The organism is Mesorhizobium sp. M2E.F.Ca.ET.219.01.1.1, from assembly GCF_004016445.2.
GTDB lineage: Bacteria > Pseudomonadota > Alphaproteobacteria > Rhizobiales > Rhizobiaceae > Mesorhizobium.
The window spans coordinates 1-57,671 of record NZ_SADT02000008.1; the positions used below are offsets into that span (position 1 = coordinate 1).

General features: G+C 60.0%; 46 protein-coding genes (1 of these 46 running past the window's edge). 17 read left to right on the forward strand and 29 right to left on the reverse strand.

Features of this window, described 5'->3' with window-relative positions; translation table 11 throughout:
- Positions 1-128 precede the first annotated feature (128 nt).
- Together EN862_RS31165 and EN862_RS31170 are read left to right on the forward strand one after the other, a co-directional pair.
- A complete protein-coding gene (locus tag EN862_RS31165) occupies positions 129-1,499 on the forward strand; it encodes an aspartate ammonia-lyase (protein ID WP_127868128.1) in 1,371 nt (456 codons plus the stop codon).
- Positions 1,500-1,806: 307 nt separating this feature from the next.
- On the forward strand, positions 1,807-2,616 hold the full coding sequence (locus EN862_RS31170; RefSeq protein WP_245519758.1) for an IclR family transcriptional regulator: 810 nt from the start codon (positions 1,807-1,809) through the stop codon (positions 2,614-2,616).
- A 78-nt stretch (positions 2,617-2,694) separates the two neighbouring features.
- Here the strand turns inward: EN862_RS31170 and EN862_RS31175 are convergent, their stop codons facing one another.
- Complete coding sequence (locus EN862_RS31175) at positions 2,695-3,567, reverse strand: dihydrodipicolinate synthase family protein (protein WP_189401902.1); 873 nt, start codon at positions 3,565-3,567, stop codon at positions 2,695-2,697.
- Between the two features lie 385 nt (positions 3,568-3,952).
- Between EN862_RS31175 and EN862_RS31180 the strand changes: the two genes are divergently transcribed.
- The 4 genes from EN862_RS31180 to EN862_RS31195 all read left to right on the forward strand — a co-directional run bounded on the left by EN862_RS31180 (position 3,953) and on the right by EN862_RS31195 (position 8,558).
- The gene (locus EN862_RS31180) at positions 3,953-5,206 is read left to right on the forward strand and encodes an ABC transporter substrate-binding protein (protein ID WP_127868130.1); all 1,254 of its coding nucleotides are present in this window, start codon (positions 3,953-3,955) and stop codon (positions 5,204-5,206) included.
- Positions 5,207-5,307: 101 nt separating this feature from the next.
- Positions 5,308-6,195, forward strand: coding sequence for a sugar ABC transporter permease (locus tag EN862_RS31185; protein ID WP_127868131.1), 888 nt, complete (start codon positions 5,308-5,310; stop codon positions 6,193-6,195).
- 1 nt (position 6,196) lies between these two features.
- Positions 6,197-7,057: a carbohydrate ABC transporter permease gene (locus tag EN862_RS31190; protein WP_245519759.1), complete on the forward strand. Its 861-nt coding sequence runs from the start codon at positions 6,197-6,199 to the stop codon at positions 7,055-7,057.
- Between the two features lie 82 nt (positions 7,058-7,139).
- Positions 7,140-8,558, forward strand: coding sequence for an FAD-linked oxidase C-terminal domain-containing protein (locus EN862_RS31195; protein ID WP_127868133.1), 1,419 nt, complete (start codon positions 7,140-7,142; stop codon positions 8,556-8,558).
- Between the two features lie 123 nt (positions 8,559-8,681).
- Here EN862_RS31195 and EN862_RS31200 read toward each other — a convergent pair whose 3' ends face one another.
- The 4 genes from EN862_RS31200 to EN862_RS31215 all read right to left on the reverse strand — a co-directional run bounded on the left by EN862_RS31200 (position 8,682) and on the right by EN862_RS31215 (position 12,576).
- A complete protein-coding gene (locus EN862_RS31200) occupies positions 8,682-9,707 on the reverse strand; it encodes a zinc-binding alcohol dehydrogenase family protein (protein ID WP_127868134.1) in 1,026 nt (341 codons plus the stop codon).
- Positions 9,708-9,835: 128 nt separating this feature from the next.
- Positions 9,836-10,756, reverse strand: a complete 921-nt coding sequence (locus EN862_RS31205; protein ID WP_127868135.1) for a sugar ABC transporter substrate-binding protein — start codon at positions 10,754-10,756, stop codon at positions 9,836-9,838.
- Between the two features lie 84 nt (positions 10,757-10,840).
- On the reverse strand, positions 10,841-11,629 hold the full coding sequence (locus EN862_RS31210; RefSeq protein WP_127868136.1) for an ATP-binding cassette domain-containing protein: 789 nt from the start codon (positions 11,627-11,629) through the stop codon (positions 10,841-10,843).
- A complete protein-coding gene (locus tag EN862_RS31215; protein WP_348632099.1) occupies positions 11,626-12,576 on the reverse strand; it encodes an ABC transporter permease in 951 nt (316 codons plus the stop codon). The genes EN862_RS31210 and EN862_RS31215 overlap by 4 nt, the downstream gene beginning before the upstream one ends.
- A 264-nt stretch (positions 12,577-12,840) precedes the next feature.
- Between EN862_RS31215 and EN862_RS31220 the strand changes: the two genes are divergently transcribed.
- Positions 12,841-13,734: a GntR family transcriptional regulator gene (locus EN862_RS31220; protein ID WP_127868138.1), complete on the forward strand. Its 894-nt coding sequence runs from the start codon at positions 12,841-12,843 to the stop codon at positions 13,732-13,734.
- A gap of 591 nt (positions 13,735-14,325) precedes the next feature.
- Here the strand turns inward: EN862_RS31220 and EN862_RS31225 are convergent.
- The 5 genes from EN862_RS31225 to EN862_RS31245 form a co-directional block, all read right to left on the reverse strand.
- Positions 14,326-16,158: a thiamine pyrophosphate-binding protein gene (locus tag EN862_RS31225; protein WP_210235689.1), complete on the reverse strand. Its 1,833-nt coding sequence runs from the start codon at positions 16,156-16,158 to the stop codon at positions 14,326-14,328.
- Between the two features lie 565 nt (positions 16,159-16,723).
- On the reverse strand, positions 16,724-18,226 hold the full coding sequence (locus EN862_RS31230) for a GMC family oxidoreductase (protein WP_127868139.1): 1,503 nt from the start codon (positions 18,224-18,226) through the stop codon (positions 16,724-16,726).
- A gap of 111 nt (positions 18,227-18,337) precedes the next feature.
- Positions 18,338-19,879 (reverse strand): GMC family oxidoreductase, encoded by a 1,542-nt coding sequence (locus EN862_RS31235; protein ID WP_127868140.1) that lies wholly within the window; start codon positions 19,877-19,879, stop codon positions 18,338-18,340.
- A gap of 245 nt (positions 19,880-20,124) precedes the next feature.
- Positions 20,125-21,747 (reverse strand): GMC family oxidoreductase N-terminal domain-containing protein, encoded by a 1,623-nt coding sequence (locus EN862_RS31240; RefSeq protein WP_127868141.1) that lies wholly within the window; start codon positions 21,745-21,747, stop codon positions 20,125-20,127.
- A gap of 36 nt (positions 21,748-21,783) precedes the next feature.
- The gene (locus EN862_RS31245; RefSeq protein WP_127868142.1) at positions 21,784-22,485 is read right to left on the reverse strand and encodes a hypothetical protein; all 702 of its coding nucleotides are present in this window, start codon (positions 22,483-22,485) and stop codon (positions 21,784-21,786) included.
- An 825-nt stretch (positions 22,486-23,310) separates the two neighbouring features.
- Between EN862_RS31245 and EN862_RS31250 the strand changes: the two genes are divergently transcribed.
- Positions 23,311-24,921 carry a GMC family oxidoreductase N-terminal domain-containing protein gene (locus EN862_RS31250; protein WP_127868261.1) on the forward strand — a complete coding sequence of 537 codons (1,611 nt, stop codon included), beginning with the start codon at positions 23,311-23,313 and terminating at the stop codon, positions 24,919-24,921.
- Between the two features lie 248 nt (positions 24,922-25,169).
- On the opposite strand, the gene EN862_RS31255 is transcribed toward EN862_RS31250, so the two are convergent.
- The 5 genes from EN862_RS31255 to EN862_RS31275 all read right to left on the reverse strand — a co-directional run bounded on the left by EN862_RS31255 (position 25,170) and on the right by EN862_RS31275 (position 31,642).
- The gene (locus EN862_RS31255) at positions 25,170-27,317 is read right to left on the reverse strand and encodes a beta-galactosidase (protein WP_127868143.1); all 2,148 of its coding nucleotides are present in this window, start codon (positions 27,315-27,317) and stop codon (positions 25,170-25,172) included.
- A gap of 28 nt (positions 27,318-27,345) precedes the next feature.
- Positions 27,346-28,488: an ABC transporter ATP-binding protein gene (locus EN862_RS31260; RefSeq protein ID WP_127868144.1), complete on the reverse strand. Its 1,143-nt coding sequence runs from the start codon at positions 28,486-28,488 to the stop codon at positions 27,346-27,348.
- Positions 28,489-28,537: 49 nt separating this feature from the next.
- Positions 28,538-29,389: a carbohydrate ABC transporter permease gene (locus EN862_RS31265; RefSeq protein WP_127868145.1), complete on the reverse strand. Its 852-nt coding sequence runs from the start codon at positions 29,387-29,389 to the stop codon at positions 28,538-28,540.
- On the reverse strand, positions 29,389-30,273 hold the full coding sequence (locus tag EN862_RS31270; protein ID WP_127868146.1) for a sugar ABC transporter permease: 885 nt from the start codon (positions 30,271-30,273) through the stop codon (positions 29,389-29,391). Before EN862_RS31270 ends, EN862_RS31265 begins: the two co-directional genes overlap by 1 nt.
- A 97-nt stretch (positions 30,274-30,370) precedes the next feature.
- On the reverse strand, positions 30,371-31,642 hold the full coding sequence (locus EN862_RS31275; RefSeq protein WP_127868147.1) for an ABC transporter substrate-binding protein: 1,272 nt from the start codon (positions 31,640-31,642) through the stop codon (positions 30,371-30,373).
- Between the two features lie 115 nt (positions 31,643-31,757).
- On the opposite strand from EN862_RS31275, the gene EN862_RS31280 reads away from it, so the two are divergent.
- Complete coding sequence (locus EN862_RS31280; RefSeq protein WP_127868148.1) at positions 31,758-32,954, forward strand: ROK family protein; 1,197 nt, start codon at positions 31,758-31,760, stop codon at positions 32,952-32,954.
- A 34-nt stretch (positions 32,955-32,988) separates the two neighbouring features.
- Here the strand turns inward: EN862_RS31280 and EN862_RS31285 are convergent, their stop codons facing one another.
- The 7 genes from EN862_RS31285 to EN862_RS31315 all read right to left on the reverse strand — a co-directional run bounded on the left by EN862_RS31285 (position 32,989) and on the right by EN862_RS31315 (position 40,132).
- A complete protein-coding gene (locus EN862_RS31285) occupies positions 32,989-34,011 on the reverse strand; it encodes a transketolase family protein (protein WP_189401938.1) in 1,023 nt (340 codons plus the stop codon).
- Entirely contained in the window at positions 34,008-34,847 is an 840-nt protein-coding gene (locus EN862_RS31290; RefSeq protein ID WP_127868263.1) for a transketolase, read from the reverse strand. The genes EN862_RS31285 and EN862_RS31290 overlap by 4 nt, the downstream gene beginning before the upstream one ends.
- Positions 34,848-34,866: 19 nt before the next feature.
- Positions 34,867-35,619: an SDR family NAD(P)-dependent oxidoreductase gene (locus EN862_RS31295; protein ID WP_127868149.1), complete on the reverse strand. Its 753-nt coding sequence runs from the start codon at positions 35,617-35,619 to the stop codon at positions 34,867-34,869.
- Between the two features lie 40 nt (positions 35,620-35,659).
- On the reverse strand, positions 35,660-36,553 hold the full coding sequence (locus tag EN862_RS31300; RefSeq protein ID WP_127868150.1) for an amidohydrolase: 894 nt from the start codon (positions 36,551-36,553) through the stop codon (positions 35,660-35,662).
- A 63-nt stretch (positions 36,554-36,616) separates the two neighbouring features.
- Positions 36,617-37,579: a substrate-binding domain-containing protein gene (locus tag EN862_RS31305; protein WP_127868151.1), complete on the reverse strand. Its 963-nt coding sequence runs from the start codon at positions 37,577-37,579 to the stop codon at positions 36,617-36,619.
- 22 nt (positions 37,580-37,601) lie between these two features.
- Positions 37,602-38,606, reverse strand: coding sequence for an ABC transporter permease (locus EN862_RS31310; RefSeq protein ID WP_127868152.1), 1,005 nt, complete (start codon positions 38,604-38,606; stop codon positions 37,602-37,604).
- On the reverse strand, positions 38,603-40,132 hold the full coding sequence (locus tag EN862_RS31315; RefSeq protein ID WP_127868153.1) for a sugar ABC transporter ATP-binding protein: 1,530 nt from the start codon (positions 40,130-40,132) through the stop codon (positions 38,603-38,605). Before EN862_RS31315 ends, EN862_RS31310 begins: the two co-directional genes overlap by 4 nt.
- A 106-nt stretch (positions 40,133-40,238) precedes the next feature.
- Between EN862_RS31315 and EN862_RS31320 the strand changes: the two genes are divergently transcribed.
- The 3 genes from EN862_RS31320 to EN862_RS31330 all read left to right on the forward strand — a co-directional run bounded on the left by EN862_RS31320 (position 40,239) and on the right by EN862_RS31330 (position 43,017).
- Complete coding sequence (locus tag EN862_RS31320; protein WP_127868154.1) at positions 40,239-41,234, forward strand: LysR substrate-binding domain-containing protein; 996 nt, start codon at positions 40,239-40,241, stop codon at positions 41,232-41,234.
- Between the two features lie 454 nt (positions 41,235-41,688).
- Positions 41,689-42,210 (forward strand): flavin reductase family protein, encoded by a 522-nt coding sequence (locus EN862_RS31325; protein WP_189401900.1) that lies wholly within the window; start codon positions 41,689-41,691, stop codon positions 42,208-42,210.
- A gap of 126 nt (positions 42,211-42,336) precedes the next feature.
- A complete protein-coding gene (locus tag EN862_RS31330; protein ID WP_245519789.1) occupies positions 42,337-43,017 on the forward strand; it encodes a GntR family transcriptional regulator in 681 nt (226 codons plus the stop codon).
- A gap of 361 nt (positions 43,018-43,378) precedes the next feature.
- Here the strand turns inward: EN862_RS31330 and EN862_RS31335 are convergent, their stop codons facing one another.
- Entirely contained in the window at positions 43,379-44,515 is a 1,137-nt protein-coding gene (locus EN862_RS31335; protein WP_127868157.1) for a Gfo/Idh/MocA family oxidoreductase, read from the reverse strand.
- Positions 44,516-45,116: 601 nt separating this feature from the next.
- On the opposite strand from EN862_RS31335, the gene EN862_RS31340 reads away from it, so the two are divergent.
- Positions 45,117-46,001 (forward strand): sugar phosphate isomerase/epimerase family protein, encoded by an 885-nt coding sequence (locus EN862_RS31340; protein WP_127868158.1) that lies wholly within the window; start codon positions 45,117-45,119, stop codon positions 45,999-46,001.
- 861 nt (positions 46,002-46,862) lie between these two features.
- A complete protein-coding gene (locus EN862_RS31345; protein WP_127868159.1) occupies positions 46,863-47,522 on the forward strand; it encodes a GntR family transcriptional regulator in 660 nt (219 codons plus the stop codon).
- A 304-nt stretch (positions 47,523-47,826) separates the two neighbouring features.
- On the opposite strand, the gene EN862_RS31350 is transcribed toward EN862_RS31345, so the two are convergent.
- The 6 genes from EN862_RS31350 to EN862_RS31375 all read right to left on the reverse strand — a co-directional run bounded on the left by EN862_RS31350 (position 47,827) and on the right by EN862_RS31375 (position 54,726).
- Positions 47,827-48,885: a pyridoxal-phosphate dependent enzyme gene (locus EN862_RS31350; RefSeq protein ID WP_127868160.1), complete on the reverse strand. Its 1,059-nt coding sequence runs from the start codon at positions 48,883-48,885 to the stop codon at positions 47,827-47,829.
- A 47-nt stretch (positions 48,886-48,932) separates the two neighbouring features.
- Positions 48,933-50,021: an ABC transporter ATP-binding protein gene (locus EN862_RS31355; RefSeq protein WP_127868161.1), complete on the reverse strand. Its 1,089-nt coding sequence runs from the start codon at positions 50,019-50,021 to the stop codon at positions 48,933-48,935.
- A 171-nt stretch (positions 50,022-50,192) separates the two neighbouring features.
- Positions 50,193-51,101 (reverse strand): 5-dehydro-4-deoxyglucarate dehydratase, encoded by a 909-nt coding sequence (kdgD, locus tag EN862_RS31360; RefSeq protein ID WP_127868162.1) that lies wholly within the window; start codon positions 51,099-51,101, stop codon positions 50,193-50,195.
- Positions 51,102-51,141: 40 nt separating this feature from the next.
- Complete coding sequence (locus EN862_RS31365; RefSeq protein WP_127868163.1) at positions 51,142-52,080, reverse strand: zinc-binding dehydrogenase; 939 nt, start codon at positions 52,078-52,080, stop codon at positions 51,142-51,144.
- 7 nt (positions 52,081-52,087) lie between these two features.
- Positions 52,088-53,242: a Xaa-Pro peptidase family protein gene (locus EN862_RS31370; protein ID WP_127868164.1), complete on the reverse strand. Its 1,155-nt coding sequence runs from the start codon at positions 53,240-53,242 to the stop codon at positions 52,088-52,090.
- Complete coding sequence (locus tag EN862_RS31375; protein ID WP_127868165.1) at positions 53,239-54,726, reverse strand: M81 family metallopeptidase; 1,488 nt, start codon at positions 54,724-54,726, stop codon at positions 53,239-53,241. Before EN862_RS31375 ends, EN862_RS31370 begins: the two co-directional genes overlap by 4 nt.
- 330 nt (positions 54,727-55,056) lie before the next feature.
- Here EN862_RS31375 and EN862_RS31380 point away from each other — a divergent pair, with 330 nt between their 5' ends.
- The 3 genes in view from EN862_RS31380 to EN862_RS31390 are tightly spaced (at most 21 nt apart) and all read left to right on the forward strand, a layout consistent with a single transcriptional unit that may run on beyond the window.
- Positions 55,057-56,382, forward strand: coding sequence for an ABC transporter substrate-binding protein (locus tag EN862_RS31380; protein ID WP_128192810.1), 1,326 nt, complete (start codon positions 55,057-55,059; stop codon positions 56,380-56,382).
- A gap of 21 nt (positions 56,383-56,403) precedes the next feature.
- A complete protein-coding gene (locus tag EN862_RS31385; RefSeq protein ID WP_245519761.1) occupies positions 56,404-57,435 on the forward strand; it encodes a sugar ABC transporter permease in 1,032 nt (343 codons plus the stop codon).
- Positions 57,422-57,671, forward strand: the 5' end (the start) of a protein-coding gene (locus EN862_RS31390; RefSeq protein ID WP_127868167.1) for a carbohydrate ABC transporter permease. 635 nt of this gene lie beyond the right edge of the window; only the first 250 of its 885 coding nucleotides appear in the window; its start codon is at positions 57,422-57,424; its stop codon lies beyond the right edge, outside the window. The genes EN862_RS31385 and EN862_RS31390 overlap by 14 nt, the downstream gene beginning before the upstream one ends.

A 57,671-nucleotide genomic window follows, 5' to 3' on the forward strand; every position in this document is an offset into this window, starting at 1 on the left:
CGCAGCGGTGTGAGACGGGCATTCTTATGGATGTTCATTCGGATCCTCCGATGGATGCTGAAGCGTGGTAACTCCAGTCTCCTCGGTCCGGTCCGAATGGACAACCTCCCGAAAGCTCACAGCTAGCTATTCCGGGCCACGTGCTCTACGGCGTGCATACCCGCCGGGCAGAACAGAACTTCGACGTCTCCGGACTGCGGCTCAAGGATTTTCCCGAGCTCATCCAGTCGATGGCGATGGTGAAAAAGGCTGCTGGTCTTGCAAACATGGAACTCGGATTGCTCTCGGCTGAAAAGGCGCAGGCCATCTCAGACGCTTGCGACGAGCTCATCGAACTGAGGGGGATCGACGAGAACTTCCCCGTCGACATGATGCAGGGCGGAGCCGGTACGTCGACTAACATGAATATTAACGAGGTCGTGACGAACCTGGCCCTGATCAAGCTCGGCGCCAAAGTTGGCGACTACGCAAAGCTGCACCCCAACGATGACGTAAACCTCTCCCAGTCGACCAACGATGTATATCCCACCGCGATCCGCCTGACGGTTTTGCGAGCCTGCGACGGGCTCGTCTCGGCACAAGCCAACTTGCGCGATGCCTTTCGCGCGAAGGCGCTCCAACACGCCAACGCGCTTAAGGTCGGCCGGACCCAGCTTCAGGATGCTGTGCCCATGAGGGTCGGGCAAGAGTTCGAAGCTTTTGCGGAACTCATTGACGAGGACATTGTCCAACTCCAGTCGGCCGCGAGATTGTTGCTGGAAATCAACCTCGGGGGGTCGGCGATCGGCACCTCGATCAACGTGCCGCGCGAGTTCCCCGACATCGCTTGCACTCATCTGTCCCAGATATCAGGCATTCAGCTTATTGCTGCCCGCAACTTCATCGAGGCGACGTCGGACACAGGCGGCTTCGTTTCCTTTTCAGGTATGCTGAAGCGCATTGCGGTCAAGCTGACCAAGATCTGCAACGATCTGCGTCTTCTGAGCAGCGGACCCCTTGGCGGCCTCGGAGAGATTCGCTTGCCTCCGGTACAGGCCGGCTCTTCCATCATGCCGGGCAAGATCAATCCCGTCATTCCTGAGATGATGAACCAGCTCAGTTTCCAGGTCATTGGAAATGATCTTGCCGTGACGCTCGCTGCAAGCGCCGGGCAGCTCCAGTTGAATGCAATGGAGCCGGTGATCGTATTGAACATCCTACAATCCATGCGGTTGTTGACAAGAGGAATGCGGATTTTCAAAGAGCGCTGCGTGAACGGGATCGAAGTCGACGAGGATCGCTGCAAAGCCTTGCTGAACCAATCCCTTGCCTTGGCCACGCCGTTGGCGAAGCTCATCGGCTACAGCAAGGCTGCGGAACTGTCAAAACGCGCTTTGGCAGGCAAGAGAAATTTGCGTCAGGTCGTTGAAGACGAGGGTGTTCTGCTCCCGGAGCAGATTGAGCAAATCTTCGGCAACAGTGCCGAGTTCGCGGGTCTCTCGAACGCTGTCTCGGCTTGAAGCGCTAACGGCCGCGCTGCGATAACCGATAGAGAGGCACAGGCCTGCGCCCGGCGCCTCGGGTGGCGGTCAGGCGATCGTGGACCTCGTTTGTCTGTGTTGCCCCATGTTTCGGTGGGTGATATCGTTGTTTGGCAGGTGTAAAATACGAGTCGCTTGACCCACTGTCGGTGCCTTCCGCCCTGTGCATTGCGGGCAGCGGGAATGCTTCAGCACTGAACATCTCTGATTAAGCGCTTGCTGGCATTGGCTCTGGCCAGTTTTGTTTGCTGGCATCTGCACATGCGCCTCATTCGGAGTTTGCTAGTTGACAGAACCATCACAAAATCTGACCGAGAAAGTCCGTTTCGACGCGGTCGATCGGACTATGGCGATACTGCGCGTCCTGGAGAAGGCGGAAGGACCGCTGTCTTTATCCGCGATCGCAAGGGAGGTTGACCTCGGTAAACCAACGACGTTGCGATACCTGGCAAGCCTGGTCGGCCATGGGGTCATCGAGCGTGTGGATGGGAACGGCTACACGTTGGGTATCGACCTGTTCATGCTGGGACAGAAGGCCCTGCATCGCCGTGACATTCGCGCCGTGGCGCGCCCTTATCTGCAGAAATTGTATGAACATTTCAACGAAACCATCAACTTGGCACTGCTTGTCCGGCAGGAAGTCGTCGTCGTGGACAGCATTGAGACAACCCAGATGCTGAGGCAGGGCGGGGCGGTCGGTTCCGTAAATCCATGGCATGCATCATCCCTGTCCAAAAGCATATTGGCCTGGCTCGATCGCGACGAGGCCAGCCGATTGCTGCAGCGATGCAGTTTTGACCGTTACACCCCGCGGACATTGACCAGTGCAGCCAAGGTTCTGGCCGAGTTGCCGGAGATCGTCGAACTGGGTTACTCCGTGGACAATGAAGAGGCAACGATCGGAAGCAGGTGTGTCGGGGCAGCGATATTCGATGCCTCCGGTCGCCCGATCGGAGCAATCAGTATCTCCGGTCCGACGACCCGCATTGTTGACGATGCGATTTCGTCCGTTGGGACTCATCTGGTCGAGGTTACCGGGCAGCTGTCGCGGGCAATTGGATTCGCCGGCAAAAGAGATGCCGGCCCTCGCCCTTAAGGGTCGGACCCCATCGCGAGTGAAAAGTGCAGACTTTGGCGAAGCGGGACCATCTACCTCCCCCGCCAGCAAAAATGGCTACCGCAATCCGGCGACCATGAGAGCGTCCTCGATAGCCGCTTTATCAGCTTCGCCAATCCGGTCCAGCGGACGGATGGGCGTCCCGACATCCCGGCCAAGCAGGCTGATCGCATATTTTATGCGGGTGGGAAAATTGGTCGCCTGACTGACTTCTCGGCAGATCGGGCCGATGGCTTTGGTCAACTGCATGGCTTCGGCGATATTGCCATCTTTGAACGCCCGATAGATTTCGACATTCTGCTTCGGCAATACGGCGTGAATACCGCAGATCGAAGCCTCCGCGCCCATCACATAGCCAGCAAGTGTGATCGGATCGTAACCGGCAGCTACCGTCACGTGATCGCCGACAGTCTGCACAAGCTCTCCAATGTTGTGGAAGACGCACTTTATAGCAATTACTTCGGGCAATCGAGCGACCTTCTTCAAGAGTTCGACGGAGTAATTGAAGTGATCGTAAAAGACTATTGGCAGCTCGGATGCGGCTGCCACATCTGTGATAAAGGCAAGCGCCGACTCGTCTGTCATGCCATTGTAAGTCGGCGGGCAGAGCAGCAACGCGGCGGCCCCCGCCTGTTTTGCAAGCAGAGCCCGGTGAATGGCGTCCTTGGTCGCGTCCGGGATGATGCCGGCGATGACGCGCAGATTGCTCTTGCTCGTCGCCGTGCCGGTCAAGGACGCCAGTTCCTCGGCGCTCAGCTCGTTACCGGATCCAGTGCTGCCGCCAATGATGATCACCTCGATGCCAGATGCCTCCATGAACGAAAGTTCGCGTGCAAAGCAATCGAGATCGATTGTCTCATCGCGACTAAACGGCGTCACGATTGGTGTAATGACGCCTCGAACTTCTTCGCGCCTTAGTGCTTCAACCATTTTTTGCAGTTCCTGGTGAGAGGGGTTGTTGCGAAACAAGCTGGGACCACTCGTTCCCCGTATCGATGACGGGCTTGAGCACGGGCGCTGTTTCATTCAGTGAAATACGATATCGACTGTCGCAAAATCGCGCGACCGTAGACGCCTTGTCAAGGGGAATCTCGATGAGCGGTCCCGGCTGAGATTTGGGGCATCGCAGCACCAACGGCCTTTGTGCATCACATAGCGTCAGTTTCTTGCAAAGTGCGCAATTGCTGGCGTTGTTTCGTTGTATGAACCTCGGTACCGGTGAGCGGAAAACGCGATGCGAGATCACCGGGCGGAAGCTGGGACACAGGGCCTGAGCGCCAGTACGCATCGCAATTCGGAGATAATGGGAGAGGAAATGCGTAGTCGGTTTTTGTTACTGGGCGCAGCCATGTGCAGCATGGTTTCTGCGGCAGCCCACGCTGAGGACAAGTCTATCGAGGTCATTCACCATTGGGTGTCTGACAGTGAGGTGGCTGCCGTAAACACGATCAAGCAAGAGCTAGAAAAGCGCGGCGTCGTCTGGAAGGACACCGCCATAGGAGGTGCAAATGGCGCGAACGCCGAGCAGTCGCTCCGCGCTCGCATCGTGGCTGGCAACCCGCCTGGGGCAATGCAGATGCTTGGGTTCGACGCAGCGACCTGGGCTAAGGAAGGCGTCTTGAGGGACCTGACCGATCTGGAGACCGCGAGCGGTGGCGTTCAGTCGCTTCCGGCCGACTACAGGCGCCTGGCGGCCCCCGGCGGCAAGTGGGTCGAGGTGCCGATCGATTTGCTTCGTTCGAACTGGATCTGGGCCAATAAAAAGGCGTTCGACGCAGCAGGCGTTTCAGTTCCCAAGACCTGGGACGAACTGATTGCGGCGGGCGAGAAACTCCGCAAGGCTGGGATCATCCCTCTGGCGGCCAGCGACGAGCCATGGCAGATCGCCAAAATCTTCGACAGCCTGATCGTGGATTTGAATGGACCGGAATTCTACACGCAAGTCGCGCTCAAGGTGGACGACAAGGCCATTCGCAGCCCCGAAATGGTCAAGGTGTTCGAAAAGCTGCGCCAGGTGAGAGGGCTGGTCGATGACAACTTCGTGGGTCGCGACTGGGCCGTGGCGACGGAGATGGTCGCGAGTGGCAAGGCCGGTATGCAGGTTATGGGCGACTGGGCAAAAGGCGAATTCCTGGCCAAGGGTCTGAAGCCCGGTGTCGACTTCCTCTGTTTCCCGACCCCAACGTCGACGCCGAATTTCCTTTGGGCGATGGACTCGTTCAGCATGTTCGAAACCACCGATCCGAGCCTGCGAGCCGCGCAGGACGAACTGGTCAAGGTGCTTCTCGATCCGGAAGTGCAGATCAAGTTCAACCTGATCAAAGGATCCATTCCACCTCGGCTTGATGTCGACATGTCGAAGTTCGACGACTGCGCCAAGCAGGCTGCCGTGGACCTCAAGGCCTCGATCGAGCACAAATCGTTCCTTGGCACTCTGTCCGGCGGCTATGCTGCCGAACCCCAGTTCGCCTCGATTTTCAAGGAAGTCGCAGCGAAGTTCTTCGTGTCGGACATGAGCGCCCAGGACGCAGTGACCCTCCTTGCGGACGAGATCAACAACGCGCGCTAAGTGCTAGCCACGATGACCGGAAGGCTGTCGTTGGGCCTTCCGGGCCCGCCTGCTGCCTGAGCAACTATTGGCTTGGCAGATCCAGGAGACGAATGATTCCGATGACTGCGATAAAGCGATACCTTGCCGCCCAGTTGCCCAAGCTCGTGCTGGCTCCGAGCGGCATGGTTATCCTTGTAGCGATCTACGGTTTCATCGCCTGGACCGCCAGTGTCTCGTTCAGTTCATCCAAGGTGATGCCGATCTACGACTTTGTGGGGCTGGAGCAATATATCCGCCTTTGGTCGACGCCCAGATGGCACGTAGCCGTTGAGAACTTGTTTGTCTTCTCGGCACTCTACCTTTCGATCGCCACCCTCTTTGGTCTCTTTATCGCAATTCTCCTCGATCAGCGCATCCGCGCGGAGGGCTTTCTGAGAACTGTCTTCTTGTATCCGATGGCGCTGTCCTTCATCGTTTCCGGCGTTGCCTGGAAGTGGGTTCTCAACCCGGGTCTCGGCCTTCAGAAATTGGTTCGTGATTGGGGATGGACCTCCTTCACCTTCGACTGGCTGGTGAACCCGAATTATGCGCTCTACACCATTGTCATCGCCGCGGTATGGCAGTCGTCGGGCTTTGCGATGGCCATCTTTCTCGCCGGCCTCAGAGGCATCGACAACTCGATAATAAAAGCCGCTCAGATGGAGGGGGCTTCTCAGGTCCGTATCTATGTCAGCGTTGTCGTGCCGATGCTTCGCCCGGCTTTTCTAAGCGTGATCGTCTTGCTTGGACAGATAGCTATCAAAACGTTCGACCTGACGTTCGCCTTGACGAATGGAGGGCCTGGCGGAGCAACGGAGATGCCGTCAATGTTCATGTTTTCGGCAACGTTCGAAAGGAACCAGATGGCGGTCGGCGCAGCCAGCGCGATGATGATGCTGGCCGCGGTGGTGGCGATCATGGTCCCGTATCTTTACACCGAACTTCGGAAGCCCAGCAATGAGCACTAGAATGCGCAAGCTGGAGCGCCACGGCGGCAGGCTGTTTGTGTATGGGTGCCTGGCTGTTCTGGCCACGCTCTATCTGGTTCCGCTCTGGGTTATGTTGATCACATCCTTCAAGCCGTTGGACGAGATCTATTCTGGCTCGCTTATCGGGCTGCCTAAACAGATAACGTTTGAAGCGTGGTCGAAGGCCTGGAGCACGGCTTGCATCGGCACCAACTGCGTCGGGCTTTCACCCTTCTTTCTGAACTCGCTGATCATCACGATCCCCGCGGTTTTCGTATCCACCGCAATCGGCGCGATCAACGGTTACACGCTGACGAAGTGGAAATTCCGCGGAGCGGATCTCTTTTTCGCCGTCATGTTGTTCGGCTGCTTTCTCCCGCTGCAGGCCGTGTTGCTGCCTATCGCGCGAGTGCTTGGAATGTTGCGGCTATCAGGGTCCACCGCCGGCCTCATACTGGTTCACTCGGTCTATGGGATCGCATTCACGACGATGTTTTTCAGAAACTATTTTGTCTCGTTCCCTGATGAACTGACCAAGGCGGCCTTGGTCGACGGCGCCGGTTTCTTCAGGATATTCTTCAGCATTGCCCTGCCTACGGCCATTCCTATCGCTGTCGTGTGCTGCATCTGGCAGTTCACGTCGATATGGAACGATTTTCTGTTTGGCGTGTCGTTTTCGGCTGGGGGAAGTTCACCGATCACCGTCGCGTTGAACAACGTTGTGAACGTAACCCTTGGGCGCAAGCAGTATAACGTCGACATGGCGGCGGCACTCATAGCGGCGCTTCCCACGCTGATCGTCTATGTCCTGTCTGGAAGGTACTTCGTCCGGGGCCTGACCGCCGGCGCGGTCAAAGGATAATCGCGCCGCAACAGCGAGCCGGCCGGTCACGTCAACCGGCCAAATGAGCAGGACAGACATACACAGTCGATGGGATTTTCCAATGTCAGTGTCGAAGCATCCGCTGCCGACTGCCTTTCTCCACGAGGTCACAAAGCTGCTTGGCGACCGCTTCACGACCAACACAGCGATCCGGCAGCAGCACTGCGGTGGAGAGGGGTTCCACGCGGTGGAAGAACCAGACGCCGTCTGCTTTGCCGAGAGCGAAGCCGAGGTCGCGGCGATTCTCGAGAACGCCAATGCTCACGGGGTAGCGGTCATTCCTTTCGGAGCGGGAAGCTCGTTGGAAGGTCATTTGAGCGCCGTGCAGGGCGGCGTCAGCCTGGATGTCAGCCGCATGAATCGAATACTTGCGGTGCATCCTGATGATCTGGACGTGGTCATCGAACCGGGCGTCACGCGACAGGCGCTTGATAGGCATCTGAAGGATGTGGGATTGTTTTTCCCGGTGGATCCTGGTGCTGAGGCAACGATTGGCGGGATGGCCGCTACGCGTGCTTCCGGCACCAATGCCGTGCGATACGGCACGATCCGCGAGAACGTGCTGTCCTTGCGTGTGGTATTGCCCGATGGCCGGGTCATCAAGACAGGGAGTCGGGCGCGAAAATCGTCGACTGGCTACGACCTGACCAAACTCTTCATCGGTTCGGAAGGCACTCTCGGCGTAATCACGCAACTCACCATCCGCGTGCATGGCATTCCAGAAGAGACGGTGGCGGCGGTGTGTGGCTATCCCTCGCTGAAAGCTGCGGTCGACACGGTGACTCAAATTATTCAGCTGGGCTTGCCGATTGCTCGAGCAGAGCTGATGGACGAGCCCGCGATGCGGGCATGCGTCGATTTCTTCAAGCTCGACTATGGAATTCAGCCCACCTTGTTTTTTGAATTCGCCGGTGCGCCACAAGCTGTTGCTGAACAAATAGCCACGGTCCGGGCAATATCTGCCGAAATGGGAGGAGGCGAATTTCGCTGGGCGAAAGATCAGGAGAGCCGGACGGCCCTGTGGCGCGCGCGCCATCGCATGCACAATGCGTTGTTGGCCAGCCGGCCCGGCGCGAAGGTGATGCCCACGGATGCTTGTGTGCCGATCTCCCGACTAACGGAATGTGTGGTGGAGACAAAGGCTGACATCGAAAAGGCCCCATTCTTTGTGTGTCTGAACGGACACGCGGGAGACGGAAACTTCCATCTCGGTCTGGTCATCGATCCCGATAGCCAGGAAGAATACGAGATCGCGAGCGGCATCAGTTCCCGCTTGGCCTATCGTGCCTTGGCAATGGAAGGAACCTGCTCCGGGGAACATGGCATAGGATTGGGAAAACTTAGATACATGGAAGCCGAACATGGGACCGCCTTAGATATTATGCGGGATATCAAGGGTCTTTTTGACCCGAACGGCATCATGAATCCCGGCAAACTCATTCCCGGCCAGCTTCCCCCAGGGCTTTCGGGACCGCCGTGAACGGGTCGACGGGATGTAAGCTGTGGTAGTGTGACTGGGCATGCAGACAACTGAGGACTATGACACTCAGGGAGCCAAGCTTGTCGTTGACTGCGACCGCCCGCAAAACTGCATTGAACGATGTCAGCCCTCGCGCTGAACGGCTATGACAGCCTTGATCAATCCGGCTTTATGGTGTGCCCAATGAGCGATGTCGCGCGGGCTATCGGCCAGCGTCGTACGATGCGTGACGAGCTTGGCTATCGGTATGGCGCCGTCCCGGATCGAAGCGATCACCTGATCGAAGTCCTTCCTGGCAGCGTTGCGGCTGCCTATCAGCGTCATCTCGCGCTTGTGGAACTCGGGATCCGAGAAGGAGATCTCGTCCTTCACCACGCTGACCATGACTAGGGCGCCACCATGCGCCACATGTGCGAAGGCGGCCCGGATCGACGCGCTGTTGCCGGTGGCGTCAAAGACAACGTCAAAAGCCTCGCCGGCGGTGCGGCTTCGAAGCGCTTCAGCGGCTGTTGCCACAGTGCCGTCGACGACCACGAAGCCCAGGCCTTGCTCGGCGAAATCCAGCCTTTCACGATCGATATCGAGGAGAGTGACCTCCTGCCCGGCTATCGCGGCGAACAGGGCCGTGCCCAGACCGATGGGGCCGGCGCCAATGACCAGGGCCCTCTTGCCCTTGCCAGCCGTGGAACGGCGAACCGCATGCGCGCCGATGGCCAGGAATTCCACGGCAGCGGCGTCGCCCAGGGAAAGCCCTTCGGTGGGATAGAGGTTGGCGGCAGGCACCAGAATCTGCTCGCACATGGCGCCATCACGATGGACACCCAGCACCTCGATGGCCACGCAGCAGTTTGGCTTGTGGTGGCGGCAGGCAATGCAGCGGCCGCAGGCCAGATAGGGGTTGACGATTACCGCCTGGCCGGTTGCCAGGTCGGCACCTTCACCGGCCGCCGCCACGGTGCCGGAAATCTCGTGGCCCATCACGCGAGGATAGGTCAGAAAGGGATGCTTGCCTTCGAAGATGTGATAGTCGGTGCCGCAGATCCCGACATGGCTCACGCTCAGCAATACCCAGCCGGCCGGTGGCGATACGGGCCAGGCTAGATCCCTGAGAACCAGCTCGCCAGGCGCAAGACAAACGACGGCTTTCATGGCCAGGATACTCCTTGTGCAGGCGAGCGCGGAGGAGCGACGGCGGCGCTTTTTAGCCGCGCCGGCTCGCCGCTATGGGTCGGGACCTCCCGGCGGCCGCTTCTGCGGGCCGCCGGGCAAAGGCTCGGCTATTCGAAGTCCTTAACGTTGGCGAGCGTCACCAAACCTGCGCCGGTGTCGACATTGGCTTCGACCTTCTCTCCGCGTATCGCCTTCACCACGGTGTCGAGGCCGAGTTCACCCATCTTGGCAGGGAACTGGGCGACGCTGGCGTCTTCCGCTCCGGACTTGATCGCCTCGATTTCCCCGCAGCATGCATCGAAGCCGACGAGGATGAACTTGTCGTTGGTGATCCCGGCATTGGCGATCGCCTTTGCCGCGCCTGGGATGGGCGGTCCACAAGCGGCGTAGATCGCCTTCAGGTCAGGGTTGGCGGTGAGAATGTCCTCGGCGACCGAAGTTCCCAATTCCAGGGTGCAGTTGGTTGCTCCCTTGCCGACCACCTCCACCTTGAGGTCGCCCAGGCCCTGCATCATGCCGGTGACGCGATCATCGAGCGCGGGCACGCCCGGCACCCCTTGCAGGATGCCGATCTTGTCGCCCGCCTTGAGAACCGTCTTGAGGTATTCGCCTGCGATCTTGCCGCCGTTGAGATTGTTGGTGGAGACAAGCGCGCTCGATCCCTTCCAATTGGGTATGCTGTTGTCGACCAGCACCACCTTGATGCCGGCGGCCACGGCCTTGTCGAGAGCCGGCGCCACGGTCGGATCGACAGGCGTAATTGCCAGGCCCTTGACGCCTTGGGTTATCATCGACTCGATCAGGGCGATCTGGCCTTCGATGTCCGTCGCCGATTGCCCCTGTCCGGTCACCAGTTCGACCTCGGGATGGGCTGCCACATATTTCTTGGCGGCCTCTTCCATCGTGGAATAGAACGGGACGGGGAACTTGGTGATCAGGCCGACCTTGATCTTGTCGGCCGCGTGGGACGGCATCGCGAACGCCAATGCGATCGCCAGCCCTCCCCACAGTTTTCCTTCAAGTCGCATGCTCGTGTCCTCCCTTGTTTGGGTACCTTCCGGAGGAAGGTTCACCCTATTTGCGGACTGCCCCTGCAGCCGGCAAAATCCTTGTCAGGCCCCGACGATCATGGAGACCAACTGCTGCTTGTTGTCCGCGCTCGGGACCAGTTCGCCTACCTTGCGTCCCTGGCGCAGCACGATGGCCCTGTCCGCGAGCTCGACGACATGTTCCATGTTGTGGGTGATCAGGATGACGGCATTGCCCTGGTAGCGAAGCCTCGCCACCAGGTCCAGCACCTGCCGGGATTCGCGCAGGCCGAGTGCCGCGGTTGGCTCGTCTAGGATGACGACCTTGCGAGCGAAGACCGTCGATCGCGCAACGGCGATGGCCTGCCGCTGCCCTCCCGACATCATTGCGACGACGGCGTCGTTCCTGGGCAAGGTCACCTTGAGGTTAGCAAGCAGGGACTGCGCCTCGGCGTCCATGCGCCGCTGCCTGAGAAAGCGCAAACCTCGCGGCAGCCATTGCGGCCCCGCGATCTCACGTCCGGCGAAGAAGTTCTGCGCCGGGGTCAAATTGTCAAACAAGGCGAGGTCCTGGTAGACCGTTTCTATTCCAGCGGCGCGCGCCTCGGCTGGGGATCGGATGGGTGTGACCCGTCCGTCGATCATGATCGAGCCGGAGTCCAGGCGATGCACACCGCTGATACACTTGATCAGGGTCGACTTGCCGGCGCCATTGTCGCCCAGAAGGCACAGGATCTCTGCGCGTCGCACCGAGATGCTGATCTCGCTCAATGCGAGCACGGAGCCGAACCGTTTGCTCGCGCCTTCGACCGACAGCACCGGTGGATCGTTGGTCCTTGTGCGCTCTTGGGGGTCGAGGGAAGCCGCGCTCATGACTGCTTGCCCGCCTGCATCACGCGAACCCGTCCCTCGAGATAGTTGCGAAGGACGTCGCCTTCGACGGCGATGACAATGACCACGCCAATGACGATCAGTTGGAAGAAGATGTTGACGTTGAGCAGGTTGAGCGCGTTGCGGATGACGCCGATCATCAAGGCGCCGATAAGCGCGTTGCCGAGATGTCCGCGGCCGCCCAGGAAGCTTGCTCCGCCTATGATGACGGCAGCGATCGTGTCGAGTTCGAGCAGGTTGCCGAAGAGCGGCGAGCCGGCATCGGTCCTTCCGGCCAGGATCACGGCGCCGATCCCCGCGCAGGTACCCGACACGACATAGGTGGAGACCAGCACCCAGGATACGGGAATGCCCATGCGCAGGGCGGCATCCGGCCGACCGCCCACGGCGTAGATCCAGCGGCCCCAGACCATCGTCCTGGTCACCACGAAAAACACCGCGGCGACAGCGAGCACCACGAAGACCGATCCCGGCAACCCGCCGAGCGCATCGGTGCCGAGGGCGCTGATGGCCGGTGGCATACCTGGAATTGCGCGTCCGTCGGCAAGCTGCAGGGCAAGCCCCTTGGCTATGCTCAAGGTGGCAAGGGTGATGATGAACGGATGCGGGAGGCGCCCGAAGACATAGAAGCCGCCGTTGATGGCTCCGACGGCGGCGCCCGACAGGACCATGACCGCGATCACCAGCGCGGCTGGCGCTCCCGCGTGGAATGCCAGGGCGCCCAGGACGGACGCCAAGGCTAGGTTCGAGCCGACGGACAGGTCGATGCCGCGCGTCAGGATCACCAATTGCTGCCCCATGGCGACGACCGAGATGACTGCCGTCTGTGCCAGTATGTTGCTGATGTTGCGCGCCGTAAGAAAGTAAGGAGACGATATGCTCAATACGGCGATCAGTAACACAAGGATGAGTGCCGGCCCGAAATTCAGAATGGTCAAGCCGATCGATAACGTGCTCGTGCGCGCGTCGAGGGCGCCGGCCACACCGCCGATGATATTTTCTTCAGGTTCATTCGCAAGCTCAGGCAAATAGTCCCTCGCCATCGGAGTGACCTGCACTCCGACCTGAAAGTTCGTTTTTGTATTTTGCTCTTCCTCTTATCGATAAAAAACAATACTATCCGCGACCGCGCAACTTGTTTTTTATGGATAAAATTCCACCAAAAAGGACAAGCCTGGGGAGGATTGGCCTTCATGAAAACCGACACCGTCTTCAAAAAGGCATTCAATCGAACTCTCGATCTCATGGTTCGAAGCGAGATGGAGGATCCGCTGCCCTCGGAAAACGCACTGAGGCGTCGGCTGGGCGTGAGCCGCACCACAATTCGCAAAGTGTTGGGCGAACTAGATCAGCGGGGCGTCATTGTCGCTGCCACGAGGTCACAGGTCCAAGACCGGCAAGTCCTGCCAAACGACTATTTCCCAGATGTCGAAACAATGCCGCGCAATCTTCATATTGAACGGCATTTCATGGAATGGATGCTACGCGGCGACACGAAGCCGGGCACATCGATTAACGAACTCGAACTGGCCCGTCACTTCGGTGTGGCCACCAGTGGCATACGGGAGTTCCTCATCCGCTTCAGCCGCTTTGGCCTACTTGAAAAGCGGCCGAATTCAGGGTGGATATTTGAGGGTTTCACCGAGGAGTTCGCGCTCGATCTGTTCGAGATTCGCGTCATGTTCGAGCTGCGATCAGCGCGACTGTTTGCAAAGCAGTCGGACCACTCGCCGCTGTGGGAAAAGCTTGAGACGCTGAAGCGCGCACATCTCGATCTGCTTGAGGAGATCGATTATCGATTCCATGACTTCTCCAGTCTCGACAACCGGTTCCATCGACTTGTCAACGAGGCCTCGCCCAATCGCTTCATTGACGACTTCTACGACATCATCACTTTCATCTTCCATTACCACTATCAGTGGAACAAGCGCGACGAGAAGCAGCGCAACCACGCGGCATTGGTCGAGCATTTGGGATATATTGACGCTTTGCTGAGTCACGATCTTTCGCGCGTCGAGGTGGCGGCCGGCGCCCACCTGTCATCTGCCAAAGAAACGCTTTTGCGCTCCCTTGTCACGATTGCGTGAGAACGGTTGCTGCTTCCGAATTTCGGCGGCCGAACGATCGCCAGTTCGGCGTCTAACACTCGGAGGTTGTTCGTTCGAGAGCGGAAGCACCGTGCTGATCATCTCGGTCTGGAGTTTGTCGGCTGAACGAACGACCGCTAATTTGGCTGGTGCGCACCCCTCGCCTTGGGACACTCGTGAGAACTATCGTGTCGAAAAATGGACGATGACACCGTCACGCCACTTATGATGTCTGGGCCTTGAAAACCGTTCCTGCAGCGGCCACAAGCGCCAGGACAGCCAGGGAAGCTTCGGGGCGACGCGCACCAATTGGTTGGCGTAACCTAATCATCGGCGGGAATCGCCAACTCGGGTCCGGCCCGAGTGGTTGGGTATCGTGCGTTCAGGGCCGCCCGCTATCGTCAACGCCCTCCCATGCGAGGAGAGGGAAGAACACCGTGGCCAGGGCGAGGCTGCTGACGAAGTCCGGCCGAGCAAATGCGAGACCGCGCGCCACGGTTCAGAAACCCAGAACCGGGACGCCTCGGCGCTCCAGATAATGGAGAGGAACGCCTGAGTCAGCTTGCCTCGAAACACTGACCCTTACGACAATCAGAACCCACGTCCCTTGACGTATTTCGCACGCAAATCACCGAGATATGCGGGGACGGTGATATCCCACCATCCAGTAACGTGCATGTTTGAATAGGGGCGCTCGATAGCGCATATCGCGTCGATCACGTAAGGCTTGCCGGATGCCAACGCACGCTCGATCGCCGGACCGATCTCGGCTGCATCGACAACACGCTCCCCTTCGCATCCAAGGGATTTTGCCACGCCGGCGATATCCGCCATCCATTTCTCGCCGTCCGGCGTTTTGAAGTTGGTGATAATCTCACGATCTTCCCCAAACATATTGAGCTGCAGGTTGCGGATCGCGCCCCAGCCGCCATTGTTGATGACAAGGAAGATTACCGGCGTGCCCAGCATCGCTGCGGTTGCCAACTCAGTGCCCGTTTGCAGGAAAGCGCCGTCGCCGAAAACCGCGCAGACCGGGGCTTCAGGCTTGCCGAGCTTGGCTCCAATGGCGGCGGGAAGTGCAAAGCCAATGCCTGACATGCCACCCGGCGTAATGTGCTGGCGCGGACCGTAAACCGGAAATTCGTTGAAGACCTGGTTCTGCGGATTTGAGGAATCAGTAACGACAATAGTGTCGCGGGGCAGCGCCTTGCGCGCCTCGACCAGTACTTGCGAGGCCGTCATCGGCTGAACGTTCGCGGTCCGCAGCGGCTTTAGGTACTCTTCCCACTCTACCTTGCGTTGTTCAAGTTCCTTGAACTGTTGGCCGGACCTATAATCGCGCTGCTGCCCCTTGGCCTTGAGTTCCGCCAGGATGGCGCCGAGCACCGCCTTGGCGTCGCCGAGGATCCCCACCTCCACCGGATAGTTCTTGCCGATCTCAAAGCCGTCCAAATCGACCTGGATCAGCTTGGTTTTCGGAATGTCGAACGTGATCCCTTGCTTATAAGAGGAGGTGATGCGGTCCGAGAAGCGACAACCGACCGCCAGGAGCACGTCGGCCGATCGTGTCATGGCATTTCCAGGTATCGAGCCCAGATCACCGCAGGCGCACGCGAACAACTCATGATCCTCCGGGAACGCACCCTTTCCCATGAAGGATGTCGTAACCGGCGCGCCCAAAAATTCCGCGATTGCCCTGAGCTCTTCCGTTGCCTCGGCCTGAATAACGCCGCCGCCGGCCAGCAATACCGGGCGTTCGGCCGCCAACAGCAGTTCCACCGCTCGCGTGATATACGCCGGGTCACCAAACAGACGCGCGCCAGTCCGACGCTTGGTTCCGTCGTCGAGCGTGACGTTGGCGGTTTCGGCCTGGACATCCTGGGGTACGTTCAGCAACACCGGGCCCTTTCGACCCTCAAGCATGGCGTTGAACGCCTGTTCCATCATGTTCGGAATCTGCTCGACATGGCTTGGATTGAACCAGCGTTTCACGACAGGCTCAGCCATTCTTGGGAAATTGTCGGAGTGCGGGCGATCAAGTTCCTGCAGCACACCTCTGCCCATCATGTAGGTATGGACACCGCCTGTGATGACAAGCTGCGGCAGCGAATCGGCAAAGGCAGTGGCGATACCAGTCAGCGTGTTGGTGGCACCTGGCCCGATCGAGGTCACGACAGCTGCTACTTTGCCGGACGAGCGATAGAATCCGTCCGCCATGTGCGAGGCATTTTGCTCGTGCATGGCCGGCAACAGCTGAATCTCTTCCTTCCGGTCCACAAAGGCGTCCATAAGTGCCGTGTCGCCGTGGCCCGGTATTCCAAAGACGTGCGTCACGCCTTCGCGGATCAGATGGTCGACAACGATCTCGCCGCCAGTCATTTCGCGTGCGACGGGTTTGCCGTTAACATTTTTGTCGTGCTTCATTGGTTCCTCCAATTACTTGGCGTCCAGCAGCGGGTGAGCTGCCGTCGCAATTCATGTTCCGCTGGCGTTTGGGGCGTAACCGCACGTCCGGCTGCTCAGCGCGGCCCGAGAACTTTCCATGGTGCAGGCCGAGAAGCATACCTCTCAAGAGTGGCGGGTGCCGTGTCGGCTAAGAGCTTCGAAACGGTGCAAGGCTAGATGAATCTTGCCCGCCCACAACACGCCAGCGTAGCGAGTGGACAGCATCGCTGGCAGCGCTTGGTCTGTGCCCATCATCTGTCCCCGTAAGGAGACCTGCGCCTCCGCTGACTTGATATCTCTGCTCATTCACGGCTCCGCATATGCCCGGCGGCTTGCAAGCTCTTAGCAGGCGGCCCGCTACCAAGGCTTCTGCACACTGGGCCAGCGCCTCTCGCAGGACAATTTCGCAGGACCCCGATACTAGACGCAGACTGACGCATCCGGCTGCTTCTTATCGAGACGCGCGTTTGAGGCGAGCGCAAAAGGCCGTCCTATTGCTGCAGGAGCCGCGAGCGTTTGGGAGCAATTCAAACCAGGTTGGCTGCTAGGCTAAGTCGGTGGCCAGGATATGATCTGCGGCACGCAGCGCTTGCGCGGCAATGGTTAGGGCAGGGTTCACTGCGGCCGACGACGGGAAGAAAGAGGCATCAACGACAAAAAGGTTCCGCTGATCCCAGGCTCGACAATACGGATCAAGCGCCGAGCTGCCAGGATCATCTCCCATCCGCACCGTGCCGCATTGGTGGCCGGTCGCATGTTTGACCAACGATTTCGTCACGACGATTGGGTAGCCCGCGCCCTGAAGGGCCTTCTTCATGCGGTGAACCAGTTCCCTATGGCCATCCAAGTTGTTGAGCGTGACAGATAGTTTGATCTGACCATCTACGATGGTCACGCGGTTGTCGGGGTCCGGTAGGTCTTCCGAAAGGCCGATCCAGTCCATGCCGTGCCGAGCGATACGGTCGCCCAGCGCACGGGGCAGATAGGGAACGTTTGCGGTCAACATGCCGCCTTGCAGCTTTCCAAGCATCTGCATTTGCCCCATGGGCCACCGAAATGCCTCATCGCCGAAGTACCAGTCGTTGATGGCCAGAGTTTTCTGAAACACGGTTTCGTTTATGCGATGCGACAATGCCATCAGAGCCGTCTGGTTGTGAACCATGTAGTGGCGACCAACGACGCCGGAGCGGTTGGCCACGCCTGCTACTGCCGCGGAATCGGCCGATCTAAGCAGAAGTGCTGCGCTGTTGACGGCGTTGCAGGAAATCACAAACAACGGAGCTGACAGCTGCTTGCGTTCGCCGGCGTGATCGATTTCGATGTGGGAGATCCGCTTCCCATCTGGGGTGAGTAGAAGGCGCCGGGCAAACGCTCGCGTCATCAGATCGACGCAGCCAGTCTTCAGGGCCGGCTCGACGCCGCACGTTTCAGCGTCGTTCTTCTGAGCAATCTTGCAGGGAAACCCGTCACAGGTATTGCACAAGATACAGCTGCCCGCCGCGCCTGAATTTACGGCCAATGGCAATGACGATGGCGACAGGCCCTGGCCACGAAAAGACTCGGCCATCCTTTCGACCGCTGGCTCGGATCGCACGGCGGCATAAGGGAACGGAGCGGCGCCTCGCGGCGAGGTGCGATCGAAGCGATCGTCACCGTGGACCCGGAAGATGCGCTCAGCCTCGTCGTAGTACGGCGCCAAGTCACCGTAACGGTAGGGCCATGCCGGCGATACGCCGCGACGATGCTCGATTGCCTCGAAATCGCGCTCCCGCAGGCGGAACATTGCGCCGCCGTAGAATTTCGTCGAGCCGCCGACATTGTAATACATGCCAGGATCGAATGGCTTTCCGCGTTTATCAAACCAGGTGTCTTTTGCTTTGTACTTCTTGCGAAAGAAGACTGCGTCGACACTCCAGTTGTCGGTTTCGCGCGGCACGAAGTCGCCGCGTTCCAGCATCAGAACGCGAGCGCCTTTCTCCGACAGTCGGCGCGCGACGACGCCACCGCCAACTCCACTGCCAACAATGATAGCATCATAATCCTTCATGATCCGTCCAATCCTTGATGGGTGGAGACCTAGATTGATCGTTGCGGCCACAGCATTTCGGTACCAGACGGTCAGCCAGAATCGGGCTGCCTAACCTTTTCCTGGAGCAGCTTAAGCTCGATCGCGAATAGGCTTGCCAGCGCCAAAATCGGCGACCGCTATATGTTCCGCAACCCGCAGGGCCTGCGCCGCAATCGTAAGCGCGGGATTGACTGCCCCGGAGCTTGGCATGAACGAGGCATCGACTACGAACAGATTGCTGTGATCCCAAGACCGGCAATGAGGGTCCAGCGCCGAAGTGGCTGGATCAGCGCCCATGCGGATCGTGCCGCATTGTGCCGCCGTGAAGTTGACGGGAAGCGTCTTTGCCAAGATCAGGGGAAAGCCAACATCGCGAAGGATGGATTTGACCCGTCTGTTGAGACGGCGATGGCATTCCATGTTGCTGGCCTGCACGGAAATCTGCACACCACCATTCCTCAGCATGACGCGGTTGCCCGGCTGTGGCAGGTCTTCTGATGTGGTCAGTATGTCGAAACTGCGCCGGGTCAAGGCCCGTGCCACCGGCGATGGCAAAAACTTGGTGCCGGCGACGAGCATGCCGGATTGTAGTTTGCCCAGTGTCTGCACATTGCCCATCGGGTATGGATAACCCGGCTCTCCATCGTAGAAATCATTGAAAGCGAGCGTCTTCTGGAATTTCGTTGGATTGAGCCGGCTTGAGATAGCCATCATGGTTGTCAGGTTGTGGGTCATATAGTGACGCCCAACCACATCCGAACTGTTGGCAAGTCCGTTCGGGAAAGACTCCGTCGCGGAACGCATCAGGATCAACGCCGAATTGACCGCACCGGCCGACAGCACAACGGTTCGTGCCGTGACGACCTTGATCTCTCCCTCATGATACACCTCAACGGCATTAACGGTGCGGCCGTCGGCCGCAAGCAGAAGACGCCTGACGAACGCATCAGTCCACAGCTCCACGCGACCGGTTCCGATAGCCGGTTCCACACAACGAGTTTCGGCGTCATTCTTGCCCCCGACTGAGCAGGGGAAACCATCGCACGTCGCGCAGCGCACGCATTTGCCACCGGGGTGCAAGTCGACAGCCACGGGCAATGGGAACGGATGGACGCCAGTGCCCCTCAATCTCTTCTCAACGCTGGCGACATATGGCTCAGATCCGACGGCGGGATATGGTAGCGGCGCGGAGCGCGGCGGCTCCCAAGGATCTTGCGAGGGGTCACCATGAACGCCGAAAAGCCTCTCGGCGTCGGCATAGAAGGGCTCAAGCTCCTTGTAAGGGAAAGGCCAAGCCGGTGACAGGCCTTCTTCGTGCTCGACGGCCTCGAAATCGCGGCTGCGGAGCCTCATCATCACTGTGCCGAAGAACTTGGTAGAACCACCCACATTATACCAACTGGACGGGCGGAACGTCTTGCCACTCCGATCCTGCCAAACCTCTAGCGGGCTGTACTTCTTCTGGCGAAAGACCTTTTCCACGTCCCAGTTATCAGGCTCGCGTGGCAGCGAACCACCGCGCTCCAGCAAGAGCACCCTGAGACCGATATCGGCTAGCCGCTTCGTCAGCGAACCACCGCCAGCCCCACTGCCGATCACGATGACATCCGGTAAAATCCGACTCATCTGCATTGTCTCGATTCAATCCTGCGCGGCGTCAGAAGCCACGAGCGAGCTCCCGCTGTGGCTTTGAACCCACCGCGCGGGAGGTGTGGTGGCCGACTGGTGCTCCCCGGCGTTGCTAAGATGGTTTCCACCCCGCGGCTTCACCAGCAACTTCGCATTGGCAAGATCTCTGGCGCCACGTGATGCACGCTTCGATAGCTCGACTGGACGCGTCGAATTTGATTTTGGCCGCAGGACATCTGTTGATCGTGCTACCCAAGGACGCCGCCCGCCTGGTTCAGGATAATGTCGGCACCTTTCATCGCAATCATGGCGGTCGGCGTGTTGGTGTTTCCAGAAACGATCAACGGCATGATCGAGGCGTCGATGACCCGCAGGCCATCAAGACCGATGACGCGCAGCGAAGCGTCAACAACCGCATCATGATCAGAGGTCCTCCCCATCTTGGCAGTCCCGACCGGGTGAAAGATCGTGGTGCCGATGTCGCCGGCCGCTTTGGCCAACGCCTGCGCCTCGTCGCTGACGGAGGGGCCAGGCAGGTATTCTTCCGGCTGGAGATGGCGCAGGGCATTTTGTTTCATCAGGCGTCGCGTCACGCGGATAGCATCCGCGGCGACCTGGCGGTCCTCCTCGGTGCTCAGATATTTAGGCCTGATCACCGGCGCCGCTGTCGGATCGGCTGAGCTCACCACGACAGTTCCTCGAGAGGTCGGGCGCAGGTTGCAGGCTGCCACGGTGATCGCCGAGAAGCGATGCAGGGGCTCGCCGAATTTGTCCAAGGAGAGCGGCTGGACGTGGAATTCGATGTTGGCGCGCTGCTGTGTCGGATCGGATTGCGTGAAGATGCCGAGCTGCGATGGCGCCATGGTAAGCGGTCCACGGCGGCGGATGGCGTAATCGAGACCCATCAATCCCCGGCGAAACAACGAGGGGTAGATGTCGTTCAGCGTTTGGGCACCCTTGACCTTGTATATTGCCCGTTGCTGTAGATGGTCTTGGAGGTTGCGGCCAACGCCTTGGCGATCGACAACACAATCGATGCCGGCCTTCTGCAGCCATTCCCCGGGGCCTATGCCTGAGCGATGCAGTATCTGCACGGAACCGATGGCGCCAGCGCTGAGGATGACCTCGCCCTTTGCGCGCGCGGTTTCGACGGTGCCGTTTTCCCTTCTAAATATGACCCCTGTGACGCGCTTAGCCGAGATCTCCAGCTTGTCGACGACTACGCCCGTAACAACGGTAAGGTTGGACCTGTCGAGCACCGGTTTGAGGAAACCCCTTGCCGAGGACCAGCGGCGGCCGCGCCTCTGGTTGACATGGAAATAACCGGTGCCAACATTGTCACCGGTGTTAAAATCGTCAGTACGTGGTACGCCCATTTCGACAGCCGCCTGGCGGACAGCGTCAAGGATCGGCCATGATATCCGCGGCGCTTCGACCCGAAAGCCGCCGCCGGTGCCGTGGTATGGTCCCGCACCCAAAAAATGGTCCTCGATACGGCGAAACACCGGGAGGACATCGCTCCATCCCCATCCCGGGAGGCCGAGATCGCGCCAGCCATCATAATCAGCGGCTTGGCCGCGCATGGCAATCATCGCGTTGATCGCCGAAGACCCACCAATCACTTTGCCGCGCGGATACGCGAGGCTTCGGCCGTTCAGCCCGGCTTCCGCCTCGGTCCGGAACATCCAGTCGGAGCGTGGGTTTCCGATCGCAAAGAGATACCCCACGGGAATATGGAACCAGATCCAGTTATCGCGCCCGCCGGCCTCCAGCAAAAGCACCCGGTTTGATGGATTCGCCGATAAGCGGTTGGCAAGGATGCAACCGGCCGTGCCTGCGCCGACAACCACGTAGTCATAGGCTTCTTGCAACTGATTTTTCTCCTATTCGGCAGTTTGAAGCCTGTTTCAAGCGGTCTTCGGGTGCAGTTCGATCGCCATCCAGACGCAGTCCTCGTCTGTCCAGCCGCGGTGCCAGGGATAGGTGTAGTGTCGTGTATCAGCGACCCTCACGATCGGATCGTGTGTGTCGCCCGGCGCCGTCGAAATCTCGCGATAGAGATTTTCGCCCGCCTGGTCGTGAAAAATCTGGATCCTTCCAAGCCCGAAGATCTGGGTGTGAATTTCCAGGAACGAATGGGTGTTGTGGATGACGGCATCGGTCTTGGCCGGTGCCCACCAGAGATTGAGCTGGATGTCATAATGTACCGTCTCGTCACGCGGTTCCGGGTGATTGGAAAATCGCCATGGGTTGAGAGCTACCTGGCCGACCACATCGTGCTTGGAGATAAAAAGTGGCGTAGTGCGCGGGAATTCGGTCAGGCGATTGCCGAACCAGTCCCAGCCATCGAACATGATACCGCCGAGGTTCGTCGCGTCCGGCACATCGACGATTGATACTCTTTCCGCCCTCGCAATCGTGCCGCCTCGCAGAATGGTCGATTTCCACGGCGGAACCACACCGGAGACCCCGCCATCGACGATCATCGCTTCATTGGACAGGTTCGTCACGACGCCGTTCGCGTCGTAATCCCGTACTGTCTCGACGAGGGAGGCCTGAATATACTTGCCGTCGAAGGACAAACGGCGGCTTCGATTCTCTTCAGTCATGTCATGCTCCAGGAGGCGAGAGTGGCTGATGACTCAAACACCGAAATTGCGCACCGGTGTCAGCAAGCCGATAGGCCGCGCTGCGGCCAGTAACGATTTGGTCGGTCCGTGTTGAATCGAAGCTCCGGTCAGACTGCTTCACCTACACCTCGACCTCAATTTCGCAGTTTGGCAATACATGGCGCAACCTGACGCGTTTGCCGCTTGATCCTGATGCGGCCGCCATCAACCGCGTTCAGCGCAGGTCTTCCGTGTATTAGCTGCCGTGGAGATGCCCAGGTAGCTCGGGCCCGCCACTTCAGCGGCAACCAACGTCTAACTGCGTCAGAAAGAGTGGAAGTGCGAAATTGCCAATGAGGGGAATGCCCGATGACCTTGCCACACCGATGCGGTTCCGATCAGCCGCTAAGCATTGGGGGATTTTGCCGTGACCTCACTTCGAAAGATTTCGTTCTCAGGATGGCGGCGAAGCAGGCGATCTTGGGATCGAGGCCAATGTAGCGGATGCTGTGAGGTTTACCACGCTGGAGACCGCCGGCAAGCTCTGAGGCTATCTGCGCCGAGCATCTGTTCCGACCTCAAACTAATCTAGCAACTGCCATTGGAATCGAGAGGCACGGCGAGCAATCAACCGGCCCTGATGACTGCCTGGTCCAATAGCCGCTCAACCGTCGTGAAGTTGCTCGCATCGACGGGAAAGCTTTCTTGGGCGGACAATATATACGGCCTCACCGCGGCAACCTTGCTCGCTGGCCAAGATGGCCAAGGAGTAACGCGGTGGGCCCTGTGTCGCAGACCTTTCTGCATGGGAGTTCCTTATTGGCAATGCAACGCACAGCTGATTTCATCATCGTGGGCGGCGGGTCCTCGGGCTGCGTCTTGGCTTCACGCCTCAGCGAAGACCCTAATGTCTCGGTGCTGCTTCTCGAGGAGGGGCCTAGCGACCGCAGCCCCTGGATCCATCTACCCGTCACCTACTACAAGACTGGCCAGGGTAGCTTGGTCGGGCGCTATCAATGGACGCCGAAGATTGGTCACACGGGCGATCCGAACCCCACAATGGTGCAGGCTCGGGTCCTGGGTGGCGGCAGCTCCGTTAACGCCATGGTCTATCTGCGGGGTCAGCCGCGAGACTATGACCAGTGGCAAGCGGCAGGGGCCGACAACTGGGGTTGGAAGGACGTTCTTCCCTATTTCAAAAAATGCGAATCCAACGACCGGTTCGCCAACGAACTGCATGGCACCGAAGGCCCGCTGCCGGTATCCGACCAAGAATATACGCATCCAATGAGCCGCATCTGGGTGCAGGCATGCCAGCAGGCGGGTTTGCCCTACAACCCCGACTTCAACTCTGGAGAGCAGGAGGGGTGTGGCTTCTATCAAATCAATTCGCGGAACGGCCGCCGCGGCAGCACAGCCGTCAGTTACCTGAAACCAGCCCGCAAGCGCAAAAATCTCCAAGTGCAAACCAATGCGAAGGTGCTTCGGATCGTTTTCAACGGCCACCGCGCCGTGGGGATAGAGGTCCAGTTCAAGCGCAGCCGGGCTGTATTATATGCTGCTCGTGAGATCATCGTAACGGCGGGCGCAATAAACACTCCGAAACTGCTGATGCTTTCTGGGCTGGGCAATGCCGATGATCTCAAGCGGCATGACGTCGATTTGGTCAAGCATTTGCCGGGCGTCGGGCAAAATCTGCAGGATCACATCGAGGTTTCTATTATTCACGAGGTGAATGGCCCCTTCAGCTATGACAAATACAAAAAACCACATTGGCAGGCGATCGCCGGGTTGGAGTACCTGCTTTTTCGGAGGGGGCCCTGCACTGCCAATGTCGTTGAGGGTGGCGCCTTCTTCCGCTCTTCTTTGAATGAGGACCGACCGGACCTGCAGTGCTGTTTCATGCCCGGCGCGGGCGTCGAAGAAGGAGTCGATACTGTCCCAGGAGGCAATGGAACGACACTCAATATCTGTCAGACAAGGCCAAAGTCGGTTGGATGGATCGGACTCCGCAACAACAATCCCGCCAGCCCACCTTACATTATGCCAAACTACCTTCTGGAAGACTACGATGTCGAGGTGATGTGCGAGGGTGTTGAATTCGGCCGAGATATAATGTCACAGCCAGCAATATCAAAGTATTTGAGGCGAGAGTACGCGCCTGGAACGTCCCGAACGCGAAAGGATGTGGAGGCCTACGTTCGCAAGCAGGCCCACGCGGCTCTACATCCAATGGGAACCTGCAAGATCGGCCGCGACGAGATGGCCGTCGTCGATAGCGACTTGAAGGTACACGGGATTGAGGGCCTAAGGGTGTGCGACAATTCCGTCGGGCCCAACCTGGTGTCAAGTAACACCAACGGCGTCGCGATTATGATCGCCGAAAAGGGAGCGGACCACATTCGGAGAGACCACGGCCTCACGTCGAGCGGCTAGTTGGCGGTCCTGGGCGGCGTGTCAGAAATCTCCCGTCCTCGGGCCAATTTCACTGAATGCTGATTTGCCGGTTGTTCCGCAGGACAGTCGATTGTGCCCATTCAGCCGAGATGCCGTCAAAAAAAGAGATAGAGCGGTTCGCCGTTTCCGTGAAACGCTGTTCTAGAGAGGAATGCCTTTAGCATTTTGGGCGCTTAGAAGTGACGCAATTCCAGACGGAAACCGCTCACACTTTTCCTGGAATTGCTCTATTCGATCCGGTCGGTTCCAATGAGCACGCAACCATAGGCCTCAAGCTGCAATGTTCCCGAAACCTTTTTGCCTGTCAGCAGATCGACACCCGCGGGGACGTTCGCCACAGTCTTAGGAGTTTCCGTGGTGTTGAGCACGAACATCAACCGGCGGTCCTCGGCCGCTCGGATAGAAACCTCCACTCCGGCGGGCAGGTCGGGCAGCAAAGGCACGATACCGGCTTTGGTCAGCACGACATCGACGAGCTTCTCAACCAGCTGCGGCGTAAGATATGTGCCGAGATAGACGACCTGACCTTGCCCCACCTTGCGGGCCGTGATGGCCGGAGAACCGGCGGCGAAGCGGTTCGACCAGGCACCGAGCACCTCTACGTCAGGCGCTACCTCGAGCAACTCGTACAAATGCGAAGCCTGGAATTCTTCATTGCCCAAGGTGAACAGGTATTTGCGTTCGACCGATGAGGCCGGCAGCGGCGGCGGCGCATAGGCACCCATGGCGGCCGGACGGAACAGGGGGAAGAGGCCGCTGCCGCCTTCGGCAACGACACGGCCGAACTCTGTCACCTTGACGCCGCTCAGTGCCGACAGGGCGTTGCCGGGAGCCTGCTCACGGATGATGTGATTGTTCTCGTCCCTTGTTCCGCTCAATGCCGACAGGATCAGCGTGCCTCCATTGCGCACGAACGTCTCGACAGCCTTGTCCCATTGATCCTTCCACATCACCCAATGCGGAACGTAGAGCGCTTTGAGCCGCGAAAGATCGTCTTCGGGATGAATGAACCCACATGCGATACCATTGTGGTAGCAGTGGCGATGGAGCAGCGTCGCGTCCTGAAGCGGGCTGGGAAGCCCGATGGGATAGGTCTTGTGGGCCTCCTGGTTGTCGAAGTCCGCGCCGGCAATGCCGAGATCCATGCGCACCGCCGTGCCTAGGATCTGGTCTTTGACGGCGGCAATTTCGTGGAAGAAGCGGCTTGCCTCGTCATAGCGGCGGCGCGGTACGTCGTCGTGATCGATGACGCCCATCCAGTAGATCTCGGCGCCAAAATGCGCAGGACGCCAACGAAAGAACATGACACCGTCGGCGCCGCGCGCCACCGAGCTCATGGCCATGCGGCGCATTTCGCCCGGCTCCGGCGTCATCGTCGAGAATCCGGGCTGACTGCCGAGGCTTGAGGCCTGCTCCGGAACGATAAAGTTGCCGGAATAGGCGCGGCAGATATCGAGATGGAGGGCTTGGGTCGCCGCGTGCCCACCGGTCCGGCGCATTTCGTCATAGAGCATCGGATAAATATCGAAGCCGATGAAATCGAGGTCCTGTCCGAACTGGCCGCGCAAATCGATGTCGGCGAGCTGGCCGAGATTGTGAAAGATGAACCAGTCCGGATTGGCGGCGCGCAGGATCTCCACCTGGTCGCGCTGGAAGGCGGCTGTCGCTGCGGCCAGAAAGCGATGGTAGTCCTGCACATGGCCGGGGCTCGGGTAGGACGGCATGAGTGGTCTCGGCAGGTCGATCTGCGAGAAATCGTCGTAGGCCGTCGCCCAAAAGTGGCCGCCCCAGGCGAAGTTCAGCGCCTCGATGGTGCCATAGGCATTCTGCAGATACTTCTGGAACTCCAGTCGGGTCGACGGCGCAAACGATTCCGACACGGTGGTGTTGAGCTCATTGTCCGTCTGCCAGCCGATCACACGCGGGTTGTCCCGGTAGTGCTCGGCCATGGCGCGGGTGATGCGGCGGCTGTGGGCGCGGAATACCGGACTTGAGGTGTCGGCATGCTGGCGCGATCCGTGGCTCGATGCCCGCCCGTGGATGTCGACGCGCAGCACTTCGGGGTAGTTGACAGTGAGCCAGCGGGGAGGGGTCGCAGTCGGCGTGCACATGATCGTGTCGATCCCCGCCTGGTCGAGAATTTTGATCGCGCGATCGAACAGGCCGAACTCGAACCTGCCTTCGCGGGGCTCGAAAATGTGCCAGGCGAACTCCCCCATCCGCACGGTGTTGACGCCGGCGGCAGCCATGCGCTCGGCGTCACGCTGCCAGCAGCCCTCGTTGACATGTTCGGGGTAGTGCGGCGCTCCGAGCAGAAAGCGGTCGAGATGAAGGGGCCGCCATACGGATAGCGGGGCTGGCTTCTTGCGGTTCATGCGTATGGGACTTTCGAAATTTCGGGGTTCAAGTTGAAGCGACGGGTTTTCGTGGCGTGAGCGTGCGGCCATCAGGGCCGAAGAGATAGGCGTCGCCGATTTCGAAGCCCACCTGCAACGTGGCGCCAACACCGATCGCGGAAACCTTGTTGAGCTGGAGCGTGAAATTGCCGGTGCCGCTGTCGGAATTGGTCGCCTGAAGCGGGGAGGCGTCGACGTAGAGAACGGTTTCGCGCCCCAACTGCTCAACCAGCCGCACCCGACTGGAGAACACCGGCATTGCGCGGTTGCTTGGCTCAACATGTAGCGCCTCCGGCCTGATGCCGATGGTCAGGGTGTCGCCAGCCGAAAAGCCGCCCACGTCGATGCCGCCGAAGCTCAGTGCCGGCAGGCCGGCAGCCGCTACCGAGACGGCGGATTCCTCGACGCTCACCGCCTTCGCTTCGATGAAATTCATGCGTGGCGCGCCGAGGAAGCCCGCGACGAAGATGTTCGCGGGGTTGGCGTAGAGCTCCAGCGGGGAGCCGACTTGTTCGATCCGGCCTTTGTTGAGGATCACGATCCGGTCGGCCATGGTCATGGCCTCGACCTGGTCGTGGGTGACGTAAATCATCGTCGATCCGAGCTGCGCGTGCAGGCCAGAAAGCTCGACCCGCATCTGGGTGCGCAGCGCGGCGTCGAGGTTCGACAGCGGCTCATCGAACAGGAACACCTCGGGCGAGCGTGTGATGGCGCGACCGATCGCGACGCGCTGGCGCTGTCCTCCCGACAGTTGTTTCGGGCGCTTGTCGAGTTGCTCCTCCAGACGCAGGATCCGTGCCGCGCGTTTGACGGCAGCCTCGATTTCAGTCCTGGGCCGCTTGGCCATCCTGAGGCCGAAGCCCATGTTCTCGGCGACGGTCATATGCGGGTAAAGCGCATAGGACTGGAAGACCATTGCGATGCCGCGGTCGCCGGGCTCTTCCCTGGTGACGTCGCGCCCGTTGATCACGATCTGGCCGGAGTTGATCGCTTCCAGCCCGGCGATCGTCTTCAGCAATGTTGACTTTCCGCAGCCGGACGGGCCGACCATGACGACGAACTCACCCTTTTCGATCTTCAAGTCGACTGTCTTGAGGGCATGGTAGCTGCCATAATGCTTGTCGACTTTTCGCAATTCCACGCTGCTCATATCGGGGCGCCTTTCCGTGCGTGTCGGGTGCGGCAGGGTTCGCGGCGGATCATCCCTTGACGGCCCCCATGGTTAGGCCGGCGACAAAGTGTTTTTGCATCATGAAGAACATCACGACCGGCGGCAGGGCGACGAAGATCGTGGCCGCCGAAACGATGTTCCAGGCCGATGTCCATTCGCCGCGCAGATTGTTCAGGCCCGCGGTGACCGGTTTGACCGCATCGCTCTGGGTAAGGACGATTGCCCAGAAATAGTCGTTCCAGACGAAGGTGAAGGTGAGGATGGCGAGTGCCGCCAGTGCCGGCCGCACCAGAGGAAGAACCACGTGGCGCAATGTCTGGAATGGCGAGGCGCCTTCGGCTCGCGCCGCCTGGAACAACTCGCCCGGCAACGCAGCGATGAAGTTGCGCATGAAAAGCGTGGCAAAACCGGTCTGGAACGCGATGTGAAAAATGATCAGCGCATAGACGGTGTCATAGAGGCCGAGCCGTACCATCAGGTCGCGGACCGGGATCATCATGATCTGCGCCGGCAGGAAATTGCCGCCGACGAAGAGCGCGAAGATCAGGTTGGAGCCGCAGAACGGGTAGCGCGACAAGACGAAGCCGGTAAGCGTCGACAGGATGAGGACGCCGATGACGGAGGGTATGGTGATCAGCAGGCTGTTGAGGAAAAAGCGCAGCATGGCGGTCTGCTCGAAAACCGCCTTGTAGTTCTCGATCAGGCTGAATTTCTGCGGCCAGCCCCAGTAGTTGCCGGCCATCAGCTCCTCGTTGGAGCGGATCGAGGTCAGCATGACGGCAAGCAGCGGCAGCAGCCACAGGATCACGACCAGGGCAACGCCGCCCAGATAGAGGGCTCGCTGGACCCTGGCATCTTCGGGAATGGGGCGCGGATACATCAGACGTTGCTCCGCTCAGCCTTGATGAGGCCATTGAGATACCAGGCGATGAAGACGATCATGATCACGAACAGCACCGTGGCGATCGCGGCGCCGTAGCCGAAGCGATAGGAAAAGATCGATTCCTGGTACATCTGGTAGGCGAGCACGGTGGATGAGCCGTAGGGGCCGCCGCTGGTCATAACCGCGATCATGTCGAAGGAGCGCAGCGCGCCAATCACCGTCACCGCGATGGCGATGAAGCCGACCTGCGACAGTTGCGGCAGGACGACATGGCGCAGCATGCGCCAGCCGCGCGCGCCGTCGACGCGCCCGGCGGCGATCAGATCGTCGTTGAGACTGTTCAGCCCCGCCAGGAACAGGATCATGCAGAAGGCGATCTGTGGCCACAGAGCGGCGGCGGCAACCGCGAAGGTGACGAAGGTCTCGTCTGAAAGCAGCGCCGGGGCGGTCGCTCCAAAGGCGCTGAAAACAAGCTGCAGCAAACCGAAGTTCGGATCGTAGACCCAGCCGAACACGACACCAACGGTAACGGTTGCCAGAACCAGGGGCACGAAGAACAGCGATTTGAGAAAACGCATGCCGCGGATCCGCTGGTTCACGATCAGGGCAAGCGCGAGGCCAATCGGCGGCGCCAGCATGAAGATCAGCAGCCAGATGACGTTGTTCTTGAGCGAGACGTAGAACTGCGGGTCGTCGACCAGCTCGACATAGTTAGCGAGCCCGACCCAGGCCTTGGCACCGATGCCATCCCAGTCATGCAGCGAAATCCAGACCGTCTCGATTGAGGCGGCAAGGATCACCGTCCCAAACAGGATGAGTCCCGGCAGCAGGAACAGGGCAGGGGTCACCCAATGACGATTTCTGCGCCATAGACGAGACATGGCAGTCTATCCCAAAGAGACTGGGTTATCCGAACGACCGATCACCCGAAAAAGAGGCGGGAGCCGCCGAAAGACGGCGCCCGCCAGCCAGGGAGGATCAGCCAAAGATTCTCTTGCGGGTTTTTTCGAGGCGCCCCAGGATCTGTTCGCGCCGCTCGGGCTTCACCATGAATTCCTGAAGCCCAGTCATGCCTTCCTGTGCCATATCCGGATCGGTGTCGCGGTCGTAATATTGCGACGTCGCGACCACCTTCTTAAGCTCCTCGACAGCCGTGTTGACCAGCGGGTCGTGACTTGGCGGGCAGTCATTGCGAGGCGGAATGGCGCCTTCGGCGGCAAGGAAGGCCCCGAGATTTTCCGGCTTGTAGAAATAAGCCAGGAAGTCGCGCGCGCCCTGCTTGTTCTTTGCATTCGCAGGTACATGGATGGAGTTGACCGAGAAATCCTCGTAGCGGGCGACGCCGGGCTCGATCTCGGGAAAAGGTGCATAGGCCAGTTGCGGCAAGTCCGCCTCCGGGAAGGCGGACCTGACGAAGCCGCCAAGGTCCATCATGGCCGCCTTCTTCTGTGCCAGGGCAGCACCGGCCTGTTCCCAGCCGAAGGAACTGTGGCTCGGCGAAAAGAAACCGGCCTTGAGCAGGTCGTTCCATTTGTCGAAGACGGGCGTCAGCATTGGATCGGTATACTGAACCTTGCCGTCCATCAGAGCGATGTGCTTGTCGAGGCCGTTGATGCGCAGATTCATATGGTCGAACCAGCCGCCTGCGGGCCACAGTTCCTTGGTGCCCATGCTGATCGGAACAAGGTTCGCGGACTTCGCCGCCTCGCCAAAGGCCAGGAACTCCTTCCAGTCCTTAGGGGGGGTCCAGTTGTGCTGCGCAAACACGTCCTTGCGGTAGAACAGACCCCAAAGGATGCCGCCCATCGGCAGGCCATATTGCTTGTCGCCAACCGTGACGGCACTCGTCGTCGCGCCGAGCACGCTCTTGTAGTTCTCCCGGGCGAACAGATCGGAGATGTCGTCGAAAAGACCCTTGGCGACAAACGCCTTCATGCGGTTGCCGGAGAACCAGAAGCAGATGTCAGGGGCGCCGACGACAAGATAGGAGCGGATGGCCGTCTTGTGAGCCTCGTGATCCATGTTGTTTATGACGATCTTGCCGCCGGACTTCGCCTCGAATTCGGTCGCCAGCCGCTGAAGGATCTGACGCTGCTCGACATTGCTGAGATTGGAGATAATCGTGATGTCCTGCGGCTGCGCCAAAGCAGGCAGGCAAAGCCCTCCAGTGGCGGACGCGACAAGCGCCGCGCCGGTGCCTTTCAGGAAACGGCGCCTTGTCGTCGACAACGCGGCGAGCTTGGTTGTCATGGCTTTTATCTCCTCCCTGAGAATAGCCGGATTCCAATTGAACCGAGGCAATGCGTATCGTATGTAGGCAGGATCGGTCAATAGTTAATTTACAAAATTAATAAATGGAGCAGATATGAGGCTCAAGGGCGACCAGCAGACGTCACGCGCCATAAACCGGCGGCTGATCCTCAACCTACTGCGCCGGGAGGGGGCGATCAGCCGCGCCGAGATCGCAGCAATCACTGGGCTCAGCCCGGCGGCTGTGACGTTCGTTGTCACCGAACTGCTGAAGGAGAAAATCCTGGTCGAGGGAGAGGCGAGCCCCGGGGCGCCGGGGCGCCGGCCCATCCCGATCGACATAAATTATGCCGGTCGGCTGGTTGTCGGACTCCAATTGAAGGTCGGCGCGATCGATTGCGTGCTGACCGATCTCGCCACCACCCCGCTTGTAACAAAGCAGGTAACCGTTCCCGATCGGTCACCGCAAAGCGCGGTGGAAGCCTGTGCCAAGGCGGTCAAAGAGCTGATCTCCGATCGCGGAGCCCCGACGACTGCGCAACTCAGCGGCATCGGCATCGCGATACCCGGCGTCATCGAGAACGGCGTCTGTCGCCTGAGCCACCGGTTCAACTGGGCCGACGTGCCGTTCGCGGCGATGCTTGCCGAACTCGTGCATGTTCCCGTTTGGGCGGACGACGACACCAATGCTTTTGCGCTTGCACAGCAACTGTTCGGCCTTGGGCGGCATCACCGCACCGTCGGCGCCCTGGCCATCGGCGCCGGGATCAGCTGCGCGGTCGTGATCGACGGCTCTGTCCATCACGGCGCGAATGGAGCCGCGGGCAAGATGGGTCACTCGATATACGATCACGATGGTCCGCTGTGCGAATGCGGCCGACGCGGCTGCCTGCAAACCTTTTTCTCGGAGCCGGCCTTGGTGCGGCGATGGAAAGAGGCCCGTCGCCTATCCGGGGAAGTCACACGCCACGACATGCTGAGCGCGGCTCAGGCCGGCGATAGCACAGCGATCGATCTGTTGCGGGAGGCGGGCCTCGGAATAGGAAGATTCCTTGGCGGCTTCTGCAACATCGTCGATCCGGAAGTGATTGTCGGCGGCGGCGAAGCCGTCACCTTTGGCGATTTTCTGTTCGAGCCGATGCGCGACGCACTGAAGCGTTATGCATTGTGGAGCCCGCCACCAATCACGCCAGACTGGGCAGACGATTCCTGGGCGCGTGGCGCGGCGGCGCTTGCGACCCAAAGGCTCTTCGACTTTGAAAGCAACCCAGGCGAGGTCGCAGGCGTGGGACTGCAGATATCAGGTGTCTAGGCTTGTTGATGAGCGAAGAGGGCGATGCGGTCACCTACTTTGTCCATTCACGAACACGGCGCGCGACCTCAGCTGTCGATATCCCATAGCGATCGTGAAGCGTCGGCAGAGCCCCGGCATCGAGAAACTCGTCGGGGAGCGCGATCTGCCGGAAGACAGGGCTCATACCCTCGCGCATCAGCAGGGCGGCCACACCTTCGCCCAGCCCGCCGATCAAGGTGTGGTTTTCCGCAACCACCACCATTCGCCCGGTCCGGCGCGCCGCGGTAAGTATCGTTTCTGCGTCGAGCGGCTTAATTGTTGGAACGTGCAGCACAGCGCAGCCGATGCGGTCCGATTCAAGAGCTTTTGCGGCCTCCAGCACACGCATGGTCATCAGGCCGCTGGAGATGAACAGCACGTCGGCCCCTTCGCGCAGCAGCCGCGCCTTGCCGATCTCGAACCGGTAGTCGTACCCGTCGAGGACCACCGGCACCTTGCCGCGCAGGAGCCGCATATAGACCGGCCCTTTGTGGTCAGCGATTGCCTCGGTGGCCTGCTCGATATCGATCGCGTCGCATGGATCGATGATCGTCAGGTTAGGCATGCCGCGGAAGATGGCGATGTCTTCCGTCGCCTGATGGCTGGGGCCGTAACCAGTGGTCAGTCCCGGGAGAGCGCAGACAATCTTCACGTCGAGCTTTTCCTCCGCGATAGCCATGCAGATGAAGTCGTAGGCGCGACGTGAGGCAAAGACGGCGTAAGTCGTTGCAAATGGCGTAAACCCTTCCCGGGCCATCCCCGCAGCCGCGCTCATCAACACCTGCTCGGCCATGCCCATCTGGTAGAAGCGATCCGGATGTTCCTGGGCGAAGACATGAAGGTCGGTGTATTTGGCAAGATCGGCGGTGAGCCCGACGATCCCGTTCCGGTGATGTGCCAGCCTGGCGAGCGTGTGTCCGAAAGGGGCGCTGCGCGTCGGAATGCCGTCCGGGGCGATCGAGGCGATCATCGCCGAGGTGGTCTTGCGCTCTCCGGCAATGACAGCCTGACGTGGCTCGAATTTTGACAACCTCACTGCGGACGTCCCTTCTCCAGAGCCTCGAGCGCCAGCGTCCATTCATCCGGCTCGACACGGATGAAATGCGTGATTTCGCGGGCCTCCAGGAAAGGCACACCCTTTGCCATGCGCGTGTCGCAGACGATGATGCGTGGGCGCGTTTCCTTGAGGTCCCTGGCAATATCGAATGCGGCGCGGACCGCCTCGATGTCGTTGCCGTCGACACGCTGTGCGTGCCAGCCGAAGGCCTCAAACTTGCCGGTCACCGGCTCGGAAGATAGCGTCGCCGTCGATGGCCCGTCGGCCTGCTGGTTGTTGAAGTCGACGATGGCGATGAGATTGTCGAGCTTGTGGTGGGCGGCTGACATCGCCGCTTCCCAGGTCGAGCCCTCGCCGAGCTCGCCGTCCGACAAGAGATTGTATACGAAACTGTCGCTCCGCTTGCGCTTCAGCCCCAGGCACATGCCGACGGCGATGCCGAGCCCTTGGCCGAGGGAGCCGCCGGTGATCTCCATTCCAGGCGTGTAGGCAGCCATGCCGGACATCGGCATGCGGCTGTCGTCAGTGCCATAGGTTTCGAGTTCTTCCTCCGGCAGCACGCCTGCTTCGATCAATGCCGCGTAGAGCGCGATGGCGTAATGTCCGATCGACAGAAGAAAGCGATCGCGCTTTTCCCATAGCGTCTCATCTGGCCGATAGCGAAGCGCATGGAAATAGGCGACCGCGAGCACGTCGGCGATGCCGAGCGCCTGGCCCACATAGCCCTGGCCCTGGACTTCGCCCATGCGCACGGCATGCCGCCGGATGCGATAGGCCCGTTCGGCTAGGCTGACATTGCTGCCCGAGCGCGGCATCTCGAATTCCGTCGTTCCGTCAGCCATGGATCAGCATCCCGCCATTGACGTCGATCACGGCGCCGGTGATGTAGCTGGCCAGATCCGACGCGAGAAACAGATAGGCGCCGGCCACGTCGCGCGCGTCGCCCAACCGACTGAGCGGAATCCCCTTGATGATGTCGGCGCGCATGGCCTCGGTCAGCTTGCCGCCGGTGATGTCGGTCTGGATCAGGCCTGGCGTGACGCAGTTGACGCGGATGCGGTCGGGTCCGAATTCGCGCGCCATCGCCTTTGCCAAGCCGAGCACGCCCGCCTTGGCGGCGGAGTAATGCGGGCCGCCGAAGATGCCGCCGCCGCGTTGCGCGGAAACCGATGACATGCAGATGATCGAGCCGCCGCCATTTTCGCGCATGTGTGGAATGAAGGCCTGGCTGAGATAGAGCACGCCGCGCAGATTGACGTCGAGGATGCGATCCCAGTCGGCCGGGCTGATCTCCAGTGTCTTGACCGGCTGGGTGATGCCCGCATTGTTGCAAAGCACATCGATCTTGCCCAAGGCTTCGGTGACTTTCACAGCCGCCCTCTTGCAAGCGTCGCGGTCGGCGACATTGCATGCAAGGCCGATATGGTCGCCTCCGAGCGAAGCGGCGGCGTCACGCGCTTGCCCCTCATCGAGGTCAAGAATCGCGACGCGCGCCCCATGCTCGGCCATCAGCGTTGCCGTGGAGCGGCCGATCCCGCGTGGGCTCGCGGCGCCTGAAATGACCACAGCCTTGCCCTTCAGCAACATGTCGAACTCTCCTGCTATTTCCAATCTCTTGGCGGATGATCTAGAGCCGGTAGAACCGGGCGGCGTTGTCGTGGAACAGCGCGAGCCGCTCTTCACGCGGATAATGTCGCGTGATCTCCTTGAAGGCGTTCACGATGGCATCGAAGCTCGAGAACAGCTTGTCGACCGGGAAGTTCGTCGCAAACATCGATCGGTGGATGCCGAAGGCGGCGATCGCCTCCTCGACGTAGGGACGGATCGACGCCGTCGTCCATGTCCAGTCGCCCATGCCGAGACCCGAGATCTTGCAGGCGACGTTCGGCGCCTGCGCCAGCTGGCGCATGCCCTTCTTCCAGGCGTCGAAATGCTCGGGTCCGTCGACCTGCATGCCGGTATGGTTGAGAATGATCTGCACGTCGGGAAAGGCGCGCGCCAATTCAAGAAATTCGCCCATCTGCGGATAATAGAGCTGCAGGTCAAAACTCAGCCCGCGCTTCGCCAGCTCTCGGAAGCCACGCCGCCATTCGGGTGTCCGGCTGACCTCCGGCCGCGCCAGATAGGTCTTTGCGGGATCGGCATGATAATTCATCGACTGCCGGATGCCGCGGAAGTTCCGATATTCCATGTGCCGGTCGAGAAGGTCGCCGACATCGGGTTTGGACAGGTCGGCGTAGCCGACGATGCCATGAGGAAAGCCCCGCTGGTCGGCGATGCCTTGCAGCCAGCGCGTCTCCCCGACCGGATCGGCCGGATTGAACCCGACGTCCAGGTGCACCGATTTCACCAGGTTCTGGTTCCTGGCGTCTTCCAGATAATCGTCGATCAGATAGCTCTTGCGGATCGCCTCATAGTCGCCGAAGGCGGCTGGCTTAACGCCATCGGTCAGCCATGGATAATAGTGGGTCTCCAGATCCCAAAGGTGATGATGCGGATCGATGAAAGGCAGTTCGGCCACGGTCGGGGTCCCTCGCTTGCTGCTGGACCCGCCGGCCTCGCCGGCGGGTCCGTTCGAAGGCGGTCAGTTGCTCGGGGGGAAAACGCGGGCGATAACCTTCTTCGCCTCGGGACTGTCGACCTTGTCGGCGGTGACCAATGGCATCACCAGGGCCATATCCTGGGTCACCTTGCCTCCCGTCAGGGCGTTGTAGACTTGCTGGGTGCCATCGATGCCTTGGCCGACCGCTTCCTGGAAGAAGATGCCCTGGATCGCCCCCTTCTTCAGCAGCGCAATGGTGGTGGGCGAGCCATCGGCGACGGTGATGCCAACTTTGCCGGTGAGGCCTCGGGTCTCGACCACCTTTGCGGCACCGCTCCCGGCCTCATCATACATGCCGTAGATAGCCTTGATGTCGGGATGTGCAGTCAGCAGGTCGTTTGCCTGGGTGACAGCCTCATTGATGGTGAGGCCCCGGGTTTCAAGCATCTGGACCAAGTCGCAGCCGTCCGCCGCGAACGCCTCCTTGGCGCCCTTGAGATACTTCTGCGCATTCTCCCGGTCCTGCGGCAGCGACAGCATGCCTACCTTGTTGCCGCCGCGCTCCTTGGCGAGATCGCAGGTGAATTTCCCTTGCGCCTTGCCGGTCTCATAATTGTTTGCGGTGACAGAAGATGTGTAGTTGGTTAGTCCCGGCTGCGGACCGATGCCGGCGAAGGCGATCGGCACCTTCTGCTTTTCCAGATAATCGAGCAGCGGCGGCGTCGATGTCGAACTGACCGGACCGATCACGATTGCCGCGACCCCCTTTGTCACGGCCGTCCGTGCATTGTCCATCTGCTTGGCGGGTGAGTTCTCAGAGGTGTACTCGACATAGTCCATGCCGAGCTCCTTGGCCTTCTCCTTCACGCCGTAGCCGACCCATTGCCAGTAGGAGATGTCCAGCGAGGGCGCGATATAGGCGACGGTCTTCTTGTCCTCGGCATATGATGCGCTGGACAAGGCGGACGCCGCGAGTGCTGCAATCAGGATGCTCTTCAACTTCATCTTGGTTCCTCCCATTGATGATCTAGAGTCGGTTCTTGTTGCTGAAGCGGTCGATCAGGACCGCAAGCAGGATCGCGGCGCCGGTGACGGAGCCTTGCCAGAAGCTGTTGACGCCGATGAGGTTCACGCCGTTCTGGATGCAGGTGATCATCAGCGCGCCGAGCACCGCGCCGATCGCGCTGCCGGTTCCGCCAAAGAGGCTGGCACCGCCGATGACGACCGCGGCAATCGCCTGCAGCATCAGGCTGGCGCCGGCCGTTGCCTCGGCATTGAGGATGTAGCTCGCCGTCAGCAGCCCGGCGAACGAGGCGAGCAGGCCGGAAATGACATAGGCGGCGAATTTGATGCGAAGCACGGGAATGCCGAGCAGCCGGGCTGCGGTCGCCGACGACCCGACGGCATAGAACCAGCGACCCAGCACGACCTTGCGCAGCACATATTCCAGCAAGACCATCAGGACGATGCAGAACAGAAGATGATTGGGGATGCCGGGGACGATCTCGCCGGAATTCAGCAGCCAGAAATCCGGCGCGCTGATCGGCATCGAGCGACCGTTGGTGACGATGAAGGCCAGGCTGCCCGCCACCGCGTAAGTGATGAGGGTGACGACGAAAGGAGCAAGCCTGACGACAGTGACGAGAAACCCGTTGATCGCTCCGAATACCAGCCCCACGGCCAAGCCTGCCAGGCTGGCGGTAAGATCGTCCGCTCCATTGGCCATTGCCAGCGCCGTGACCATTCCAGTCAGCGAGAACACCGAGCCGACCGAAAGATCGATGCCGCCGGTGACCACGACCAAGAAGACGCCGAGCGACATGATGATGAGCGGCGCGGCGGCCTGGATGATGTTTTGGACGTTGCCCATGCTCAGCGCCGCGGGGACGAATATGCCCACCGCCAGCAACAGGACGACAATCGCGCCGGCGATTGCGGCCTCGGTGCGGTAGGACAGAAGAATCCCGGGAGCGCGGGTCCTGGCGGCCCGAGCCTTCTTGGCCGTCGCGGCGCCGTTGGTTGCGTCGGTCATGCTGCCATCCCCGTCAGCTCGGCGAGCCCGTCTTCGGTGAAGCGCTCGTCCGGCAGAAACCCCTTCGGGCGCCCCTCGGTGTCGAAGGCGAAGATCACATCGCACAGCTCGAGCAGTTCAACGTTCTCGGTCGACCACCAGACGATGATCGCTCCGGCATCCGCCATCTCGCGGATCAGCGCGTAGATATCGTGCTTGGTGCCGATGTCGACGCCGCGCGTCGGCTCTTCCAGCACCACCATGCGCAGCGGCAACCCGAGCCAGCGCGCAACGATCAGCTTCTGCTGATTGCCGCCGGACAGCGACGCCGGAAGGTCCCAGATCGAACCCGCCTTCAACTTGAGAGCCGAAACCAGGTCGGAGCATTCCTGCCGTTCGGCTGGGCCGACGATCCGTCGGTTGTCGCGAACCCTGCGCGCGGCAAGCACGTTGTCGACGATCGGAAGCTGCGAAAGGATGCCCTTCGCTGCCCGGTCACCCGAGACGAAGCCGATGCCCGCGCGTGCAGCCGCGGCCGGGGAGGGGAAGCCATCTGCGAGACCCTCGCCGGAGAGGCGCCAGCCGGCGCCCTTTCCCGCGCCGACGAGGGGATCGATCAGGCCCGTCGGACCCGCCGGTGCGCCGGCCAGCCCCAGGATGGTGCCGGGCCAAATTTCCAAACTGGCGCCGTCAGGCCCCAGCAGTTCCACCGGCGTACCCCCTCGGCTGCGCTCCCGTCGATTCAGCTGCGCGCCGGAACGTTGCGTCGACTGCCCCATCTGCTGGACGATCTCGGCGTCGCTCAGTGAGGCAAGCGGCGTCCCATTCGCCACAGTGATGCCATCCCGCAGGATGGTGCAGACGTCGCAGAGCTCGCGGATTTCCCGCATCCTGTGCGAGACGAACACGATGCCGATACCCTCGTCGCGCGCCAAACGCTTCAGCACCGAGAAAAGCTTGGCCGTCTCGCCTGCGGTCAGGTTGGCGGTGGGTTCGTCGAGAAGCAGCACTTCGGCGCCCGTTGAAAGCGCGCGGGCGATCTCCACGATCTGCCCTTCATGCAGGGACAATTTGCCCGCCGGCAGATCCACGATCTCCTCGCCGATCGCCGCATCTATCAGGCGCAGCGCATTGAGCGCGATGTCGCGCATGCGGCGGCGGCTGCTCTGCGACAGGCCGGACTTCGCATGCACGATACCGATGTTTTCCGCGACCGACAGTTCGGGCAGCAGCGCCAGCTCCTGATGCACCACCGCTATGATCGGGCAGCCGCCCCGGCCGAGCTTCGCCGACGTGAAGGCGACCTCGCCGGCATCGCGGGAGGTAAGGCCTGTGATGATGCGGATGAGGGTACTCTTGCCGGCGCCGTTGCCGCCCAGCAGCGCATGTATTTCGCCTGCCCGGACCTGGAAGCTCACACCGCGCAAGACGCGGGTTGCGCCGTAGCTCTTCTCGACATTGGCAGCGTCGATCAGAGGCGTCGTGGTCGATGCCTGTGCGGCCGCGCTCACATTGCCGGCGACGCCCAGGCCCTGGGCCGTTTCCATCCTGAATCTCCTCCCGAGATCGCAGGGATGATGCGACCGATTGACATTCGGCTCAATTCTCGTTTCTTAACATTCTGTGTAGCTGAACTTAACTGACGATCACGATATGTCGGACATCAAGTTCAAGTCGATGGCGCATTTCGAAGCCGTAGCGCGCCTCGGCGGCGTGGCGAAGGCGGCGCAGGAATTGCAGGTGACGCCCTCGGCCGTCAGCCAGCAACTGCGCTTGCTCGAGCACCAGCTCGGCGTGCGGCTGTTCCAGCGCGAAAAGCGCCATCTCTCGCTCACAATCGACGGCGAGCGGCTTTACCAGACCACCACGCAGGCCTTTGAATCCATACGCGAGGTGCGAAACGCCATTGTGCGGCAGCGTGAGAGCTTTCAGCTCAGCCTGCGCGTCAGCCCCTCCTTTGGCGAGAAATGGCTGGCGCCACGTTTGGCCGAATTCAGCAAGGACTACCCGACCTGGAACCTGCGCGTCGACGCGACACCCAATTTCTCGGATTTCGAAACCGAGGTCATCGATCTCGATCTTCGCTACGGCGACGGGGGTTGGGCCGGCCTTTATTCGGATTGCGTGGTCAACGACCTGATCCTGCCGATGTGCTCGCCTTCGTATCTCACCGAACTGCAGAGGCTTTCATCCGATCCCCGCGAGCAGTTGCGCCAGGCAAGACTGATCGACAGCGTGAAGGCCTATTTCCGCTGGGATTACTGGCTGCCGCGTAACGGTGTCCAGGGCGCGCGCATGACCTATCCCTATCGTTTCGACCGCTCCTCGATGTCGGTTCAGCTGGCGAAGGATGGAGCAGGCGTGGTTCTGGAAAGCACGTCGATTGCATTCGAGGATCTTGTCTCGGGCGCTTTGGTGCCCGTCTCGACGGCGTTCGACGTCATAGAGTTTCCAGGCTATTGGCTGGTCTGTCCTTCACGGCACATGAACCGGCGCGCCGTTCGGCTGTTTTCAGAATGGGTGTCGCGGGTCGGCAGGCGCGACACAGACCGCGCCCGGGATTTTATGTCCGAGTTGGGGCTGCGCATATCGTTCGAACGACGGCCTCATTTCGGATTGCGCGATGACAGGCCAGCCGCCATGGCTTGAACAAAGAATGTCTCGCACTCTTGCTGGATGTCGCGCCAAGCAAGCCGGTTCGCGACACAGATGGGGTGAAGTTCCCGGGCAGTGGAAGCGCCGATGACGCTTGTCTCGCTTCCGGCTAGGCCATGTGACCGAGCTGTTTCCTCCGATGTGAGCAACTCGGCTCATTGCGACGCGCCATCCGTTGTCAGCTTTGAAACCCCTTCTCGGCGTTCGGCAACCCGTCAAGCTCACACCTACAGATCCCTTGCTGCACAATTTGCGGCACTTCGTCCACAACGCAAAGCAAGCCCCCAAAGACCTCACCAGGTTTGGCCAAGGAACATGGGTTGCATAGCCATGTGCGATAGTGTATGCAGAATGCAGTACGCACGAAGAGGGCTAGCACATGGGCGTGACACCTCAGACGGTCTCCTCAGCTTCGAAAGATCAGCAGGAGCCAGGAGACCGGACAGGTGTGGACGCCGAGACCTTTCGCGGCATATTCGGTGGCTTTCCCAGTGGCGTGACCATCGTTTCGGCAACCGACGCCGATGGAGCACCGGTCGGGTTGACTGTCAGTGCGGTGATGTCCCTGTCGCTGAGCCCCCCGCAACTGGTCATATGTCTGCAATCGTCAAAATACACGCTTCAGGTCATCCGGGCTCAGAAGCGTTTCGCGGTCAATTTTCTGGCCAGTGATCAGTCGTGGATCTCAGATCAGTTCGCGTTTGGGCAAGGCGATAAGTTCGGCGGCATAGATTGGGCTTTTGGCGAAACCACGGGTGCTCCCGTGATCAAGGACGTTCGGGCATTTGCGGAATGTCAGGTGGATTCCCTGATTGAATCTGGGGACCATACGATTGTTGTTGGACGCCTGGTCGCCGGCGCCACAGCCGATGCTTCTCCTTTGGTTTATCACGCTCGCAATTACGCTTTGCTTTCGGCCCATCCTGGAAGCGCTCGCAGGGCACCTTCTGACCGGCCCAACACCAAGTAGGCGCATACCGGCGCCTTGCATCGAAACTGAGGGCACAATTTGTGCCGAACCACAGATTTGAAAAGCCGTCGGCTTTCATGACGAACATGGCGCCGCCGTATTCTAGGTAGGGAGCACAGTTTGACCGTGCAGGAACTCGAAGAGAATGCAGCGATTGGCGTACAGGCTTACGGGTCGGTCAAGAAGCTGATCATCGAGAACAATTTACGACCGGGTGAACTTGTCTCCGAAAGCGACCTTGCAGCACGTCTGGACATCGGCGGACCGCTGATCAGGGCGGCGTTGGAGAGATTGGTTGAAGATGGCCTGCTCAATCAGGTGGACGCAAAATTCCTGCAGGTGGCTGCGCTCGACAGAAAATACATCGACGATGTCTACCAGGTAAGCAAGGCACTCGAGATACAAGTCGCAATACAGTCGATAGACCACATACCGGCAGACGCGATCGAGGCGTTCGCGATGGTGCTCGAAACTATCCGGCCGGACGTAGAAGCGGGCAAGCCGTATCCGGTTCGCGAGGCCTATGAGCATCTGCAGCGCATGTTCCTGACATACTGCGAGAACGATCTTATCTGCTTGATACTGGCTCGGCTGCAGGATCATCTGACCCGCGTCAGGCTGGCCAGTCGCGCCACCGATGACCGCCAATGGCTGCACATAGAATATTGGATCATGAAGGACGAGCTCGATGCGCTTCGGGCCCGCGACGTCAACAGGCTGACCACGACACTTTCCGCGCACATGGACATGTTCCGGCGCTGGATACTTCAAAGCTGGATATCGCCCGATCAAGCCGAGAAAGGCTGACAGTTTCTTCGCACGGCAAAAAACCACGCTGCCGGCAACACACTGGTCCGGCAGGTCCCGAATCCCTCCTCGCTTATGATATCCTCGACGTAGCCTTCCTGGTTCACAGGATGGAGCTCTAAGGGATCTCCATCGAACGCCGCGGAGCGAAGTTCATTGCTGGCTGTTGAGAACCGATGCCGCCTGCTGGCGTACAAACAACGCTCATGACGAACGAGGCTCCTTAAGAGGCCAGCCTTCTTGGAAACGGCAGACCCTATGCTCGATCCGTCGCCGGTCACGATCGCGACCTTGTGATGTGGTTCGTTGCGATGTCTTGTGTCGATGTCGCCTGGTCCACAAGCGGCTCTTGGGGAAACGCTCACAACTCGAATGGAACGAACACGCTTCCGGCCCCGGCTGACCGCAGCGCAGTGAACATGAAGCCAACGCCCCTTGCTCCGTCGTGAACGGTGGGGAAGTCTCCATTGTCGGGCGTGTTTCGACCTTCCGAAATTGCCCGCGCCACGGCTGAATAAATGTTGGCGAACGCTTCGAGATAGCCTTCCGGATGGCCGGCGGGAACTCTGGAGGCAGCTTTCGCTCCGGCGCTGACGCCCGCGCCGCCGCGGGCAAAGACAACCGGCTGCTGCCCGGATTCCGTAAAGGTGAGTTGTTCTGGGTGCTCTTGGTGCCAGGTGATCGCGGCATCGGAGCCGAACACACGCAGTGCAAGCCCATTTGGACAGCCGTGAGCTATCGAGGTGGTCCAAAGCGCTCCACGGGCGCCACCTTCGAAGCGCAGCAACATGTTGACATGGTCGTCGAGTGGATTGCGCAAGCTGGCCAAATCCGCAGCGAGCGCATCTACACGCAGCCCGCTGACATATTCGGCCAGATGGAATGCATGCGTCCCAAGCGACGCCACGACGCCGAGCGCCCCTGCCTTGGCCTGGTCGTGCTGCCATTCCTTCTTGCCAAAGGCCTGCGTCTGGTACTGATGCGCATATTCGACCTGCACGGATAGGACTTGGCCCAGTCTGCCCCCGGCGATCATGTCCCTTGCCATCCGCACCATGGGATAGCCCGAATAGGTGTATGTTACGGCAAGCAATCGGCCAGTCTCGGCCACCCTTGCGCTCAGGGCGCTGGCATGCTCGCGGCTCACTACTAGCGGCTTGTCGCAGATTACGTGGATGCCCTTTGCAAGGAACGCATCGGCAATTTCGTAGTGGGTTTCGTTGAACGTACAGATCGTAACGGCGTCGATGCCGTCCGGGCGCTCAGCCTCGCGCGCAGCCATTTCGGTGTGGTCCGCATAGGCTCTTTGGGGATCGATGAAGAGGTCTCGCGCGACCTGTCTGGTGCGTTCCGGGTTGCGGGAGAACACGCCGGCGACCAGCTCCCAACGACCGTCCAGGCGCGCTGCCGAGGCGTGGCTGGGGCCGATCGAACTGCTGCCGCCTCCACCCACCATGCCCAGCCGCAGCCTTCGGCCGAATGTATTTATGTCCGTCATCGGAGCCTCTCCAGTTGGATTTGCAATCGCGATCGATCGAGAGCAGGCCCCCGCACCTGGGTAACTGCCAGACCGCTTTAACCAGTCGGGGACAGGGGCTCAGCATCTATCGAGCCGGGTTGCTCAGATCTGCCCGGAAAGCGCTTGGGATGCTGGCGAAATGCGCGGCCAAGGCGATGTTCCGACAGCCCAAGCTCATACCACCGGCCGCATCGGAGAGCCGGACTCCAGCCTGGCAGGTGGCATCGTTGGCCACACAGGCCGTATTCCAAACCTGCGGCACTCGAAGCGCTGGAGCATGTGCTCTCCCTCATCAGGCTGTGGCATTACGAAGTGAGCTGCGGTGGTCATCCAGGGGGAGTATTTGTGTATTCAGTATACAATCCTAACAGACCCTCGTGTCAAGAGAAACATTGCCACCGCTCCCGCCCATGGGGACCAGTCAGCGGGGCGTTTGCCGCCACTTCGCGTATCGAGCAGGAGAGCGTTGACAGTCTGAATCGCCGACTGCATACTGAATGCGATCTCTGATTGACCACGCGGCCTGCGGGTGTCGCGTGAGGCTGGTTATTGGCAATATTCTTGAGTTCACGGTCGCGACATGGCTGAAAAGAAGAACAGGCTGATCCTGCATTCCTCCGTGGCTTGGAGCGTGCCCCTTGTCATGGATATCGATGTGGCGCGAACGGTTGGTTTCGACGGCATAGATCCATCTTCTAGGAAGTTGCGGGGCTTCCTGGATGCCGGGTTCACCGAAGAGGAACTGGTCGCCAAGCTCGACAGCATCGACATACCGGGTTTCGGCGCCGTCTTCGATATTGAGAGGCGAGGCGCGTCAGAAGCCGATTTGATGATGGAGGCGGAGTCTATCTTCAGATTGGCACACCTCGTCGGGGCAAGGGGCATACAGGTGATGACGGGCCCAGTGGATGTCCGGGCGGTGGTTGCGCATGCCAAGGGTGAGCACACCGATCTCTACAAAGGGATGCTCGGCTTTCCTCGCCACGAGCAGATCGCGGTCACCGTCAAGAACCTCTCTCGCATCGCTGACCTGGCCGCGCAGTTCGATCTGCTTCTCTATCTCGAGCCGATGTCGTGGACGCCGTTGAACAAGATTGCCGACAATGTGGAGATCATCGAGAGATCCGGCCGCGACAATATCCGATTGATTGTCGATTATTGGCATTGCTTCACAGCTGGTGACACCCCCGACGTGGTCGCCAGTCTGAGCAAGAATCTGCTCTACGGCGTTCACATAAGCGACTCGCGTCCTTTTGCCGCTGGCATCCCGATAGAGGATGATTTGCGCGACATCGAAATGGGATCTGGTGTCATCGATCTGAAATTGTGGACGGACGCTGTCAAGGCCACAGGATATGACGACTGGTGGAGTTGCGAGTCCTTCAGTCGGAAATGGCATCAGGAAAATGCCTACGAGATCGGACGAGAAGTGCACAGGCAGATGAAACAACTGGTGCAGGGCTAGCGGTTTTCTCGATCGTCGTTCCGGGGCCGCGCTGCCTGGCGGTGGCGCAGCCGCAATCATTGTTACCGCAAATTTTCGCTGGGCGACTCTCATCAGGCAGCGGGTCCCGTAGTAGAAACACCCGTTCGATCAGACTGCCAGGTCTTTCAGCAGTAAAGCGTCAGGAACATTCTGGAAGCATACCGACCGCCGGAAACGCGAATTGAAAGCGGGCCGGCCGAGGTCATTCCCAAAATTCGTCGATGATAAGAGCCGCCATGCACCCATGCTGTCGCAGATCTCCGTGCAGGTGTGGAACCCGTTGACCAGCACCTGGCCCGCCTGCGCTCAAGAAGTGCATCAGCTTGCGACCAAGCAGGTTGTCCAGCTTAGTTTGGCACTGTGATTTCTCATCCCGTTGGGTGGAGGCGGTCCAAAACTAGAGCCGCCGCTGACCAGAGCCGGCGAGCGCGCGCAGCAGGCCAAATTCTGCATTCTGTCGTCTGGATGCAATATGATCTAGGTGCTAATATGAACTCGATTAGTGTCGGAGGTCAGGAAAATGTCGAGGCTTCTGGTGGCAATGACCTTCGTCCCAAGCTCATGCGACTTTGGGCCTTACGGTCACGAGCGGCTGTGGGATGAAGTTCCTGAGCGTTGGAAAGCCACTTTGGCAACGTTTTTCGTGTTGTTCCGACAGTTCCGTGGGTAGACGCAAAACGACGCCAAGTCGACTTGTTGAACGGCCACTTCTCAACCGCTCGCGGATTGCACCTGCCAAGCCAACAGTCAACAAGTGCATCCAGCAGCACCCTTGCCAGTATTCAGCAGCCTCCCCATTATTCTTCAAGCGATTCGAGGCTACAACCGAAAAGGAAAATCATGCAGGAGGTTGAGCGCAACATACCGTTGGGCGAGCGGGTCTACGACATCATCAAGAAGATGATCACCGATGGCGAATTGCCCCCCAACCAGGTGGTGCCTGAGAGTGTTTTGGCCAAGCAACTCGGAGTGAGTCGCTCCCCCGTCAAGGCAGCACTGACCCGCCTGCAGGAAGACGGGCTGGTTGTAGGAGAAGCATGGAAGGTTCCCTACGTCGCTCCGCTTGACGCGAAATATGTCAGCAACGCTTATCAAGTCCGCAAAGCCTTGGATTCGCAGTGCGCGATTCTGGCAATTGGCAATATACCGGCCGCGCGGATTGAGGAATTCGGCGTTTTGCTCGACAAAGCCCAGCAATCATTAGACGCCAACGATCCTTCGCCAGTGAGGGACGCGTTTTTCTTTCTTCAGAGCATGCTGCGTGAATACTGCGACAACGATCTGCTCCGAAGCATGCAGGGCAAGTTGAACGATCATCTGATCCGCATTCGCAAGGTCATCCATTCCACAAACGATGGCGAATGGCTGAAGATGGAATACTGGATGCTCAAGGATCAGCTCGAGGCATTGAGATCCCGCGACTCTGCTCGTCTCGTAGCAGCCTTGAACAATCAGCACGATCAATTCGTACGGTGGCTTTTCAAAAACTGGAGCCTCTAGAAGAAGTGTATGGCGATCGGTTGGCATACCCAAATCGCCTCCGACATCTTTATGGCGGCTGTGCCGCCCCCTGATGTGCCCTTCACTGTGGCGAGCTCGCAATCACAATCAGCTGCCCCTGGCCTTGGGTGCGGTCACGAACGGCTGGATTGCGAGCTCGTGGGGCGGGAGCACCGCCCACAGAATGAGCCGGCGGTGCCGTGCGCTGGCCGCGACGGTTAGATGTTAGGCTTGCTTCCGCCGATCCCGCCGCGACTTGGAAACGGCTGGGCTATTTGCGGCGCTACAGTAGGCGAGTTCGGCTCTACTCACCTTGCCCAATATCGCTATAACTCGAAGCATAGGAGAATATTGCAGGCAATCCTCCCGTGTGCAGGAAAACGGCCCGGTCAGATTGGTTGACCCGCCCGCTTTGAATATCGGCTACCAAACCGGAAAAGCCCTTTCCCGAATAGACGGGGTCGACAAGAATACCTTCGGTTCGGGCGAGCCGCGCGGCAGCCTCTTGCGCGGCTGCCGCGGGTTTGCCGTAGTCCTCTCCGACGAATTCTGTAGAGTTGTTGATGCGCTCGGGACCGAGGTCCAGCCTGAAGCCGAGCAGTTCGGCAGCCGCGCGGCATCTGCTGGCGATTTCGTCAGGGGCCTCATAGGCCTCGTTACGTGCATCCATCGGATTGATGCCGCAGATCTTTACCGCATGACCCAGCAATTCGGCCGCGGCCTGAAGGCCAGCCTGGGTACTGACTTGGGAAGTGACGTATATGTGGGTGGGCAAAGGTTCGCCCAGAGTTTCGAACTGCTCCACGAGCTCAAGGTAGGCTCCGATATATGCGACCGCCGCAAGGGTGAGTGCGCGCTCGGCACCCATGCCGAGAACCATCGGCCTGCGGCCGCCGGCCTCAAGCCGTGCGGCCATATCCTGCTTAGCCTGCTTTACCGACGCGCTGGCTTCGATCGGGACAATCTTTGCTCCGAACCGACGCGCGATCAACTGATTGCCCTGCACATGCTCGAATTGCGCGTCTTTGCGCGGCATTAAGATACACTCAATTCCAAGCCGGGCCGCGGCGGCAGCCAGTTGGCGCGACTGGTTCGATTGCGAGGCAGCCCCCTGGATCACCACGTCCACGCCTCGGCTCAGCGCATCGCCCAGAATGTATTCGTGCTGACGGACCTTGTTGCCGCCAAAGGCCAGGCCAGTGCAGTCATCCCGCTTGAACCAGATTTTCGGGCCGCCCAACTCGGCCGCCAGTCTGGGGCAGGGATCAAGCGGTGTCGGGAGATGTGCGAGGCTGGCGCGCGGCAGTTGCGCCAGTGCTCGGGCGATATCGGCTCTTGAGACGGGTGACACGGGATGCGACATCGGTTGAAGCCCAATCGAGAAAGAGAAATAAGCGGACTTTCATCTGGTTATGAAAGCCGAACGCCGGTTGCGCGGTCAAAAAGGCTCAAGCGCGACGCATCGATGCGCAGGCGCGCCGGACCAGCTTGCGAGATCGAGCCCGCGCTGAGCAGCGCCGACTGCTCGATGCCACTATGGTGGAAGATCACCACATCATGGGCGCCGGTGGGCTCGATCAGAGCGACATCGACCTCTATGTCGACCTCTGCGTCCCCTGGCTCACCCACCGCCAGTGCAATGTGCTCGGGCCGGAACCCGACGGTCACCTGACGTTCTTGCGCGTTGGCCGCTGTGCGGAATTCTTCGGGAGCGGGAAGCTGGGAATTGGCGCCGTCGAGCAGAATCCGTCCGCCGCGCATGACGGCCGGCGCCAGGTTGATTTTTGGACTGCCAATGAAGCTGGCAACGAAAAGGTTTGCGGGTTTGTTGTAGACCTGGCTGGGAGTGCCAAGCTGCTGCAGCGCCCCTTTCTCCAGTATCGCAATCCGCGTGGCCAGCGTCATCGCCTCTATTTGATCGTGCGTTACATAGACAGTGGTCCGACCCATGCGCTGGTGCAGCTTCTTCAGCTCAGTTCGCATCTCCACCCGCAAAAGTGCATCGAGGTTGGACAACGGCTCATCGAACAGGAACAGCGCCGGTTCGCGGACCAGCGCGCGGCCAATTGCAACGCGTTGGCGCTGACCGCCCGACAGTTGTCCTGGTTTGCGATCGAGCAAGTGTCCTATCTGGAGCAGACGAGCGACTTGCTCCACCGCCTCCTCGCGCTGCGGGCGAGGCAGCTTGCGCATCTCCAGGGGGAAGGCGATGTTCTGGCGTACGGTCATCGACGGATAGAGCGCGTAGGATTGAAACACCATTGCGATGTCACGGCTCTGACACGGCACGTCATTGAGGACGCGGGAGCCAAGCCTGATCTCGCCTGAGTTGATTTTGTGCAGTCCGGCGATGGCATGCAGCAAAGTCGACTTGCCGCAACCCGATGGTCCAAGCAGGACCAGGAACTCGCCAGAGGCTACCTCGATGTTGATATCCCGCAGGACATGCAACTGGGCGCCATAGTGCTTGTTTACGTTGTCGAGTGTGAGCGAAGACATCGGCCGTTCCTTGAATTGGGCCATGACGATGAGAAGGCCGGGGTTCAGCGTGAAGTAGGATGCGCCCGCTCAGGCGGGCGCCACTCCCTCTTCAGGCTGCAATGAGCCGATATTCACAGGGACAGCGCCAGCGGTGGATCGTTTCTTGTCACGCATCCTTTTCCGGTTTCGTTATTGCAGGGTCTGTCTGGCGATGAGCAATGCGAGCATGTCTTGCTCTTCGGCGGACAAATCCGTCAGCGGCGGGCGAACCGCCCCTGCATCAAAACCTTTCAACCGGACACCGGCCTTGATCGCTGCCACCGCGTAGCCCTTGACGCGATTACGGATTGCCATGAACGGATAGTAGAAGTCGTTGAGCAGGGCTTCGCAGCGCGCGCGTTCGCCGGCTCGAAGGGCGCGGTAGAACTCCTGCGCCAGGGCCGGAACGAAATTGAACACCGCGGACGAGTACGTCGTGAAGCCCGCGCCCAGATAGGCCTCCGCAAAGAGCTCTGCCGTGGGCATCCCGCCAAGGTAAGTGAGCCTGTCACCCAGCTTTGCGGTGATTTGCCGGATTGCGCCGATATCACCGGTGCCATCCTTGAAGCCGATCAGGTTGGGACAGGCATCGCATAGCCGCGCCAGCGTGTCGGCCTGGATGACGGAGTTGTCACGATTATAGACCATGACGCCGATATCGATCGACTGACAGACCCTGCGAACGTGCTCGTAGAGTCCTTGCTGCGGAGCATCGATCAGATAGTGCGGCAAAAGCAGGATGCCGTCGGCGCCCGCCTTCTGCGCGGCCTCGGCGATGGTGACGGCGATCTCCGTGCCATAGCCGCATCCTGAAACGATTGCGGTGTCGCCCGCCGCCTCCTTGGCTGCTCGGACGACTTGCGGGACCTCTTCAGGCGTCAACGAGAAGAACTCGCCGGTGCCACCGGCCGCGAAGAGCACCGGCGCCTTGAAGCTCGAGAGCCAGGAAACATGCGATTTGTAGCTTTCGGGAGCGAAGCGGCCCTGAGCGTCGAAGTGAGTTACTGGAAAGGACAGCAAACCTGATCCCAGAGCAGCTTTTATATCGGTTGGCGTCATTGCATTCCTCTTTTATTTGCCTTGCGTTCGAAGAAGGTGGTCAGGGGAGCGGCCATGGCGCTGCATGGGCGAATCCGGTCACATCGAGCACGGCCTTGCCGCGGAAGCCGGACTGCAAAACGGCGGCGGCCGCAGCAGGCAAGGTCTCCCATGGTTGACGCGTCTGGATGCAGGTCTTGAGCGCGCCGCGCTGCAGAAGCCCGAGCAATTGTGTGAGCAGCATCCCGACATGACGTTTGCCGATGGCGAAGCCCTGTATCGTGCCGCCGGTTTTCATCAGATGGTCGAAATCGGCGAAGACCGCGTCTTGACCTGCGCTCCAGCCCAAGGACTGCAAACTGCCACCAGCATTGAGCAGGCCCGCGGCCTGCACGAGGGATGGGCCGCCCAAGGTTTCGATGACGAGATCTGCGCCCTTGACGCTGCCAAGGTCGGTGAAAACGTCATGAGCGCCCAGCGAGACAAGAAGCTCGCGATCGCCTTCAGCGCGCGTTACGGCGCTGACCCTGGCGCCTCCTAGGCGCGCCAGTTGAATAGCAAACTGTCCTACACTGCCCGATGCGCCGGTAATCAGCACCGTTCGGCCCAAGAGGGGACCGCCGCGCGTGAGAACGGCCAGAGCGGTCGTGGCGGCGGTGCCCAGCGTTGCGGCACGGCCGAGATCGACGTCCGCGGGAACGACGGCGACATCCCTGCAATCAGCAATACGACATTGCGCCCAGCCGCCGGAAAGAGCACGTGCAACCACTCGCGTTCCAAGTGGCAGCCCCCGTGCCCCGGATCCGACCTGGCTGATCACACCTGCCGTGTCCCAGCCGGGGACAAAGCCTTCGGGAAATCCCCCACGAATCGCGCGACGCGATTCGCCGCGATTGAGCGCGATTGCGCCAACATCGATCGCGACTTCGCCCGGACCCGGGCTAGGACGGGTTCGTTCCGACAGTCTCAACCCAGCTGAGGTCGCTTCATAGGCAAGCATGGCGCCATCACTCCGACAGGATGGCCCGGGGTAGCCGGGAGAGGCGCTCAGAGCCGGTTTTGGTCACAACGACTGTCTCGCTGAAGGCCAACTGCGGCGTATGCAGGACGACATGAAAGACCATGTTGGGCTCGAATGACCAGGTTTGGCCCGGCGCCATGATCCGGGTGTGGTCGCTGACGCGGGGCACAGCCTGGTAGCCAAGCGTGTAGCCCGTGATCTGAGTAAAGACTGACTTCAGCCCTTGGCGCAGCACCTCGCCGCGGCAAATGGCGTCGACGTCGCCCCCCTTGGCGCCCGGAACCATCGCGGCAATCTGGCGGTCCTGGATCGCGACCATTTGCCGGGCGAGTTCCACGTCCGCGGCGGTCGTCTTGCCAAGAATGACTGGCCGAACAAGGCGTGCGCTATAGCCACGATATTGCGGGGTGGCTTCTACAAACACCCGCTCACCCTGCGCCCACCGCGCTCCCGTCACTCCGCCTATCAAGGCGTCCACTCCGGTCATGCGCCCTAGGATGGCGGCCCGGCTGTTGTCTGCCCCGTGACGGATGGAGGCCTCATACATCGCGGCAAGACCGTCGCGGTCGCTTACTCCCGATTTGATCGCGCCGGCGCCGGCGGTCACACTGTAGTCGGCGATCTCGGCGGCGCGGCGGATATAGGCCAATTCAGCGGGCGACTTGATCAGTCGGTGTTCCCAGATCACGCCTGAGAAGTCGACTACCTCCATACCCGGATTGCCGACGCGGATCTGGTTCAGCCGCGCGATCGTCAGGATGTTGCTGTCTTTCTCTATGGCCAGGCTCTTCGGGGCCAGTCGCGCGATGGCGCTGGTCACCCGAGCGTACGAATCCTCGTCGTCGGCAAATGTCTCAAAAGACCTCGACCAGGACTGGTCGAGGAAGGTGCCAAGATCGAGTTCGCGAACGATCAGCCAGGGTTCCCCCTCCACGGGGATCAGGGCAGCCTGGTAGCGGGCCGCAGTCGCGAGATAGCCGAAAAGGTAGGCCAGATGATCTATCTGGTCGACAAGGAGCATCTCTGCCCCGCGCAGTTCCATCTCGGACCGTATCGCGCGAAGGCGGGCCTGGTACTCGGCCTGCTCAAAATCCAGGGGGCCGCACGTTGAATAGCGATCCCCGGCCGCCTGGTTGTTCATGCGGGCTCCTGTCCAGCTTGATGCTCAGCTCGATAGTTCACGTCCAGACTGATGGGCCACATCGACCGTTGCAAACGTCGGCGATGCAACTTGCTTACGTCGACGGGCGAGAGCCCCGGCGGGTCTGTGGTGACGATGCGGGCGTAGCGCGGCTCGAACCAGGCCTTGAAATGCTGGCTCGATTTCAGCGCCACGATCGGAAATTGGGTGATATCGATTCCGGCCTTGATGAAGGGCCCATCGTCAAGTGTCTGTCGGCGCCCACTGGACACGACCACGTCGACGCCGCCGATGCGCAATGTCGCCAGAAGACCCAGGTCGATCATCTCGCCAGTTCCCATCGGGCTCTTGACCCGGAAGAGCCCGTCGTTGAGACCAAGAACCTCTGCGTCGGCTTGGATGGGAGGGCCGAGAAGGGCATCGCTGCGCCCGCCTAGGTCGACATTGATGTGTGCGCCGACCCCGGCAGCGGCCGCCTGCGCTACTGTCACGGGGTCGAAGATGTGTGAAAAGCAGGACCGTGCGCCCGCCGCGATGAGAGCCGACAAGAGATGGGTCCCATCCCCGGGGCTGCCGGCGCCGGTGTTGTCGGAAAACTCATTGATGACGATGGTGCGTCCATCTTGCATTGCCTCTTGGATCGCACCTTCAGGCGGTAGGCTCTGCACCTTGATCTGGTCCCGTCGCTCCCAAAGGGCGGCGGCGATACGCCGCGCCAGTCGCCGGGCATCATCGGTTCCATTGCGGCGGGCCACGACGACCACCGATGCACCAATGCAAGGCACGTCTACATAGGGAAAGCCGTGCATGACGCGCGCGCACGCGACGTCTTCCTGCTTTTCGATCTCGGTACAGAGGCCATCGAGCTCGACAAATGCCGGCATGCTGGTCGGAACGGGTGGGAACAGCATCGGGACCTGTTCGATCGCCGTATCGAAATCGGCTTTCGAAAGCACGATTTCGCAAAGACATCGAGCCGCTTCCACCCCGCGCTCATACTGGTCGATGTGGGGATTGAGCCGCACCGGGAACAGTGCCGAGCAAAGATCGCCCAGGCGCTGACGGATGTTGCCGTGAAGATCCAAGGTAGCCACCATCGGGATCTTGTCGCCCAGACGTTGACGCAGCGCGGCACACAAATCCTCCTCGAGGCTGTCAATGTCCTCCACGACGCCCGCACCGTGAATTGACAAAAGAAGTGCATCCAGATCCGAAGCAGCGGCCTGCTCAACCAACTCCTCGCGTAGCGCGACGTAAATCTCGCGCCGGACGGTGCCGGATGGTGTGGCTTCAGCGTACAGCAACGGGACGGCATCGAAGCCGAGCGCGCCGGTCTCATCGATCAGACCACCAAGATAGGTGCGCGCACCGCGGCTGAACGAAGAGATCTCAACGCCGCGCAGGACCTTAAAATCAGCAAGCCCTGTCGGGGCAGCAAATGTATTGGTTTCGTGGAAAATCCCGCCGATGCCGACCCGAGCCATGCTGGCCAAACCCTCGTTGCGACCGATCACTGGCGAGTTTGTAAACGAGGTTGATGTACCTCCGGCTGCTGTAGATCAGCGGACGATGGTTACCGCGCCCGCCATGGGCCGTAGTGTATACTGCATACAATAACTCAAAATAGTCGGTTTGCCAACAGCCTTTCGGCGGGGCTCGAAATGACGCCAGCGCATGGAAGAGCTTGGCGGTTTCGCCGCAGAAGCGGCCTTTTATAGCGAAATCGGGCATGTCTCCCCGGAAAATGGGCAAGAAAGGCCCTTGACAACGTCCCAGCTAGCTCCACAAAGTGTCGCCTGAACGCTGTCGACACTTTGACCGGATCAGCGCGCAGACTCACTCGAAGCAAAAGCAAAAAGGGGAATGCAATGACAAAAAACTGGCAGGGTTACATGGTGCGTGCGCTTCTGGCCGCAACGGTGTTTTCATACGCGGCGACAGCAAGCGTCGCGGAGGAAAAGAAGCTGGAGGTGCTGCATTTCTTCACGGCAGGCTCGGAGGCCGCGGCCATCGGCGTCATCAAGGATGCCTTCACTGCCAAGGGTTATGGCTGGGTCGACCTGCCCGCGACGGGAACCGACACCCTCAACCAGGTACTGCGCTCTCGCGTTACGGCCGGCTCGCCGCCTAACGCAGTGCTGATGCACTCAAACGAGGTCAAGCAATGGGTGGACCAAGGCGCCCTCGTCGATCTGTCGCCAATCGCTACCAAGGGCAACTGGGACGAGGTGATGTCAAAGGGCCTCATTCCCCATCTGAAGCTCAACGGCTCATATTATGGCGTGCCGACCACCGTGGAGCGCACAAACTGGCTTTGGTACAACAAGAAGGTGTTCGACAAGCTCGGTCTCCAGCCACCGACCACACTCGATGAGTTCCACGCGGTGGCCGACAAGCTCAAGGCTGCCGGCGTGATCCCGTTGGCGATCGGCGGCGTCAACTGGCAGGAGGCCACCCTCTTCGAAACGGTGCTGGTGGCTGTCGGCGGCCCCGACTTCTACCGCAAGGCGATCGTGGAGCAGAACGAAGAAGCGCTCAAAAGCGAAACAATGATCAAGGTCTTCGATGAATTCCGCAATATGAACAAGTATGTCGACCCGAACTATCCGGGCCGCGACTGGAACATCGCTGCCAAGATGGTGATGACTGGCGAGGCCGGCATGCAGGTCCTTGGCGACTACGTCAAAGGCGAGATGGTGCTGGCAAATCTAAAGCCGAACGTCGACTATGGCTGCGCGCCGCCTCCCGGCAACGCCCAGACCTATCTCAGCGTCTCCACCGCGTTCGTCTTCTTCAAAAGCAAGGACGCCTCCGTCGAGGCCGCGCAGGATGCGTTGGCCGAGACCACGTTCGATTCTACGGTCCAATTGGGGTTCAATCTGAAGAAGGGAGCCACGCCGGCACGCACCGACGTCGACTCCGCCGCGCTCGATTTTTGCGCGCAGGCCTCTTACAAGGCCCAGGTGGATGCAGCCTCTCACGGCCAGGCATTCCCGGCCATCTCGCATTTCGAGGCGTGGAGCCCGGCCAAGAGCGGCATCTTCATGGACGTGGTATCGACCTTCTTCGAGCAGCCTTCGATGACCTCGAAGGCTGCAGTTGATCAGCTCGTGACCGGACTGAAGACGATCTCTGAATAATCGACACGCTCCCAAGCGGTCGTGCCGCGGGTGGTCGCCTCACGGGGCCAGCCGCGGCATGGCCGTCGACCAGGGACAAAACTTCCTCATCCGTTGGCGGCAAAGCGAATGGAAATGCTATCGCTGAAGTCCGAAATCTTGACGGTGCGTCCGTCTCTGGAGACCGGGCGTGTGCGGACTTTCGTCGGCAGATACACATCGCAAATCGCGCTTGCGCCTTCGGTCGCGATTGCCTCGATATTCGTCTACGGCTTCATGCTCTGGACAGCCTACATATCGTTCAGCGCTTCAGGGATGTTGCCGGACTATCATTGGGTCGGGCTGCGGCAGTACTACAATTTGTGGTCCAACCCGATCTGGGTGCAATCGGCGAAGAATATCGTCGTTTTCACATTTTTGTACATTCTGCTGACGACCGTGGTCGGTCTGTTTCTTGCCATACTTCTCGACCAGAAAATAAGGGCGGAAGGGGCCTTGCGGCTCATCTACCTCTACCCGATGGCACTTTCATTCGTCGTCACCGGAACGGCGTGGAAGTGGATCCTCAACCCCGGCCTTGGCATGGAACGTGTCTTGCGCAATTGGGGTTGGGAGGATTTTCGGTTTGACTGGCTGGTCAACCCGCGCTTTGCCCTCTACACCGTCGTGCTGGCGGGTGTCTGGCAGGCCTCCGGCTTCGTCATGGCTCTGTTCCTTGCTGGGTTGCGCGGCATTGACGAGGATCTGATAAAAGCCGCGCGACTTGATGGGGCAGGTGGCCCCTCGATCTATCGGCGCATAATCATCCCGCTTCTTGGCCCGACCTTCGTGACCGTTGCTGTGGTGCTGGTCCAGCAGGCGTTGCGAACCTTCGACCTTGTCGTCGCCCTGACCAACGGCGGCCCCGCCAACAGCACACAGGTGCCGGCGACCTTCATGTACAAGCAGACTTTCGAACGCTCGCAGCTTGGCGTCGGGGCGGCGAGTGCCGTCATGATCTTCATGACAATCCTGGCGATCGTCGTGCCCTATCTCTATACCTCAACAAGGAAGGCCTCCGATGAGCACGCATGAAGTGGTGCTGGGGACCGGCCTGGCGCACAGGGTCACGCGGGTCGTCATCTATAGCGCGCTTCTGTTCATGGCCGTCATCTATGTCTTTCCCCTTCTCGTCGTGGTGCTGACTTCGCTGAAATCGCTGGAGGAATTGCGCGTCGGCACAATCATCGACTTACCCGCCGCCCCGACGATGCAGCCCTGGTACCAGGCCATGTTCACCGCCTGCATAGGAACAAGTTGCAACGGACTGG

Bases quoted from the DNA above. Each gene is read 5' to 3' on its own strand.
- EN862_RS31175 (WP_189401902.1), bottom strand. From the start codon at position 3,567: ATGGTTGAAGCACTAAGGCGCGAAGAAGTTCGAGGCGTCATTACACCA.
- EN862_RS31180 (WP_127868130.1), top strand. From the start codon at position 3,953: ATGCGTAGTCGGTTTTTGTTACTGGGCGCAGCCATGTGCAGCATGGTT.
- EN862_RS31185 (WP_127868131.1), top strand. From the start codon at position 5,308: ATGACTGCGATAAAGCGATACCTTGCCGCCCAGTTGCCCAAGCTCGTG.
- EN862_RS31190 (WP_245519759.1), top strand. From the start codon at position 6,197: ATGCGCAAGCTGGAGCGCCACGGCGGCAGGCTGTTTGTGTATGGGTGC.
- EN862_RS31195 (WP_127868133.1), top strand. From the start codon at position 7,140: ATGTCAGTGTCGAAGCATCCGCTGCCGACTGCCTTTCTCCACGAGGTC.
- EN862_RS31200 (WP_127868134.1), bottom strand. From the start codon at position 9,707: ATGAAAGCCGTCGTTTGTCTTGCGCCTGGCGAGCTGGTTCTCAGGGAT.
- EN862_RS31205 (WP_127868135.1), bottom strand. From the start codon at position 10,756: ATGCGACTTGAAGGAAAACTGTGGGGAGGGCTGGCGATCGCATTGGCG.
- EN862_RS31210 (WP_127868136.1), bottom strand. From the start codon at position 11,629: ATGAGCGCGGCTTCCCTCGACCCCCAAGAGCGCACAAGGACCAACGAT.
- EN862_RS31220 (WP_127868138.1), top strand. From the start codon at position 12,841: ATGAAAACCGACACCGTCTTCAAAAAGGCATTCAATCGAACTCTCGAT.
- EN862_RS31225 (WP_210235689.1), bottom strand. From the start codon at position 16,158: ATGAAGCACGACAAAAATGTTAACGGCAAACCCGTCGCACGCGAAATG.
- EN862_RS31230 (WP_127868139.1), bottom strand. From the start codon at position 18,226: ATGAAGGATTATGATGCTATCATTGTTGGCAGTGGAGTTGGCGGTGGC.
- EN862_RS31235 (WP_127868140.1), bottom strand. From the start codon at position 19,879: ATGCAGATGAGTCGGATTTTACCGGATGTCATCGTGATCGGCAGTGGG.
- EN862_RS31245 (WP_127868142.1), bottom strand. From the start codon at position 22,485: ATGACTGAAGAGAATCGAAGCCGCCGTTTGTCCTTCGACGGCAAGTAT.
- EN862_RS31250 (WP_127868261.1), top strand. From the start codon at position 23,311: ATGCAACGCACAGCTGATTTCATCATCGTGGGCGGCGGGTCCTCGGGC.
- EN862_RS31255 (WP_127868143.1), bottom strand. From the start codon at position 27,317: ATGAACCGCAAGAAGCCAGCCCCGCTATCCGTATGGCGGCCCCTTCAT.
- EN862_RS31260 (WP_127868144.1), bottom strand. From the start codon at position 28,488: ATGAGCAGCGTGGAATTGCGAAAAGTCGACAAGCATTATGGCAGCTAC.
- EN862_RS31265 (WP_127868145.1), bottom strand. From the start codon at position 29,389: ATGTATCCGCGCCCCATTCCCGAAGATGCCAGGGTCCAGCGAGCCCTC.
- EN862_RS31270 (WP_127868146.1), bottom strand. From the start codon at position 30,273: ATGTCTCGTCTATGGCGCAGAAATCGTCATTGGGTGACCCCTGCCCTG.
- EN862_RS31275 (WP_127868147.1), bottom strand. From the start codon at position 31,642: ATGACAACCAAGCTCGCCGCGTTGTCGACGACAAGGCGCCGTTTCCTG.
- EN862_RS31280 (WP_127868148.1), top strand. From the start codon at position 31,758: ATGAGGCTCAAGGGCGACCAGCAGACGTCACGCGCCATAAACCGGCGG.
- EN862_RS31290 (WP_127868263.1), bottom strand. From the start codon at position 34,847: ATGCCGCGCTCGGGCAGCAATGTCAGCCTAGCCGAACGGGCCTATCGC.
- EN862_RS31295 (WP_127868149.1), bottom strand. From the start codon at position 35,619: ATGTTGCTGAAGGGCAAGGCTGTGGTCATTTCAGGCGCCGCGAGCCCA.
- EN862_RS31305 (WP_127868151.1), bottom strand. From the start codon at position 37,579: ATGAAGTTGAAGAGCATCCTGATTGCAGCACTCGCGGCGTCCGCCTTG.
- EN862_RS31310 (WP_127868152.1), bottom strand. From the start codon at position 38,606: ATGACCGACGCAACCAACGGCGCCGCGACGGCCAAGAAGGCTCGGGCC.
- EN862_RS31315 (WP_127868153.1), bottom strand. From the start codon at position 40,132: ATGGAAACGGCCCAGGGCCTGGGCGTCGCCGGCAATGTGAGCGCGGCC.
- EN862_RS31320 (WP_127868154.1), top strand. From the start codon at position 40,239: ATGTCGGACATCAAGTTCAAGTCGATGGCGCATTTCGAAGCCGTAGCG.
- EN862_RS31335 (WP_127868157.1), bottom strand. From the start codon at position 44,515: ATGACGGACATAAATACATTCGGCCGAAGGCTGCGGCTGGGCATGGTG.
- EN862_RS31340 (WP_127868158.1), top strand. From the start codon at position 45,117: ATGGCTGAAAAGAAGAACAGGCTGATCCTGCATTCCTCCGTGGCTTGG.
- EN862_RS31345 (WP_127868159.1), top strand. From the start codon at position 46,863: ATGCAGGAGGTTGAGCGCAACATACCGTTGGGCGAGCGGGTCTACGAC.
- EN862_RS31350 (WP_127868160.1), bottom strand. From the start codon at position 48,885: ATGTCGCATCCCGTGTCACCCGTCTCAAGAGCCGATATCGCCCGAGCA.
- EN862_RS31355 (WP_127868161.1), bottom strand. From the start codon at position 50,021: ATGTCTTCGCTCACACTCGACAACGTAAACAAGCACTATGGCGCCCAG.
- kdgD (WP_127868162.1), bottom strand. From the start codon at position 51,101: ATGACGCCAACCGATATAAAAGCTGCTCTGGGATCAGGTTTGCTGTCC.
- EN862_RS31365 (WP_127868163.1), bottom strand. From the start codon at position 52,080: ATGCTTGCCTATGAAGCGACCTCAGCTGGGTTGAGACTGTCGGAACGA.
- EN862_RS31370 (WP_127868164.1), bottom strand. From the start codon at position 53,242: ATGAACAACCAGGCGGCCGGGGATCGCTATTCAACGTGCGGCCCCCTG.
- EN862_RS31375 (WP_127868165.1), bottom strand. From the start codon at position 54,726: ATGGCTCGGGTCGGCATCGGCGGGATTTTCCACGAAACCAATACATTT.